At 64.9% G+C, this 57,671-nt stretch carries 45 protein-coding genes and 1 riboswitch (1 of these 46 running past the window's edge); of the genes, 21 read left to right on the top strand and 24 right to left on the bottom strand.

Annotated elements, in window-relative coordinates:
• Nucleotides 1-58: 58 nt before the first annotated feature.
• On the bottom strand, nt 59-1,747 hold the full coding sequence (locus BLU88_RS04470; RefSeq protein WP_092010443.1) for an L-lactate permease: 1,689 nt from the start codon (nt 1,745-1,747) through the stop codon (nt 59-61).
• A 298-nt stretch (nt 1,748-2,045) separates the two neighbouring features.
• Here BLU88_RS04470 and BLU88_RS04465 point away from each other — a divergent pair, with 298 nt between their 5' ends.
• Nucleotides 2,046-2,786 carry a FadR/GntR family transcriptional regulator gene (locus BLU88_RS04465; protein WP_231939582.1) on the top strand — a complete coding sequence of 247 codons (741 nt, stop codon included), beginning with the start codon at nt 2,046-2,048 and terminating at the stop codon, nt 2,784-2,786.
• A gap of 79 nt (nt 2,787-2,865) precedes the next feature.
• Here BLU88_RS04465 and BLU88_RS04460 read toward each other — a convergent pair whose 3' ends face one another.
• Nucleotides 2,866-6,525, bottom strand: coding sequence for an efflux RND transporter permease subunit (locus tag BLU88_RS04460; protein ID WP_092017163.1), 3,660 nt, complete (start codon nt 6,523-6,525; stop codon nt 2,866-2,868).
• 340 nt (nt 6,526-6,865) lie between these two features.
• The gene (locus BLU88_RS04455; protein ID WP_167356863.1) at nt 6,866-8,044 is read right to left on the bottom strand and encodes a CobW family GTP-binding protein; all 1,179 of its coding nucleotides are present in this window, start codon (nt 8,042-8,044) and stop codon (nt 6,866-6,868) included.
• Between the two features lie 195 nt (nt 8,045-8,239).
• Between BLU88_RS04455 and BLU88_RS04450 the strand changes: the two genes are divergently transcribed.
• Nucleotides 8,240-8,641 (top strand): Fur family transcriptional regulator, encoded by a 402-nt coding sequence (locus BLU88_RS04450; RefSeq protein ID WP_092010434.1) that lies wholly within the window; start codon nt 8,240-8,242, stop codon nt 8,639-8,641.
• Between the two features lie 73 nt (nt 8,642-8,714).
• On the opposite strand, the gene BLU88_RS04445 is transcribed toward BLU88_RS04450, so the two are convergent.
• Complete coding sequence (locus BLU88_RS04445) at nt 8,715-9,725, bottom strand: GTP-binding protein (protein ID WP_157688967.1); 1,011 nt, start codon at nt 9,723-9,725, stop codon at nt 8,715-8,717.
• Nucleotides 9,726-9,794: 69 nt separating this feature from the next.
• On the opposite strand from BLU88_RS04445, the gene ykgO reads away from it, so the two are divergent.
• The gene (ykgO, locus tag BLU88_RS04440; RefSeq protein WP_039212194.1) at nt 9,795-9,917 is read left to right on the top strand and encodes a type B 50S ribosomal protein L36; all 123 of its coding nucleotides are present in this window, start codon (nt 9,795-9,797) and stop codon (nt 9,915-9,917) included.
• 43 nt (nt 9,918-9,960) lie between these two features.
• Here the strand turns inward: ykgO and BLU88_RS04435 are convergent, their stop codons facing one another.
• Nucleotides 9,961-10,509, bottom strand: coding sequence for a GntR family transcriptional regulator (locus tag BLU88_RS04435; protein ID WP_167356862.1), 549 nt, complete (start codon nt 10,507-10,509; stop codon nt 9,961-9,963).
• Here BLU88_RS04435 and BLU88_RS04430 point away from each other — a divergent pair.
• Together BLU88_RS04430 and BLU88_RS04425 are read left to right on the top strand one after the other, a co-directional pair.
• Nucleotides 10,503-10,961 carry a hypothetical protein gene (locus BLU88_RS04430; protein WP_157688965.1) on the top strand — a complete coding sequence of 153 codons (459 nt, stop codon included), beginning with the start codon at nt 10,503-10,505 and terminating at the stop codon, nt 10,959-10,961. The genes BLU88_RS04435 and BLU88_RS04430 overlap by 7 nt on opposite strands.
• A 155-nt stretch (nt 10,962-11,116) precedes the next feature.
• The gene (locus tag BLU88_RS04425; protein ID WP_092010422.1) at nt 11,117-11,431 is read left to right on the top strand and encodes a hypothetical protein; all 315 of its coding nucleotides are present in this window, start codon (nt 11,117-11,119) and stop codon (nt 11,429-11,431) included.
• On the opposite strand, the gene mobA is transcribed toward BLU88_RS04425, so the two are convergent.
• Entirely contained in the window at nt 11,412-12,326 is a 915-nt protein-coding gene (gene mobA, locus BLU88_RS04420; RefSeq protein ID WP_092010419.1) for a molybdenum cofactor guanylyltransferase, read from the bottom strand. The genes BLU88_RS04425 and mobA overlap by 20 nt on opposite strands.
• 208 nt (nt 12,327-12,534) lie before the next feature.
• Between mobA and BLU88_RS04415 the strand changes: the two genes are divergently transcribed.
• From BLU88_RS04415 to narI, 5 genes are all read left to right on the top strand, one after another.
• Nucleotides 12,535-13,878: an MFS transporter gene (locus tag BLU88_RS04415; protein ID WP_231939580.1), complete on the top strand. Its 1,344-nt coding sequence runs from the start codon at nt 12,535-12,537 to the stop codon at nt 13,876-13,878.
• Nucleotides 13,875-17,657 (top strand): nitrate reductase subunit alpha, encoded by a 3,783-nt coding sequence (locus tag BLU88_RS04410; RefSeq protein WP_092010416.1) that lies wholly within the window; start codon nt 13,875-13,877, stop codon nt 17,655-17,657. Before BLU88_RS04415 ends, BLU88_RS04410 begins: the two co-directional genes overlap by 4 nt.
• Before the next feature lie 62 nt (nt 17,658-17,719).
• Nucleotides 17,720-19,372 carry a nitrate reductase subunit beta gene (gene narH / locus BLU88_RS04405; protein WP_092010413.1) on the top strand — a complete coding sequence of 551 codons (1,653 nt, stop codon included), beginning with the start codon at nt 17,720-17,722 and terminating at the stop codon, nt 19,370-19,372.
• Between the two features lies 1 nt (nt 19,373).
• A complete protein-coding gene (gene narJ, locus BLU88_RS04400) occupies nt 19,374-20,225 on the top strand; it encodes a nitrate reductase molybdenum cofactor assembly chaperone (RefSeq protein ID WP_092010409.1) in 852 nt (283 codons plus the stop codon).
• A complete protein-coding gene (gene narI, locus BLU88_RS04395) occupies nt 20,222-20,953 on the top strand; it encodes a respiratory nitrate reductase subunit gamma (RefSeq protein ID WP_092010406.1) in 732 nt (243 codons plus the stop codon). Before narJ ends, narI begins: the two co-directional genes overlap by 4 nt.
• On the opposite strand, the gene BLU88_RS04390 is transcribed toward narI, so the two are convergent.
• On the bottom strand, nt 20,947-21,684 hold the full coding sequence (locus BLU88_RS04390) for a helix-turn-helix domain-containing protein (protein ID WP_092010403.1): 738 nt from the start codon (nt 21,682-21,684) through the stop codon (nt 20,947-20,949). The two genes, narI and BLU88_RS04390, sit on opposite strands and share 7 nt — an antisense overlap.
• A 196-nt stretch (nt 21,685-21,880) precedes the next feature.
• Between BLU88_RS04390 and BLU88_RS04385 the strand changes: the two genes are divergently transcribed.
• Complete coding sequence (locus tag BLU88_RS04385; RefSeq protein ID WP_092010400.1) at nt 21,881-23,605, top strand: amidase; 1,725 nt, start codon at nt 21,881-21,883, stop codon at nt 23,603-23,605.
• Between the two features lie 4 nt (nt 23,606-23,609).
• Here BLU88_RS04385 and BLU88_RS04380 read toward each other — a convergent pair whose 3' ends face one another.
• Nucleotides 23,610-24,344: a DUF998 domain-containing protein gene (locus tag BLU88_RS04380; RefSeq protein WP_092010397.1), complete on the bottom strand. Its 735-nt coding sequence runs from the start codon at nt 24,342-24,344 to the stop codon at nt 23,610-23,612.
• 99 nt (nt 24,345-24,443) lie between these two features.
• Here BLU88_RS04380 and BLU88_RS04375 point away from each other — a divergent pair, with 99 nt between their 5' ends.
• The gene (locus tag BLU88_RS04375) at nt 24,444-25,217 is read left to right on the top strand and encodes an isocitrate lyase/PEP mutase family protein (RefSeq protein ID WP_092010394.1); all 774 of its coding nucleotides are present in this window, start codon (nt 24,444-24,446) and stop codon (nt 25,215-25,217) included.
• A gap of 67 nt (nt 25,218-25,284) precedes the next feature.
• Entirely contained in the window at nt 25,285-26,046 is a 762-nt protein-coding gene (locus BLU88_RS04370; protein ID WP_092010391.1) for a VOC family protein, read from the top strand.
• A 141-nt stretch (nt 26,047-26,187) separates the two neighbouring features.
• On the opposite strand, the gene BLU88_RS04365 is transcribed toward BLU88_RS04370, so the two are convergent.
• Together BLU88_RS04365 and BLU88_RS04360 are read right to left on the bottom strand one after the other, a co-directional pair.
• A complete protein-coding gene (locus tag BLU88_RS04365; RefSeq protein WP_092010388.1) occupies nt 26,188-28,326 on the bottom strand; it encodes a RecQ family ATP-dependent DNA helicase in 2,139 nt (712 codons plus the stop codon).
• 105 nt (nt 28,327-28,431) lie between these two features.
• Complete coding sequence (locus tag BLU88_RS04360; RefSeq protein ID WP_092010385.1) at nt 28,432-28,905, bottom strand: hypothetical protein; 474 nt, start codon at nt 28,903-28,905, stop codon at nt 28,432-28,434.
• A gap of 148 nt (nt 28,906-29,053) precedes the next feature.
• Here BLU88_RS04360 and BLU88_RS04355 point away from each other — a divergent pair, with 148 nt between their 5' ends.
• Nucleotides 29,054-29,638 (top strand): TetR/AcrR family transcriptional regulator, encoded by a 585-nt coding sequence (locus tag BLU88_RS04355; protein ID WP_092010382.1) that lies wholly within the window; start codon nt 29,054-29,056, stop codon nt 29,636-29,638.
• A gap of 37 nt (nt 29,639-29,675) precedes the next feature.
• On the opposite strand, the gene BLU88_RS04350 is transcribed toward BLU88_RS04355, so the two are convergent.
• Nucleotides 29,676-30,575, bottom strand: coding sequence for an ArgP/LysG family DNA-binding transcriptional regulator (locus BLU88_RS04350; protein WP_092010380.1), 900 nt, complete (start codon nt 30,573-30,575; stop codon nt 29,676-29,678).
• 70 nt (nt 30,576-30,645) lie between these two features.
• Between BLU88_RS04350 and BLU88_RS04345 the strand changes: the two genes are divergently transcribed.
• Nucleotides 30,646-31,245 carry a LysE/ArgO family amino acid transporter gene (locus BLU88_RS04345; protein ID WP_231939579.1) on the top strand — a complete coding sequence of 200 codons (600 nt, stop codon included), beginning with the start codon at nt 30,646-30,648 and terminating at the stop codon, nt 31,243-31,245.
• Between the two features lie 268 nt (nt 31,246-31,513).
• Here the strand turns inward: BLU88_RS04345 and BLU88_RS04340 are convergent, their stop codons facing one another.
• Both BLU88_RS04340 and BLU88_RS04335 read right to left on the bottom strand, forming a co-directional pair.
• Nucleotides 31,514-33,691, bottom strand: coding sequence for a YhgE/Pip domain-containing protein (locus BLU88_RS04340; protein ID WP_092010374.1), 2,178 nt, complete (start codon nt 33,689-33,691; stop codon nt 31,514-31,516).
• A gap of 40 nt (nt 33,692-33,731) precedes the next feature.
• Complete coding sequence (locus tag BLU88_RS04335; RefSeq protein WP_231939578.1) at nt 33,732-34,595, bottom strand: ATP-binding cassette domain-containing protein; 864 nt, start codon at nt 34,593-34,595, stop codon at nt 33,732-33,734.
• A gap of 383 nt (nt 34,596-34,978) precedes the next feature.
• On the opposite strand from BLU88_RS04335, the gene BLU88_RS04330 reads away from it, so the two are divergent.
• Nucleotides 34,979-36,058 (top strand): tellurite resistance/C4-dicarboxylate transporter family protein, encoded by a 1,080-nt coding sequence (locus BLU88_RS04330; protein ID WP_092010367.1) that lies wholly within the window; start codon nt 34,979-34,981, stop codon nt 36,056-36,058.
• Nucleotides 36,059-36,211: 153 nt separating this feature from the next.
• Here BLU88_RS04330 and BLU88_RS04325 read toward each other — a convergent pair whose 3' ends face one another.
• The 3 genes from BLU88_RS04325 to BLU88_RS04315 form a co-directional block, all read right to left on the bottom strand.
• On the bottom strand, nt 36,212-36,778 hold the full coding sequence (locus tag BLU88_RS04325; protein WP_157688963.1) for a DUF805 domain-containing protein: 567 nt from the start codon (nt 36,776-36,778) through the stop codon (nt 36,212-36,214).
• A gap of 280 nt (nt 36,779-37,058) precedes the next feature.
• Complete coding sequence (locus BLU88_RS04320; protein ID WP_092010360.1) at nt 37,059-38,372, bottom strand: MFS transporter; 1,314 nt, start codon at nt 38,370-38,372, stop codon at nt 37,059-37,061.
• A gap of 86 nt (nt 38,373-38,458) precedes the next feature.
• Entirely contained in the window at nt 38,459-38,947 is a 489-nt protein-coding gene (locus tag BLU88_RS04315; protein ID WP_092010357.1) for a MarR family winged helix-turn-helix transcriptional regulator, read from the bottom strand.
• Between the two features lie 198 nt (nt 38,948-39,145).
• Nucleotides 39,146-39,274, top strand: a riboswitch (FMN riboswitch).
• 113 nt (nt 39,275-39,387) lie between these two features.
• Here BLU88_RS04315 and ribD point away from each other — a divergent pair.
• From ribD to ribH, 4 genes are all read left to right on the top strand, one after another.
• A complete protein-coding gene (ribD, locus tag BLU88_RS04310) occupies nt 39,388-40,482 on the top strand; it encodes a bifunctional diaminohydroxyphosphoribosylaminopyrimidine deaminase/5-amino-6-(5-phosphoribosylamino)uracil reductase RibD (RefSeq protein WP_231939577.1) in 1,095 nt (364 codons plus the stop codon).
• 52 nt (nt 40,483-40,534) lie between these two features.
• Complete coding sequence (locus tag BLU88_RS04305) at nt 40,535-41,182, top strand: riboflavin synthase (RefSeq protein ID WP_092010355.1); 648 nt, start codon at nt 40,535-40,537, stop codon at nt 41,180-41,182.
• Nucleotides 41,175-42,572: a GTP cyclohydrolase II gene (gene ribA, locus BLU88_RS04300; protein ID WP_092010352.1), complete on the top strand. Its 1,398-nt coding sequence runs from the start codon at nt 41,175-41,177 to the stop codon at nt 42,570-42,572. The genes BLU88_RS04305 and ribA overlap by 8 nt, the downstream gene beginning before the upstream one ends.
• A gap of 139 nt (nt 42,573-42,711) precedes the next feature.
• On the top strand, nt 42,712-43,182 hold the full coding sequence (gene ribH / locus BLU88_RS04295; protein WP_092010349.1) for a 6,7-dimethyl-8-ribityllumazine synthase: 471 nt from the start codon (nt 42,712-42,714) through the stop codon (nt 43,180-43,182).
• 98 nt (nt 43,183-43,280) lie between these two features.
• Here ribH and poxB read toward each other — a convergent pair whose 3' ends face one another.
• On the bottom strand, nt 43,281-44,996 hold the full coding sequence (gene poxB, locus BLU88_RS04290) for a ubiquinone-dependent pyruvate dehydrogenase (RefSeq protein WP_092010346.1): 1,716 nt from the start codon (nt 44,994-44,996) through the stop codon (nt 43,281-43,283).
• Between the two features lie 331 nt (nt 44,997-45,327).
• Here poxB and BLU88_RS04285 point away from each other — a divergent pair, with 331 nt between their 5' ends.
• Nucleotides 45,328-46,407, top strand: coding sequence for a Fic family protein (locus BLU88_RS04285; RefSeq protein ID WP_092010343.1), 1,080 nt, complete (start codon nt 45,328-45,330; stop codon nt 46,405-46,407).
• A 23-nt stretch (nt 46,408-46,430) separates the two neighbouring features.
• On the opposite strand, the gene BLU88_RS04280 is transcribed toward BLU88_RS04285, so the two are convergent.
• The 7 genes in view from BLU88_RS04280 to BLU88_RS04250 are tightly spaced (at most 45 nt apart) and all read right to left on the bottom strand, a layout consistent with a single transcriptional unit that may run on beyond the window.
• Entirely contained in the window at nt 46,431-47,597 is a 1,167-nt protein-coding gene (locus BLU88_RS04280; protein ID WP_092010340.1) for an MFS transporter, read from the bottom strand.
• Complete coding sequence (locus BLU88_RS04275) at nt 47,584-48,930, bottom strand: Wadjet anti-phage system protein JetD domain-containing protein (RefSeq protein ID WP_092010337.1); 1,347 nt, start codon at nt 48,928-48,930, stop codon at nt 47,584-47,586. The genes BLU88_RS04280 and BLU88_RS04275 overlap by 14 nt, the downstream gene beginning before the upstream one ends.
• Nucleotides 48,927-52,364, bottom strand: a complete 3,438-nt coding sequence (locus BLU88_RS04270; RefSeq protein ID WP_092010334.1) for an ATP-binding protein — start codon at nt 52,362-52,364, stop codon at nt 48,927-48,929. Before BLU88_RS04270 ends, BLU88_RS04275 begins: the two co-directional genes overlap by 4 nt.
• On the bottom strand, nt 52,361-53,170 hold the full coding sequence (locus BLU88_RS04265) for a DUF4194 domain-containing protein (protein WP_092010330.1): 810 nt from the start codon (nt 53,168-53,170) through the stop codon (nt 52,361-52,363). Before BLU88_RS04265 ends, BLU88_RS04270 begins: the two co-directional genes overlap by 4 nt.
• Nucleotides 53,167-54,630, bottom strand: coding sequence for a DUF3375 domain-containing protein (locus tag BLU88_RS04260; RefSeq protein ID WP_092010327.1), 1,464 nt, complete (start codon nt 54,628-54,630; stop codon nt 53,167-53,169). Before BLU88_RS04260 ends, BLU88_RS04265 begins: the two co-directional genes overlap by 4 nt.
• A 45-nt stretch (nt 54,631-54,675) precedes the next feature.
• On the bottom strand, nt 54,676-57,624 hold the full coding sequence (locus BLU88_RS04255) for a DEAD/DEAH box helicase family protein (RefSeq protein ID WP_092010323.1): 2,949 nt from the start codon (nt 57,622-57,624) through the stop codon (nt 54,676-54,678).
• 45 nt (nt 57,625-57,669) lie between these two features.
• A protein-coding gene (locus tag BLU88_RS04250) for an MmcQ/YjbR family DNA-binding protein (RefSeq protein WP_092010319.1) crosses the window boundary here: on the bottom strand, nt 57,670-57,671 show a 2-nt sliver of it. Its footprint extends 430 nt past the window's final position; just 2 of its 432 coding nucleotides fall inside the window; its start codon lies beyond the right edge, outside the window; only part of the stop codon is in view: it crosses the right edge, with 2 bases visible at nt 57,670-57,671.

The raw sequence follows: 57,671 nt of genomic DNA, 5'->3' as shown, positions 1-57,671 counted from the left end.
GTTGGTGAGAGATGGCCGGTACGGACGGTCCAGTCGCCGCAATGGCGCCCTGGAGCACTCAGTGGGATGGCACCATCCAGGACAGCACCGTCGACTGGAGTCCGACCAGCAGACACATGACGACCAGCAGCCCCAGTGACCAGCCGATGACACGGCGGAAGATCGACGCCTCCCTGCCGAGGAGTCCAACGGCCGTGGCTGCGATCGTGAGGTTCTGCGGGCTGACCATCTTGCCGAGGACGCCACCGGAGCTGTTGGCTCCGACGAGCAGCAGCGGGTTGAGTCCGGCCTCGTGCGCAGCGGTCTGCTGCAACGTGGCGAACAGCGCGTTCGCCGAGGTGTCCGATCCCGTGACAGCAGTACCCAGCCATCCGAGGATCGGTGAGAGGAACGCGAAGAAGGCTCCGGTGCCCGCAATCCAGGTGCCGATCGTGATCGTCTGACCCGACAGATTCATGACATAGGCCAGGGCGAGCACCGAACCGACCGTGAGGATCGAGAACTTCATCTTCACGACGTTGACGATGAAGACATCGACCGCGTCTCTCGCCGACATCTTGTAGACGATGGCGACGATGATGCCGGAGATGAGCAGCAGCGTTCCCGGCGAGGACAGCCATTGGAAGTTATAGACCGTGCTCGTCGATACCTCGCCCGCCGAGTTGAGGATGTTCCCATCCAGGCCCGGCCACGGAATCTTCACATCGGTGGATGCCAGCCAAGTGTTGAGCGCCGGTACCAGCTTCGCCACGGAGAAGATGACGATGACGAGCAGATAGGGAAAGAGCGCGAGGAACACTCGGGATCTGGTCAGCGGCGCGGTCTCTTTCTTCACATCGATGGCCACGGCCGCGGAGGCGCCTCCGGCATCAGGGGCGTCGGCGCCTTCGTGCTCGCGCTCATCAGCCATGCGGTCGAGCGCATCCTGTCCTCCCTTCGGCTTCCAGAATCGGAGCATGATGACGACGGCGGCGAGTCCGACGAGGGAGGCGATGATATCGGTGAGTTCGACGGAGAGGAAGTTCGAGGACACATACTGAGCGGCGCCGAAGACGATGCCGACGACCAGCGCCAGGGGCCAGATCTGACGGAGTCCGCGACGACCGTCGACGAGCATGACGAGGAAGAGCGGAACGATCGCGGCCAGGAACGGGGTCTGGTGGCCGACCATGGCGCCGATGTCCTGGTAGTCGATTCCCGTCAGGGTGCCGGCCGTGATGATCGGAATGGCGATGGCCCCGAAGGCGACGGGTGCCGTGTTGGCCACGAGGACGACGACCGCGGCGCGCATGGCTGTGAAGCCGACCGCGACCAACATGACGCCGGTGATCGCCACGGGGGCACCGAATCCGGCGAGCGCCTCGAGGAGGCCGCCGAAGCAGAAGGCGATGATGATGGCCTGGATGCGCGGGTCATCGGAGATGACGTTGATGACCAGCCGCAGGTCTTCGAAGTGCCCCGAACGCACAGTGAGTTCGTAGAGCCAGATCGCGGTGATGACGATCCACATGATCGGGAACAGCCCGAAGGCGAACCCCTGCGTCGCCGACAGCGCGGCGAGCCCGACAGGCATTCCATAGGCGGCGATCGCGACGATGAGGGCGACGCCGACAGCGGTCAGTCCGGCCCAGTGGGCCTTCCACTTCAATGCGCCGAGGGTGACGAAGATCGTCAGCAGCGGCAGGATCGCCAGCAGAGACGACCAGAGCAGGCTGTCGGCCACCGGCGCGATTTCGGGTGTGTACATGGCTTCTCCAACACGGCCGGGCGTGCCCACATCGGGTCCATTCCCCTGTGAACGCGCTCCGAACTCGAATGATCGAATTGTTCAGTATGGCCTTTATGAGGTCAGACCATTATTCTGACCATAGGATCGCAATGTGATCTGCGTCAAGCACTCGTTGGGGAGATCCTCGCCGAGGCGGCCGTGCCCTGGCTCGTCATGCCAGGACTCCCGCCGGCCGGTGTGGAAATTCGATGGTGGGTTCAACGGCGCAGCGGTGTTGCGAGAAGAGACATGACATGATGATTCGATGGAGGAGACCATGAGCGAGGACAAGGGCACAATGTGGAAGCCCGTGACCCGGCCGAGCACTTATGAGCTCGTCATCGACGCCATCGAAGATCAGATCATGGCCGGCTCGCTCACTGTCGGAGATCCGCTGCCCGCCGAACGCGATCTCGCGACGAAGCTCGGCGTCAGCCGGGCCAGCGTCCGCGAGGCCCTGCGGGTGCTCGAGAGTCTCGGCGTCGTCCGCTCATCGGGCGGGTCGGGCCGCGGTGCGGGCACCTTCATCGCCGCGATGCCCTCGGCCGCGCTCACCCGCTTCCTCCGCCTCCACGTCGCCCTGGCGAACTTCAGCATCGACGAGGTGACGGAGACGCGAATCCAACTCGAACGCTCGAGCTCGATCCTCGCAGCCACCCGCGCCGACAAGGATTCGCTGGCCGCCATCAATGCTCAGCTCGCGATGATGGACACTCCCGGGATCAGCATCGACGTCTTCAACGACGCGGACACGGCGTTCCACGTCGCCATCGCGCAGGCGGCCGGAAATCAGCTGTTCTCCGATCTCACCGGGGCCATCCGCACCTCCCTGCGGAAATCGATCTTCTCCTCGTTCAGCCGCGTCGACGACCAGCAGGCGCTGATGGCGAAGCTGCAGGAGCAGCACCATCTGATCTCGGAGGCCATCGTCGACGGCCGGGCGGAGGACGCGGCTCGCATCACCGAGGAGCACATCCGCTTCGCCGCCTCGGCGCTGCCTGGTCTCACCGAAGCCTGACCCACCCTCAATTACTACCTGACGGCGGCTCAGCAACCTCGCGCGAGGTTGCTGAGCCGCCGTCAGGTAGCAGGGGTGGTCAGTTCTCGTCGGACCGCAGTGCCACCTCGGTGACCTCCTCTTCGATCCTCGCTTGGTTCTCCGCGCGTTTCCTGGCGCGTTTCTCTTCCTTGAGCGCCGCCCGGGTCTCCTTGCGCCGTTCGACGAGGAGGTAGAGGGCGGGGACGAGGACGAGCGTGAGCACCGTCGATGAGGTGAGTCCGCCGATGACGACGATCGCCAGGGGCTGCGAGATGAAGACTCCCCCGCCGGTGAGCCCGAGCGACATCGGCACGAGAGCGAAGATCGTCGCAGCCGCGGTCATGAGGATCGGGCGCAGGCGCAGCCTGGTGCCGTGGACGATCGCGTCCATGAGCTCCAGTCCGTCCTCACGCAGTTTGTTGATGAGGTCGATGAGCACGATGGCGTTCGTCACGACGATGCCGATGAGCATGAGCAGACCGATGAGCGAGGGGATGCCCAGAGGTGTGCCAGTCGCCAGCAGGAGCAGCACGGCTCCGGTCGCGGCGAACGGGATCGCCACCAGCAGGATGAGCGGCTGGACGAAGCTGCGGAAGGTCGCGATCATCACGAGGAACACGAGCACGATCGCTACGGCCATCGCCATGCCGAGTTGGCCGAAGGATTCGGCCTGCTCCTGGCTGGCGCCGCCGACGTCGAAGCTGACTCCGTCGGGCAGATCCATGGTCTCCGTCAGGTCGGTCGCCGCGGCGGTGACCGCCTCCAACTGGCCGCTGGACGGGGTTGCGAACACGGTGACCTTCCGGTCTCCGTCGGCACGGTCGATCGTGGCCGGCGTCTCGGTCTTCTTCACCTCCGCGATCTCGTCGACGGTGATCGGCTCGCCCTTGATGTCGGGGATGGCAGCCTGCTCATCGGCGAGAGCCTGTTCCTCCGCCTGGCTCTGCTCCTGTTCACGCTGACTGTCGATAAGGTCATCGATGGCGTCGTTGGCTTCCTTCAGTCCCTTTTCTGCCTGCTCGACGCCTTCGCGGGCCTGCTCCACCTGATCGGCTGCCATGTCACCGGGGCTCGGTGCCGGCGGCGGATTCTCGGCGTCGCGCAGAGCCTTCCTCGCCTGTTCGAGCTGGTCGGCCGCGTTGTCTCGGGCTTCGCGGGCGGATTCGAGCTGCTCGGCTGATTCTTCTGCGGCCTTGCGCTCGGCCTCCTCGGCGCGGGCATCTGTCTTCTCCTCGACCCGGTCCGTCGCGTCTTCCTGGGCGTTCTGCGTCTGCACCTCGGTGACGGGAAGTTCGAGGGCACGGATCTCGTCTGGGGTCGCATCCGGGTGCGTCGGAGCGAGAGTGATGTCGCGCTCCTGGCCATTGAGGGTGATGGTTCCGGCCTCGACGCCATGGAGGGCTGCGGCGATGGCCTGCCCGACCTCGGCCTGGCTGAAACCGTAGTCCGCTGCTTTCTCCCGGTCGACGTCGACTTCGATGACCGGCTGGTCGGCGGCGAGGTCGTTGCGGGCGGACTGGACTCCGTCGGTGTCCGTCATCGTCGAGGTGACCTCGTCGGCGGCCTTCCTCAGGGCACCCAGGTCGGTACCCGAGAGGGTGATCTCGACATCCTCGCTGACGGAGCCGCCGGCATCTTGGACGTCGATTTCACCCGCGTCCTTCCCCAAGTCGTCGAGTTGGGTGCGGAGGCGGTTCGTTGCGATATCGGCCTCGGAGTCCTCGGCCAGGGTGACGTTGAACTGGTTCTCCGCTCCCGATTCCGGTCCGTTGACCGTCGTCGAATAGGTCTCGACGTCCGGGTCATCACCGAGCACGGCCTCCACGCGATTCGCAGCCTTGTCACTGGCTTCGAGCGAGGCACCCGCAGGCAGGGTCTGGGTGATGTACACCGAGTTCTGCCCTGCCGAACCGAGCAGGTCCGTCTTGAGGAAGGTCGCGCACATCATCGTGACGATGAAGATGACAACGGAGTAGGCAATAGTCCGCCAGGGATGGTGCAGGGCGGAGACGATCGCCGGCAGGCTGCGCTGCTGGAGACGATCGACCCTGCCGGAAGCCTCACCACCTCCGGGCGCGGGAGCGACGACGGGTTCGACAGTCGCGTCCGGCAGTGGGTCCTTGCCCTTGGCCACGCGCTTGGCGTTCTTCTTCTCGATCGTCTTCTGACGACGTTCGGCACGGGCCACCGAGCGGCGGTGCTGCTTGGCGGCCCACTGCTCATAGCTCCGGTCGGTGGCGGCTTGTCGTTTGGGCGAGAGCGGTTTGGGGCTGCGGCGCAGGACCCAGTAGCTGAACACGGGGACGATCGTCAGCGCCACGATGAGTGAAGCCAACAGCGCCAGGCTGACGGTGACGGAGAAGGGCCGGAAGAGCTGTCCGGCGATGCCGTCGACGAAGGCGATGGGCAGGAACACGGCGACAGTGGTCAGGGTCGAGGAAGTGATGGCACCGGCAACCTGCTTGACGCTGGCCACGATGTCCTCGACTGTCAGATCGCTCGTGCCCTGGCGCCGGCGAATGTTCTCGATGACGACGATGGAGTCGTCGACGACGCGGCCGACGGCGATCGTCAGGGCGCCCAAGGTGAGGATGTTGAGCGTGTAGTCGCCGACCATGAGGCCGATCATCGCAATGAGCAGCGACATCGGGATCGAGATCGCGGCGACGATGGTCGAGCGGAAGGAGCCGAGGAAGGCGAGGATGACGAAGATCGCGAAGATCAGGCCGAGACCGCCTTCGACGGAGAGGTCGTGGATCGACTTCTCGATCTCCGGAGCCTGATCGAAGATCGTCGAGAATTGCGTGTCGTCGCCGAGCTTCGGGCCGACCTTGTCAAGGGTGTCGGCGACCTTGTGAGAGACGTCGACGACATTGGCGTCCTGGTCCTTGGTCACCGACACGGTCACGGAGTCCTGGCCGTCGGCGCGGGACAGGGAGGTCTTCTCGACCGAGTCGAGGTCGACGTCGGCGACCTCGCTCAGCAGCACGGTTCCGTCCGAGGTGCGCAGCGGAGTCTTCTCGATCTGCTCGACGGCGTCGACCTCCGTGCCGACCTCGACGGCCATCGATGTGTCTCCCTGTGAGCTCTGGCCAGCGGGAACGACAGTGCCGGCGGCTTCGAGCTCATCGGGAACAGAGGATTCGACGACGTTCTTCTCCGCTACATCCTCGGGGCGGAACGTGATGGAGACTCTCTGCTCGTCTTGGCCGGTGACCTCGACGTTCGAGACTCCGTCGAGAGCGCGGAGTTCGGGAACGAGGTCGGTCTCGAGACGGTCGCCGAGGGTGGCAGAGTCTCCGCCGGAGACGGCGAACATCGTCACCGGAACCTCATCCATCTGATACGACAGCACCTCGGCTTCCGCATCGGCGGGCAGGTCGGACTTCACTCCGTCGACGGCCGAGCGGACAGCGTCGGTCATCTCTTCGGAGTCCTTGCCGAACGGCCAAGTCACCTCGGCGGTCATCATCCCCGACGAGGTGGAGGTGGTCACCGATTCGAGCTCTCCGACCCCGTCGAGCGTGGTCTCGAGAGGCTTCGTCACAGTCTCCTCGATCACCTCCGGTGAGGCGCCGGGGACTGTGGCCTGCACCGAAGTGCCAGGCAGGTCGACCGAGGGCATCGTCTCCTGGTTGAGTGAGGTGGTCGCGACGATGCCGAAGACGGCGATCACGAGGGTGAGCAATCCGACGATGAGGCGGTTCTTCAGACTCATCCGGGTGATCAGGTGCACGGGGTTCCTCCGCTTTCGGGGGTGTGAGCAGGGCGCTCCATTCAGTCTTCCAAGCGCAGCGCCGCAGCGGATCGCCCGAAAGTAGTCAACGGTGTCCCCCAAAGGGATGATTTCTCACTGCTGTTGCTGCAGGTCGATCATGACCGTTCGGTGGATCACGTCTCGACCCTAAAAGCGGTCAGGGGCTCCCGGCACGGGTGTTGACCTCCAGACCACCATCAGGAAACACGGAGGAAAACCGGAGGATTACCACTCCCCTATTGCTACTTGACGGCGGCTCAGATACTTCGCGCGAGGTATCTGAGCCGCCGTCAGGTAGCAATTAGGTATGGAGGCGGACGTGGTGCAGGAGGCGTTCTGAGCGGTCGCCTCGGCGACTGCTCTCCGGTACCGTGGCTGCGGCATCGCCGTTGAGGGCGGCGGTCAGAGCAGCCTCGGCCGCCTCGGCGTCGAAGTCCTCGCCGATGACGACGAGGACACTGTCTGCTTCCGACCCATCACCGGCCCCCGCGTGTGAGGACGGAGCCTTCGAGGCGGGTCGGGCGGCCTCGGCGACGTAGACGTTCGGGCCGACCGCCTGCACGACGAAGCTGCGCTGCCCGGTTCCCATGGGCACGAGCACTGTGCCCTTGACTCGATAGACCCCGGACGGGAGGTCCTCGACGAAGTCCATCACCGCATCCGCATCGGCGGGGCCGGTGCCGGTGACGGTCACCGACTGGGCGTGACGGTGGGGCATGGTTTCCGCATCGGTCTCGTCGTCACCGATCTCATCGGCCGCCGCCTCGGCGTAGGCCTGACGCAGAAGTTCCCGGATCGGCAATTCGGGTTGGTTCGGCTCTTCGCCGACTCCGGAGTCGCCTCGGCGAGGGCCCCTCTCACCTGCACCCGGATCGAAGATCAGCGTGGGGTCGAGGCGGGCGTGGCGGGTGCCGATGACGATGACACGCGGGTTGCGTTCGTGGACGCGGGCGCGGACGGCTTCGACCGTGGCGTCACGGTCGACGGCAGGCACCTGGTCGAGCTTGTTGACCAACACCAATGTCGTCGCGGCGAAGCGCAGAGGCGGCAGGTGTGATGTGTCGACGGTGTCGAAGTACATAGTCGCGTCAACGACGTCGATGACCCCGCCGAGGTGGAATCGGTGGTGGCCCATGCGGGTGATCATGCGGGCCAGGGTCAGGGGTTCGGCGAATCCGCTGGCTTCGACGATGATCGCGTCGAGGCGCAGCTTGGGGTTCGTCATCGCCACGAGAGCGTCCTCGAGCTCCGAATCATCGGTCAAGCAGCACACACATCCGCCCGAGATCGACAGCGGTTCGTCGACCTGGCCGACGACGAGCCCGGCGTCGATGTTGAGGTCACCGAAGTCATTGACGATGACACCGATGCGGGCGTCGGGGTGGCGCAGAAGGTGATTGAGCAGGCTCGTCTTTCCGGCACCGAGGTAGCCCGTGAGCAGGATGACCGGGATCGCTGGTCTGCGGTTGGGTCCACTCATGGTGCCTCCTCGGTGTTCGTGCTCGGCGATTCGACGGCGGGGCCCCATTTTCTGCACGGGGTCGATCGCAGTTATGGGGAGAACCGCCCGTTAATGGTAACGTGTTTCATTATTTCTCTCGCATATGCGCGTTCATGCATATGCACCTGCGACAGGGACGACAAGTTCGACTGGGACGACAAGGGAGGGCTCCTCATGGCAGCTCCGCAGAAGAAGACGCGAAGCACCGCGCAGAAGGCCCTCATCCGCGCTGCCTTGGATACCGAGACTCGCTTCGTCTCCGCCAAACAGCTCCACCGCCGCCTCGAAGACGAAGGTGCAAGCGTCGGCCTGGCCACCGTCTACCGACAACTCAATTCTCTCGCACGCAGCGGCGACGCCGATACGATCACCATCGCCGAGACACAGCTCTTCCGCGCCTGTGCGCAGACCGAACACCACCATCACCTCGTCTGCGAGCACTGCGGCACCGCCGTTGAGATCGACCCGCCGAGTGAGGATTGGATGCGTCAGATCGCGGCCTCGAACGGATTCGAGATCACGCACCACGTCTTCGAGATCTTCGGCCTGTGCGCCGACTGCCGGGCGTCCGCCTGAGTGCCAGAGCAGCCGGCCGGCTGAGAGCCTGAGAGTCTCGGACTCGGTGCCGCACCACCGATTCGCCTGAGCGTCAGCCTCGATGGGCGGAGTCCCATGCGGGGAACTCGTCGTGATACTCCAGCCAGGCCATCGGACCCGCTAATAGTTCAGCATCAGTGAGGACGGCCCAGTCGAGAGCCTCGCACAGCCCCGCTTCGTCGAGGTCGAAGCCGATGAATGCGAGATCCTGACCGAGCGCCAGGAGTTCCGGTCCACCACCGGGAAGCGGCTCGACGCTCAACGGTGAGAGCGTGAGCAGAGTGCCCGCCTGATCCCAGTGCGCGGTCGCATAGGGGCGGGAGGCCAGCTTCGCGAAACCGGCAGAACGAACAATCCGACCCCAGCAGCCTTCGCCGATTGCCGCACTCAGCACTGCCTGGAGTCGTTGCGGGTGAAAGGGGCGGGCCTGCTCGAAACGGCAGGCACGGACACCTCCGGCTCGAGCCGGGGGCCGGAACTCCGAGTTGAGGATCGCCATCCACCCCGCATCAGGAGGTCGGTGTCCGAACTGCCAGCACACAGGCTCATGCACCGCGCCTTCGCACCGAAGGAACAGACTCGCCTCGGGCGCCAGGTGCGCGATCAACCCGATGGCCTCCTCCCTCCCAACCGAATTGGCAGGGTCGGGTGTCACCAAGGCTAAGGTCGACGCGAATTCGATCTGTGAGACGAGAACTCCGGCGCGCTCTTCCGAGTCGAGATCGCTGTGCAGGCACGCAAGATCGAGCACGCACACGAGGTCGGTGAGCACAGCCCGTGTGTCGGGTGCGCTCAGGGCTCCGATGATCTCTGCGCAGTCTGCGCCCTCCCCGTGCTCGAGAACGAATCCGTGCACACCGGAAGTCATACCGACCAGATCGACGAGGCGGTCGATCGCTTCGATTCCCTGCGCGGTCTGCTCCGCGGGCACGAACACATAACTGCGGTCCCTGGCCAGACGCATCGCATAATGTCTGCGCTCGGCTGCGCACAGTCCGACGACGGCGATCGCTTCGATTCCGTCGAAGACGGATTCCCGGCCGCGCTCCGTTGATCCTCGCATTCGCTTCCCTTCGATCGAGAACATAGTATTAATACTAATGATACTCATTCGCATTAAGGAGTCATGCTCATGAAAGTTCGTCGTTCTCTGCGGTCGCTGAAGTCCCAGCCGGGTTCGCAGGTGGTTCGCCGCCGCGGTCGCGTCTATGTCATCAACAAGAAGAATCCTCGCTTCAAGGCCCGCCAGGGCTGAGGCACAACCGCGCTCGGCGCGGCTGAACCGCGCCCGAACTCTTTCAATCTCGCTCGAACAGCTGCGGTGCGGACTCGACGAGCATGCGGGGGTGGCGGATATGGGCGGCCAGTCGGCGTCGATAGTAGTGGCTGAGGTTCCACAGGTGGTCGACGGTCTGACTCAATCGCCCCTCACCAGCCCCAGCCATGATGGCCCGGTGGAAGTCCCGATCGCATTCGAGGAACTCAGCGGGCACACTTGCGGCCTCGACCGCCTCGGCGAGGTGGACGAACTCTGTGAGCGATTCTGGGGTGTGCGCGGGCATCGCCAAAGCCAGCAGGAGAGGTTCGAGACGTTCGCGCATGAGGTAGACCTCGCGGCATTCCTCGAGGTTGAGTTCGGTCACCCAAGCGCCCGTCGACGGAACAAGGGTGACGAATCCGGCATCAGCCAGAGCGCGCAGGGCCTCGCGGATCGGGATCCGACTGACTCCGAACTCGGCGGCGATCTCCTCCTGCCGGATGCGGGCACCCGGCTGCAACTGACCGGCGATGATGCGCGAACGCAGCTCAGTCGCAATGGCACCACTGCGGGCTGGATCATGTGTCATCGTCTGGCTCCCCATCCCGCCGAGGCGGCTCACCTCCCCGGTCGTGCATCGCGCGGTTCCGCCTGCCCGGCGGTGACGTGCTGCCGATCATCGGCTTCGTCTGCGCGAATCTCATCGTCTACTGGACGGGCTGGGAGACGAATTGGAAGCTCTACCTCGCCGTCGCCATCGGCTACATCGTCATGATCGCCCACCACATCTTCGCCAAAGACAAGTCGCGCCTGCCGGATCTGAAGATGCGTTCGGGTTGGTGGATGCTCCTCGGGACGGCGGGCCTCGTCATCCTCAGTCTCATCGGCCACTACGGCGGCGGACTCGATCTCATGGGCTTCATCGTCGGCGAGGTCGTCACCGTGGTCTTCTCGATCATCGTCTTCTACGTCGGAATCGCCTTCCGCCTGACCCATGAGGAGGCCGTCGAAGCCGTCGAGCAGACTCAGATCGATGACTGAGGAATCTCCTCGCCGAGGCGGCCGCCGCCTATCCCGATGACCGCCGACTCCGACCCGCTTCGGCACCATCACCGAGGTGGGTCGGATTCATTCACGGCCGAAACAGCGCACCTGCCATCACCCCTGCGCTAGGGTCGGTGACCAAGGAGGACGAGATGCCCAGAGATTACTCACCGGAGCGGATCGCGGCGATGGCAGACGAACTCTCGGCCGCCGCGCACACACTGGGAGTCCCGCTCGCGGATACGCGGTCCGCCGTCGAACTCGTCTCTGAGCTGCTCGCTGCCAGTGCCCGCTGGTCCGACGAGACGGGGTCCCGAGCTTCCGGACCTTTCGGCACTTTCCTCGCTGGCCGCGTCGACGGGACAGACCGCGACGACCAGGTGGTCGGCGCAGGCCGTGACTGCCAGGGCCTGGAGTTCGTCGACAGCTTGGTAAACGGGCTCGGGCTCAGCCCCGAGAGCGAGTGAGGGCCCCCTCCACCTGAGCCAGCGCTTCCGCGAGTGAGGCGCCGCCCTCCCTCGTCGCAGCGTGGAGTCTTCCGGCGAGGAACGCGGCGACGACCGGACTGAGCGATGAGTCCGAATGCTTGACGCGCGAAGCGAACTCGAGCACGGCCGCGATCTCGGCATCTGTCATCCGCTCTCCCCCCGGAAGTTCGCCGGCTGCGAGGTCCCGCATCCGCAGCACCTGCTCCGGTACGGCTCTGGCGCCACTTGGAGCGTCGGCACTCGCCGCAGTCCAGTCCCGAGGATCGCCCGCCGTATCCGCGTCAGTGGCCTCGATTCTGCGAGCGACGCGCTCATACTCCTCACGGGTGTCGAAGTCGATGATCTCCGCGGGGTCGACGTCGACACGAGCGACCTCGAGTCCGCTGAAGAGGAGTTTGACCGCCCTGTCCTGCGTCTGGCCGATATCGGCCAGGCGTCGACGCAGCAGCACCGTCGGCCACGCGGCGCAGAGGAACTGGAGCTTGCCGCGGTCATCGACGCCGGAAGCAGGCAGCCCGGACTCCCGGCTCGCGACGATGAGCGCCCGCAGATGGTCCGGCTGCACCAGCGGCATGTCCCCGGCCAGGATCACTGTGACCTCGGAGTCACCCATCGCCAGGGAAGCGGCTTCGATCCCAGCCAGGGGGCCCGAGAACTCGGGTTCCTCCCGTACGCTGCCGACCGATTCCGCCTCGGCGTCCGTGAGCCCGACAGTGGCACCGGCCACCCACACCTCCGCTTCAGGTACGGCCTGCCGGACGGTGCCGAGGATGCGCGAGATCACCGTCTGCCCGCCGAGGCGGACACCTGGCTTGTGAACGCCCCCGAACCGCCGGGAGCGACCGCCACTGAGAATCATCACTGTGACCGACATGGCTCGATCTTACGCATTTCTACTTTTCATAGAATAAACAAGCTAAATATGCGCTAAATCACATCACGCCCTCGTGAGACGAGGTGAGTCCCCGTGAAGACGCCTCCTGAGCGCCTTCAAGATTAAATACGGTGGAAACTGTTCCACTTTCCGCTCAACTCTGCTGAGATCGAAAGCAGTCGGCACATTCGTCGAGGAGGGGCAGAATATGTCACAGCCTGAGATGCATCAACCATCGACCGCCGGATCACCTGCTTTGGCCACGAAAGCGCAGCGGACCAGAGCACTGATCTTCGCTACCCTCGGCTTCACTGTGACGTTCTGGGCTTGGTCGCTCATCAGCCCGCTGGGACCACACTTCGTCGAAGAGAATCTCACCGACGACTCGGCGCTGCTCGTGGCCGTGCCCGTCCTCGTCGGCTCAGTGGGACGAATTGTCGTCGGAGCACTGACCGACCGTCTCGGCGGCCGCCTCATGATGTCGTTCATCGCCTTCATCACGGTCATTCCGGTGCTCTTCGTCGGTTTCATCGGCCAGTACAACTACGCCACGCTCATCGTCGGCGGCTTCTTCCTCGGCGTCGCCGGCACGAGCTTCGCCGTCGGCGTCCCCTACGTCAATCGCTGGTTCCCCAAGGAGTCCCGCGGTTCAGCCATCGGCGTCTACGGCATGGGCATGGGCGGTACCGCGATCGCGGCCTTCACCACCGTGCCCCTGTACAACATCTGGCCGCAGCTGCCCTTCGTGGTCGCAGCCGTCGTCCTCGTCGTCTACGCGCTCCTGGCTTTCACCATGATGCGCAATCCGCCGGACTGGCAGCCTGTGCGACAGAGCCTCTTCACCACCCTGGGACAGACGCTGTCGGTCAAGCTGACCTGGCAAGCTGCTTATCTCTACGCACTCGCATTCGGCGGCTATGTCGCTTTCTCCGTCTACCTGCCGACTTACCTCAACAACGACTACGACCTCGAACCCGCCGATGCATCCCTGCGCATGGCCGGCTTCGTCATCGTCGCAGTCATCACCCGCCCGCTGGGCGGAATCCTCGCCGATCGCCTCGGAGCGGTGAAGACCCTCGGCGTGGCCTACTCACTCGTCGCCATCTGCGCCATCGCCCTGTCCTTCCACCCCCTGGAGTTCATCGTCTACACCTCAGAGTTCATTGCGATGTCGGCAGGCTTCGGACTGGCCTCCGGTGCGACCTTCGCGCTCATTGCGCAGCGCTCGGATCCTGCAAGGGTCGGCTCGATCACGGGATTCGTCGGTGCCGCGGGCGGACTGGGCGGGTTCGTCCCGCCGCTGCTGCTGGGAGCGATGTGGTCGGCGACCAATGACTACTCGCTGGGCCTGCTGCTGCTCGCCGGCTTCACGGTCATCGCGCTCCTGATCACACTCTGGATCGGCGCCAACCCGCCGACGACCGTAGCCGTGGACCATCATGATTCCGCCGCGGCAGCCCCCGGTGCCGGCTCGAGCGCAGAGCGCGCCGGAACCGACAGCGACCCGACGGGTTCGGGTATCAGCGACGACGACAAGGAGACACGGTCATGACCACCGAGAATACGGCGCGGGGCAGAAACCAGTACACGCCGACCGATTCCTCGCCGCCGGAGGCCGGCCGTCCGGGCACCGACAACTCGCTCATGGACACGCTCATCGGCAGTCGGAAGTTCTTCACCCCTCGGGCGACGATGAGCGAGGACAAGCGGGAGATCCACTACTCCGGCGGGCGTCAGGGCGACTCCTTCTACCGCAACCGGTGGTCACACGACAAAGTCGTCCGCTCCACCCACGGGGTCAACTGCACGGGTTCGTGCTCCTGGCACGTCTACGTCAAGGACGGACTCATCACCTGGGAGTCCCAAGCCACGGACTATCCCAGCCCGGGCCCGGACATGCCCGAATACGAACCGCGCGGTTGCCCTCGTGGAGCCTCGTTCTCCTGGTACACCTATTCCCCCACCCGCGTCCGGTACCCCTATGTCCGCGGCGCACTGCTGCGGCTCTTCCGCGAAGCCAAGGCCGCCAACGGCCATGACCCGGTGCTGGCGTGGAAGTCCATCGTCGAGGACCCGGTCAAGGCACGCCGCTACAAATCAGTCCGCGGCAAGGGCGGACTCGTGCGCGCGACGTGGGCCGAAGCCGTCGAGATCGTCGCCGCCGCCTACGTCTACACCGTGAAATACCTCGGACCCGACCGCACCACCGGCTTCTCCCCCATTCCGGCCATGAGCCCGGTCTCCTTCTCCTCCGGTGCCCGCTTCCACCAGCTCATCGGCGGCTCGATGCTGTCGTTCTACGACTGGTACGCCGACCTGCCGCCGGCGTCCCCACAGGTCTTCGGCGACCAGACCGATGTCCCTGAATCCGGTGACTGGTGGAACTCCTCCTACTTGATGATGTGGGGGTCGAATGTTCCGTTGACCCGCACCCCGGACGCCCACTGGATGGCCGAAGCCCGCTACCACGGGCAGAAGGTCATTTCCATCGCCCCGGACTATGCGGAGAACGTGAAGTTCGCCGATGAGTGGCTGGCACCGGCCACCGGAACCGATGGGGCCCTGGCCATGGCGATGGGCCACGTCATCCTCAAGGAGTTCTTCGTCGACACGACGACGGACTACTTCGATTCCTATGTGCGCAGGTACACGGATCTGCCGTTCCTCGTCGAACTCGAACGAGACGGCGACAGCTATCGGCCCGGTCGCTTCGTCACCGCCACCGATCTCGGCCCTTCGGTCACGTCCGAGGCCGACACCGAGGACGCGGACTTCAAACCTGCACTGTGGGACAAGGCCACGAACTCACCGGCCGTGCCCAACGGCACCCTGGGCCACCGCTTCGCCGCCGACGGCGAAGGCAAGTGGAACCTCGACCTCGAGGACATAGACCCGGCCCTGTCCATCGCCGAGGCGACCGACGGCATCCGCGATGCCGTCGAGGTCACGCTGCCGCGCTTCGATACCGCCGCCCAAGGCGAGATCGACGAGATCACGCGCGGGGTTCCGGTCGTCCGCCTCGGCGAGAGGATCATGACCACGGTCTTCGACCTCATGCTCGCCGAATACGGGGTGGGTCGGCCCGGTCTGCCCGGGACGTGGGCGGAGAACTATGAGGATGCGACGAGCCCGAACACCCCGGCCTGGCAGGAGGCGATCACGGGAGTGCCGTGGCAGGCAGCAGCCCGCATCGGCCGCGAATTCGCCGCCAATGCGCGGGATTCGAAGGGCCGTTCGATGATCATCATGGGTGCGGGCACGAACCACTGGTTCCACTCGGATCAGACCTACCGCACCTTCCTCACCCTGACCACGCTGTGCGGAACACAGGGGGTCAACGGCGGCGGCTGGGCCCATTACGTCGGCCAGGAGAAGATCCGTCCCTTCACCGGATGGCTGCACCTGGCCAATGCCCTGGACTGGGTGCGCCCGCCGCGGCAGATGACGCAGACGACGTACTGGTACATGCACACCGATCAGTGGCGCTATGACCAGTTCGGGGCCGATATGCTCTCGGCACGGGCCGGACACGGAAAATTCACAGGGATGTCGACTGCCGATGCTGTCGCTCAATCCGCGCGTCTGGGCTGGCAGCCGTACTATCCGACCTTCGACGACAATCCCCTCGACATCGCCGAGGCGGCCAACCAGGCGGGCAAGAACAGTGCCGAGCACATCGTCGACGAGCTCAAGGCCGGAAGGCTTCGCTTCGCCGTCGAGGACCCGGATGCGCAGAACAACTATCCGCGCATCTGGTCGATGTGGCGGGCGAACACATTGGGTTCATCCGCCAAGGGCGACCAGTACTTCCTCAAACACCTCCTCGGTGTCGACAATTCGGTCTCCGCCGAGGAGACGCCCGAAAATCTGCGACCGCGCGACGTCGACTGGCGCGAGGATGCTCCCCAGGGCAAAATCGACCTCCTCCTGACCCTCGATTTCAGGATGACCACGACGACGCTGCATTCGGACGTCGTATTGCCGGCGGCCACCTGGTACGAGAAGCACGACCTGTCGACGACGGACATGCATCCCTTCGTCAACACGTTCAACCCGGCGATCTCCACGCCGTGGCAGTCACGCAACGATTGGGAGACCTGGGCGACGATCGCCGAGAAGTTCTCCGAGCTCGCCCGCACTCACCTGGGCACGCGAACGGATGTCGTGGCCCAACCGCTCCAGCACGACAGCCCGGACGCCCTGAACACCCCCCACGGGCGGGTCAAAGACTGGAAGTTCGGCGAATGCGAACCGGTGCCGGGCAAGACGATGCCCAAACTCGTCGAGGTCGAACGCGACTACACCGCCATCCACGACAAGTACACCTCGATCGGTCCGCTGCTCGAGTCCCAGGGGATGAACGCCCGCGGCATCCGCTATGACGTCGATCATCACGTCGAACGGCTGCGTCGGCTCAATGGAGTCGCGAGCAAGGGTGCGGGCAAGGGCCAGCCGCGACTGGACACCGACCGGCGCGCCGCCGACTACATCCTCGGTCTGTCCGGCACGACGAACGGGCTGATGGCCACCGAGGGCTTCACCACCCTCGAGCGGCGCACCGGGCAGAAGCTGGCAGATCTCTCCGCCGAGCACGAGGGCAAACAGGTCTCCTTCGAGGATGCGAAGGCCGCACCCGTGCCAGTGATCACCTCCCCGGAGTGGTCGGGCTCCGAGTCCGGCGGCCGCCGCTACTCGCCCTTCACAATCAATGTGGAGCGGCTCAAACCCTGGCACACACTGACCGGACGCTATCAGTTCTACGTCGACCATGACTGGTTCATGGAGATGGGGGACGCACTGCCGACGTTCCGCCCGCCCTTGGACATGAACGCTCTGTTCGGCGAACCGCAGATCGGCGACTCGGACGGCACCGCGATCGCGGTGCGCTACCTGACCCCGCACAACAAATGGGCGATCCACTCGATGTATCAGGAGAACTTCTTCATGATGAGCCTCGGCCGCGGCGGACAGACGATCTGGATGAGCGTCGAGGACGCCGAGGCGGTCGGCATCGCCGACAACGACTGGATCGAGGCGATCAATCGCAACGGCGTCGTCGCCGCCCGCGCTGTCGTGTCCCACCGGATGCCGAAGGGGACGGCGTTCATGCACCACGCGCAGGAGCGAACGGTCAATGTTCCGCTCACTGAGACGACCGGACAGCGCGGAGGCATCCACAACTCCCTGACGCGGATCATGATCAAGCCGACTCACCTCGTGGGTGGGTACGGCCAACTGTCATTCGCCTTCAACTACTACGGGCCCACAGGCAATCAGCGCGACGAGGTGACCGTGATCCGGCGTCGCAGCAACCAGAACGTGGAGTACTGAGCAGCCGGGGCCTACACAGACGATCAGCACCGGACACCGACTCGGGGACAGGAGGCACACTGATGAGAATCATGGCGCAGATGGCGATGGTGATGAACCTCGACAAATGCATCGGATGCCACACATGCTCGGTCACGTGCAAACAGGCGTGGACGAACCGCAAGGGCACCGAATACGTGTGGTTCAACAATGTTGAGACTCGGCCCGGGCAGGGCTACCCGCGCGGCTACGAGGACCAGGATAAGTGGCAGGGCGGCTGGGCGCTGAGCAGGAACGGCCGGCTCAAGCTCAAGGCCGGCGGCAAGCTGAAGAAGCTCGCATCCATCTTCTCGAACCCGAAGCTGCCGGGCATCGAGGACTATTACGAACCGTGGAGCTACGAGTACGACAACCTGCTCTCGGCTCCGGAACAGAAGCACATTCCCACGGCACCGCCGAAGTCCCTGCTCACCGGCGAGCGCATGGACATCAAATGGTCGGGCAACTGGGACGACGACCTCGGCGGAACCTACGCGAAGGCCGACCTCGACCCGATGCTCAAATCGATCGGAGACAAGGTCAAGCTCGAGTTCGAAGAGACCTTCATGTTCTACCTGCCCCGCATCTGCGAGCACTGCCTCAACCCCTCTTGCGTCGCTTCGTGCCCGTCTGGCGCGATCTACAAGCGTGAGGAGGACGGCATCGTCCTCGTCGACCAGGATTCCTGTCGCGGCTGGCGGATGTGCATCTCCGGCTGCCCGTACAAGAAGATCTACTTCAATCACCGCACCGGCAAGGCCGAGAAGTGCACGTTCTGCTATCCGCGGATCGAGAACGGCGAACCCACCGTGTGCGCGGAGACCTGTGTCGGCCGTCTGCGCTACATCGGGTTGGTCTTCTACGATGCCGATCGTGTCACCGAGGCGGCATCGGTGCCCGATGAGAAGGACCTCTTCGCGGCGCAGAAGGACCTCATCCTCGACCCACACGATCCCGATGTCATGAACGCAGCCGAACAGGCCGGCATCCCCCACGATTGGATCATGGCGGCCCAGCGCTCCCCGGTGTACAAGCTCATCAAGGACTACGACCTAGCTCTGCCGCTGCATCCGGAGTACCGGACGATGCCGATGGTTTGGTATATTCCGCCGCTGTCGCCGGTCGTCGACGTGATCAAGGACACCGGCTACGACGCGGAGAACGCGGTGAACCTCTTCGCCGCGATCGACGAGCTGCGCATCCCCATCGAATACCTCGCGAACCTCTTCACCGCCGGGGACACCGATGTCGTCGCCGATGTGCTCCGGCGCATGGCCGCCATGCGGGCGTTCATGCGCGACATCAATATGGGCATCGAACCCGATGAGCGCATCCCCCACTCGGTGGGGATGGATCCTGAGGAGATGGAGGACATGTACCGGCTTCTGGCGATCGCGAAGTACGACGAACGCTATGTCATTCCCGCCGGCCACTCGGAGCAGGCGCACAGCCTAGAGGGCATCGGCTCGGACTGCCCACTCAATGCCGAAGGCGGACCAGGGATGAACGAGATGCCCGACATCGCCTCCAGGGGATTCGCGGGCACCTCTGGGATGTCGGACCCGCTGGCCGAACGCAGCGCCGAGGACGAGAGAGAACGCTCGCATCTGCGTGGTCGGCTCAACCTGCTCAACTGGGACGGGAAGGGGCGTCCGACCGGACTGTTCCCCAGCGCAGACGGACCGGCAGGGGCCTGAGATGTACAGACCGCTGAAATTCCTGTCCAAGTGGACGAAACGCGCCGCAGCGCATGCCGAGTCCGGCGGTCAGACGGCCCCGGGGATCGACGATGACGCGCTGCGAGCCATCTTCGCAGCCACATCATGGCTCATCGACTACCCCGATGAGGATCTGCTTGATCGGCTTCCGCAGATCTCAGCACTGCTGGACCATGCGGACGTCCCGGATCACATGAGGGAGGATCTCGGCGCGACTATCAGCCACCTCCGTGGAGGTGATCCCATCGGTCTGCGCGCCGACTATGTCGAGACTTTCGATACCAGGCGGCGCGGCTGCCTGTTCCTTACCTATTTCTCCAACGGAGACACGCGCAAGCGCGGACAGGCACTGTTGGAGATCAAGGAGATCTATCGGACGGCTGGCCTGGACATGGATGAGACACAGCTTCCCGACCATCTGTCCTACGTTCTCGAGTTCGCTGCCGGGCACGATCTCGATGCAGGAGTGCGGATCCTGCTGGCCAATCGGGCCGGGATCGAGCTGCTGCGCCTGCACCTGACCGAGATCGGCTCTCCCTGGGCAGGCACGATCCGCGCAGTCTGCGCCACCCTGCCTGCCCTCGACAGCGACGACATCCATGCCGTCGAACGATTGGCCGCTGAGGGCCCGACCACGGAGACCGTCGGTCTCGACGGGCTCGGCGGGTACGGTGACGCTCCGCCGAGTGCGGCCGAGACTGCGGCAGCGATGGCGACCGCACCTGATGCCTCGATGCCGCCCCGCTCGGCCCAGGCGGCCCCGGGCGGCTGCTCGGCAGGCGGAGGACGGACATTCATTCCTCTGGCGGAAGTGACAGGAGAGCGATCATGAACTCACCGACAGTGCTCGAGACGTTCCTGTGGGTGATCATCCCGTACATGGCGCTGGCCGTGTTCGTCCTCGGCCACGTCTGGCGCTTCCGCCGCGACCGGTTCGGCTGGACGACGCGGTCTTCGCAGATATACGAATCGAAGCTGCTGCGGATCGGCTCACCGCTGTTCCACTACGGCATCATCTTCGTCTTCCTGGGCCATGTCATCGGCCTCGGCATCCCGAAGATCTGGACCTCTGCCGTGGGCATCACCGACCACATGTACCACTTCATGGCGATCACGGTGGGCCTGGGCGCCGCGGCCGCGACGGTCGGTGGGCTCGTCCTGCTCATCTATCGCCGGAGGACGAACAACCGGGTCTTCGGTGCGACCACCCGTCTCGACAAGCTGATGTACCTCATGCTCGCGGTCGTCATCTTCGCCGGGGTGTATTCGACGATCTTCGACTCAGCACTCGGCGGATACGACTATCGTGAGGGCGTGTCCGTGTGGTTCCGTCAGTTCTGGATGTTCCAGCCCGATGTCAGCCTCATGGCGCAGGCGCCGCTGGGCTTCCAGGTCCATGTCATGTCCGCAATCCTCATCTTCGCGCTGTGGCCGTTCACCCGACTCGTGCACGTATTCGCCGCCCCACTGGGCTACCTGACCAGGCCGTACATCATCTACCGCTCGAAGGACAGGCAACGTCAGCCGCAGCGCCGCGGATGGGAGACCATCGACTACTGAGGATCGTCCTGCGAATCCGAGCCGGCCTCAAGGCCCTGCTCGGGCTGGGAGTCCTGCGCGACACCGACCCCCGGTCCGGCTTCCAGCTCCATCGAGGCGCCCGGGCAGTGGGCGTCGCGCAGCAGGATCTGGCAGGCTTCCGCCGAATTGAACGGCTGCAGCCGGTCGAGTTCGAGCGGACCCGGCACCTGACTGAGGAGGTCCTTGACGATCTTCGCGTGGATGCCGCAGGCGATCGCACGATCGTCACTCACCATCCGATAGTGCGGACATGGAACCAACGAAATCCGCAGCTCCTCGGCATCGGGCTCGGGCTCCATTCCCGAATCGTCGAGATGTTCGCAGAGCATATCGAATTGAGTGCCGGCTTCGTCGCCGAGTGCGTCGAGGCCGGTCGGCCGCAGCTCCGCTGTGGCTATGAAGGGGGTCAGCACGACATGATGTTCGCGTCTGCGGGCGATGCGTTCAGCCGCGGCGGAGTTCGACTCCGGATCGTCGACCGGATAGTAGGCCATCGGCGGTCTGCCCCTCACCCCTGGCGATTCGGGCTGCAGATAGACGAGTCCTTCTTCGACGAGCACCCGCAGATGGTCACGGGCCGTGTTGGTGTGCAATCCGACTTCGTCGGCGAGCCCCTTGCAACGGCTGCCCGGGTGATTCTGCACGGCCCCCAGCAGCAGAACCCGACTGACCTCGGCCGGTCCTCGATAGTCGTTCACTCTTCGCGGCATGTCATCACATCCTTGCGACTGCCTCAGCGGAGGAACAGTCCGGAGACCGTCTCCACTGCTATTCCACAATGCGTAGAATACGCTCTCACCTGCCAACGGCAACGGATTCCGCAACGCGGGCCAGCCGAATCGGCGATATTCTGGGCAGGAACACACCCACGTCGTGCACGCACCGTCGAGTGCCCGGAGGAAGATCATGTCGAAGTTCGATGTCGTCGAAGCGTCCATCGCCGATCTGCGAGCAGCTCTCAATGACGGTCGCACCACCTCGGTGGAGCTCGTCGAGGCCTACCAGGATCGGATCGCCGCGTTCGACGGCCCCGACACCGTCACCAAGCTCAACTCTGTGATCGTGAAGAACCCGCAGGCTCTCGCCGAGGCGGCCGCCTCCGACGAACGCCGCGCCGCGGGCCGGACGCTCGGCCCCCTCGACGGAATCCCGTACACCGCGAAGGACAGCTACATGGTCGCGGGCCTCACGGTCGCCTCCGGATCTCCGGCTTTCGCCGATCTCGTCGCGCAGAAGGATGCGTTCACGATCGAACGGCTGCGCGCAGGCGGTGCCATCTGTCTGGGCCTGACGAATATGCCGCCGATGGCCAACGGCGGCATGCAGCGCGGACTCTACGGCCGCGCCGAGAGTCCTTATAACGCGGACTGGCTGACCAGCGCCTTCGCCTCCGGATCCTCGAATGGTTCGGGCACGGCCACGACAGCGAGCTTCGCCGCTTTCGGCCTCGGTGAGGAGACCTGGTCATCGGGTCGGGCACCGGCGTCACACAATGCGCTCATCGCCTACACCCCCTCACGCGGGGTGATCAGCGTGCGCGGAAACTGGCCTCTCGTGCCGACGATGGACGTCGTCGTCCCCCACACTCGCACGATGGCCGACCTGGCCTCGGTCCTCGACGTCATCGTCGCCGACGACGAGCAGACCCGCGGGGACTTCTGGCGCGTCCAGCCCTGGGTGGAGGTGCCGAAGGCGAGCGCCGTCCGCCCGGAATCCTATGCCGCGCTGCTGCCTGAATCGGTCGACGCCGCACAGTCGGTGTTGGCCTGCAAGCGCCTCGGGGTGCCGCGGATGTACATCAATGCCGATGGCGAGGCCGGGACGAACCCGAACGGCGGCATCGGCGGGCCCACGGGACAACGAGTCGAGACGCGCGCCTCGGTGATGGAGGCCTGGACGGCGGCGCGCGCCGACCTCGAATCGGCCGGCGCCGAGGTGGTCGAGACCGATTTCCCGGTCGTGACCAATTACGAGGGCGACCGTCCCGGCGCACCGACGATCGCGACGCGCGGTTTCGTCACCGCCGACTACCTCGACCGCGAGATCAACGACCTCTCGTCGTGGGGGTGGGATGACTTCCTCGCCGCGAACGGCGACCCGAAGCTCAACACCCTCGCCGAGGTGGACGGAGCCCTGATCTTCCCCTACCCACCTGGTGCCCTGCCGGATCGGTACGTCGGTTTCGACGATGACATCGCGACCTACCCGGAGCAGGTGCGCACGAATCGATACGCCTCGGTGACGGAGATCCCCGAACTCGAAACCGGGGTCCGCGGACTCGAGGAGACCCGCCGGGTCGACCTCGAACAATGGATGGACGAGCACGGCCTCGATGCGGTGATCTTTCCGGCAATGGCCGACGTGGGTCCGGCAGATATGGATGTCGATGAGGTTTCTGCAGATCTCGGTTGGCGCAACGGCACCTGGGTGGCCAACGGCAACCTCGTACCCCGACATCTGGGCATTCCGTCAGTGACGGTGCCGATGGGGACCATGTCCGATACCGGAATCCCCGTGGGTCTGACGATCGCCGGACGCGGCTGGGACGATTCGGCGCTCATCGAGATCGCCGCGGCGTTCGAAGCGACCGGATCCCGACGTGAGGCGCCGCCGCGGACTCCGCGCTTGTAGGACTTCAGAGCCCGGAGTCGAGTTCGCGCTTTCGCCTGGAGAGGTCGCGCAGCTGCATCCATCCGGCGAGGACGAACCAGATGAGGAACGGATACGACGCGGCTCGTTCGACGATGCCGTCGGGCAGATTCCAACTCTCGGGAGTGGCCAGGAACAGGGCTCCGGCGAGCCCGAATATGCCCAAGCCGAGCGTGAGTCCGCCGAATTCGGCAGGACCGATCCACCGTTTCTCCGGCCACCTGATCACGGCGATGCCCGCAGCGAGCAGACCGAGATTCTGGACCACGGCGCCGCCGAACCCGAAGACAGCATGCAGGGTCGGGTCGATATCTGCCGGGACCATTCCGGTGACCGCCAGCAGCATCCCACCAGCAGCCAAAAGGAAGGACCCGCATCTGCCCCAGCGGCCCGGGGCGATCCAGTCATGCCAGATGAAGGCGATGATCGCGAGCATCGACCCGGCGATGATGGATACGCCGTTGACGAAGGGATGTGCCGGTGAGCAGACCTCGATCGGGGTGTCCGTGTCTCCCCAGTCCCCGCATCCGGTCATTCCCAGATGGCTGATGGGCTGCTGCGCGAAAGAGTAGCCGCCTTCGGACAGAAGTGCCGCGGGGATTTCGATGAGGACCGTGGCAGTGCCTGCAAGCACGGCGAGCAGTGCCCACACCCGCTCAGGTTTGGGCGAAACACGGATGGTGCCCGAGCCGGCCACCTCTGCTCCTCCGTACGGCGACATCGGATGTTGTTCACGCTATCACTGCGCCTGCCTGAAACCTTCTGGTGAGCTGGTTCGACCCCTGGCGTGTCGAGGCACAACAGTGGAACAGTATTGACCATGGTCGATTACACGGTTTTAGCCGAACGCGCTTTCACCCTCTTGCAGGGACATCACCAGGACGAACCTCTCGTGCTGCCGACCGTCTGGGATGCCTGGTCGGCTCGTGCGATGGTCGATGTCGGCTTCAATGCTCTGAGCATCGGGTCCCATCCGCTCGCCGATTCGCTCGGCCATGCCGATGGGGAGAACATGACGCTCGAGCAAGCGCTCGAGGGGATCTCCCGGATCACCTCGGCGGTGAATGTTCCCGTCACCGCGGATCTCGAATCCGGCTACGACACCCCCGCGCCCGAACTCATCGCCGGCCTCCTCGAGGCCGGGGCCGTGGGCGTGAATATCGAAGACACCGTCCACAGCCGGGGCAGTATGCGCAGCCCCGAGGAGCACGCCGAATACATCTGGAGCCTCCGCCAAGCCGCCGAAGCGCAGCGGGTCCACGTCGTCATCAACGCCCGTACCGACGTGTTCAAATATCCCGGTGAGTTCGAAGACCCCACCGTCGAGGTGGTTCGCCGTCTCCGCCTGTGCACCGAAGCTGGTGCGGATTCCGTCTACCCCGTTCGGCTCCCCGATGTGGGCACGCTCAAGTCCATCCTCGAGCAGATCACTCTGCCGCTCAATGTCACCGCGCACCCGATCAAGGGCGCGGTGCCCGAAGAACTCGACCTCGCTCAGCTCTCTGAGCTCGGGGTCGGGCGCGTGACCTTCGGTCCGCTTCTGCAGGCGGCGCTGACCGACTGCTTCGCGGATTTCACGCGCGCCTGGCAGTAGGGTCTTCTCCCTGCTGTCGGCACCGCCAACTGCAACTCACCTCAACACCATCACAAGAGGAGACGCAATGCCTGCCAACCCCCGTGAAGGCCAGCCCATCTGGATCGACTATGTCTGTCAGGACTTCGAAGCCGGTCAGAATTTCTACACTCAGCTCTTCGGCTGGGAATTCGCCGACCAGGGCCCTGATTTCGGCCACTACAACATGATTACGAAGGACGGCCATGCCGTCGGCGGTGCCATGAGAGCTATGAATATGGACGGTACGCCGAGTCCGGAGATGCCCACGGCCTGGTCGACGTACCTGCACACCGGTGACATCGCCGGAGTCCACCAGGCAGCGCTGGACGCGGGTGCTGCTGATGTCGTCGGCCCCATGCCTGTCGGTCCGCTCGGTCAGATGGCTGTCGTCGTCGACCCGACAGGATCGCCCATCGGCATGTGGCAGCCCGGTGAGTTCGTCGGCTTCGATACTCCGCTCACCCCGGGAACCCCTGTGTGGTTCGAACTCATGACGACGAACTACCAGGCAGCTAATGATTTCTATGCCAAGGTTTTCTCCTTCGACATCACCCCGATGGAGGGCTTCCCGTACTCGACCCACGGCGACGGTGACGAAGCCGTGGCCGGTATCTGCGATGCCAGCGAATGGGCACAGAACTCCTATTGGCGCACCTACTTCAACGTCGAAGACGCCGATGCCGCGGCCGCGAAGGTCACCGAACTCGGCGGCAAGGTGCTCGCCGGTCCCGAAGACTCCCCGTACGGGCGCATCGTCACGGTCACCGATCCGGAGGGTGCGACGTTCCAGCTGCAGCAGAACCCGTGACCGCCACCAATCGTTGAGAACCGCTGCGGCGGCGATTCCTCAGCCTGGGGCTCGGGAGATTGTTGCCGCAGCGGTCTTCGCCGTTGTGGTCAGCAACCTCACGTCCGCAGCAGTGTGGTCGGTTCTGCCGGATGAGAGCGTTCAGGCCCGCAGGGCCAGCGCGAACGGCAGCACCGAGGCAGCCCCCGCCTTGCGCAGTAACCTGGCGCAGATCGTCATCGTCCACCGCGAGACGACCTCGTCGTCGATGAGCAGCACCGATCTCCCGGCCACGGTCTCTTCGACCTCGGGCGGAACGACGAAGGACTCATAGACGTCCTTGACGCGAAAGGCGCTGTTGACGTCTGGCGTGCCGTGGTCGCCGACCTGCAGCAGTTCGCCGCCGTCGATGAGGCGGCCGGCCGCTGCGAGGTTCGCGGCCAATGATCTCACCGTCACGGGACGGCGATTGCTCGGGACCGACACGACCACCTCGGGCCGTGTTTTCCAATCCCACTGCGCCAGGACCTCAAGGCACCACTTGCCGATCTGACCGGGCACTTCGGCATCGGGAGCGTCAGGGGCGAGGAATGCCCGGAGGGTCTGCCCCTGCCCGAGGTCGGACAGGCGGGCGATGGCTCGTCCTTCCACGGCGAGCTCTTCTGCCGGGATCCGACCTTTGAGCGGGACCCCGATGTTGGCCAGCCCGCTGGGCCAGGTGCTGCGCGGCTCGATCGGCAGGCCGATCTTGTGCAGTTTTCCGGCCGCGGCTTGGCGCTGTTCGTCGGAGATCTCGGCGGAGAACCACACTCCCGCGCAGTTGTCGCAGCGTCCGCAGGGTTTCGGGTCGGGATCGTCGAGCTGGCGGATGAGGAACTCCATCCGGCACTGCCCGGTCGCCTCATAATCAAGCATGGCCTGGGCCTCGTCGGCTCGGACGGCCGCGACCTTCTCATAGCGTTCCCGGTCGTAGGTCCACCCCAGCCCGGTCGAGACGTATCCGCCCCTGACCTTCGATACTGCATCTTCGACTTCGAGGGTCTTGAGCAGCAGATTGAGTCGGGAGCGTTTGGTTCCGACCAAGGTCTCCAAGCGAGCCACGGACAGGGGGCCGTCTGCCTCGGCGATGGCTGCGAGCACGGCATTCGCGTCCTCCTGGTTCGGCATCGACGCAGTCGCGAAGTACTCCCAGATCTGTTCGTCTTCTGCGCCGGGCAGCAGGAGGACATCGGCGGAGTCCGTGGCACGTCCGGCGCGGCCGACCTGCTGGTAGTAGGCCACCGCTGAGGAGGGCGCACCGATATGGATGACGAAACCGAGGTCGGGTTTGTCGAATCCCATGCCAAGCGCCGAGGTGGCCACAAGTGCTTTGAGGCGGTTGTCCTTGAGCTGCTGCTCGAGGTCCGCGCGTTCTTCGGCATCGGTCCGACCCGTATAGGCGCGGACCTCGTGACCTTGGTCGCGCAGCATCCGGGTGATGTCCTCGGCGGCGGAGACAGTGAGTGTGTAGACGATCCCTGACCCGGTGAAGTCGTTGAGATGGGAGGCCAGCCAGGCGATACGGGCACTGGCGTCGAGCCCCCGCAGGACGCCGAGGCGCAGGGAATCACGGGCGAGTTCACCGCGGACGACGGTGGTGTCGTCGCCGAGCTGCTCGGCGACATCAGTGACGACGCGGGAGTTCGCGGTCGCTGTCGTCGCGAGCACCGGGGTATCGCAAGGCAGTTCGGACAGGATCCTGCCGATGCGGCGGTAGTCGGGACGGAAGTCGTGCCCCCAGTCGGAGATGCAGTGGGCTTCGTCGACGACGATGAGGCCGAGGAATGCCAGCAGCTGCGGCAGAACTTCGTCGCGGAACTGCGGATTGTTCAGCCTCTCCGGGGAGACGAGGAGGACGTCGAGGCTGCCTGCCTTGAGGTCCTCAAGCACGGAGTCCCATTCGGTGACGTTCGAGGAGTTGAGGCTGGCCGCACGGACTCCGGCACGTTCGGCCGCGGCGATCTGGTCGCGCATGAGCGCCAGCAGCGGGGAGATGATGAGGCTCGGCCCGGTGCCTGAGACCCGGAGCATCCGAGTGGCCACGAAGTACACCGCGGACTTGCCCCAACCGGTGCGCTGGACGACAAGGACACGTTTCTTCGCCTGCACGAGGTCGCGGATGGACTCGAGCTGGCCGTCGCGAAACTGCGCGTTCGGGTTCGCGGTGAGCTCGGCGAGGATGCGCTGCGCCTCGATCGCGAAGTCATCAGGGGCGCCGGGCGAGCCTGCAACTGGTGGGGATGTCGGGGTGGATTCCGTCATTGGGCCAGTCTAGGTGGAGGCACTGACGCGGTCGGCTCCCTTCACCTCCTCACCATGCGGTCAGGACCTGCCACGGGGCTCGGTTCGAGCCGCCTCGGCGCTGGATCAGCGCAGCGCGAGCTCGATACCCAGGGTGGCGAGCACTCCGAAGAGGGCGCCCCAGAGGATGATCGAGATGACCTGCCAGAAGGCCACGACATTGCGATTCGCACCGAAGCCGACCATCGCGGACGAGGTGATCTGCGAGGGCAGGAGCGTCTGGCCGAGCAGCGAGACTCCCGGCACACCGAACTTGTCGAACATGCGCTTGAGCCGCTGCCGCTTCGGCTTCTCCTCGACCTGTTTGTTCTTCGTCGCCTTGTCGCGGATGGCACCGGCCCCATAGACGAAGGCGAGCATCGAGATGACGTTGCCGATGACAGCCACGACGATGGCGACAACGGGATGCAGGCCGATGGCAACTCCGATGACGGAGCCGAAATACGACTCGACGAAGGGGATGGCCGAGACGAGCAGAACGCCCGCCCACTGCAGCCAGTCGGGAAAGTTCCCGGCGAATTCCTGCAGACTGTCGATCATGAGGGCTCTCTCTTCTTCCGTTCGGGTCCTCTGGTCGGGTCAGCACACTGTTCCTGCCACGCCGTTTCGACGCGTTGGCACACCGTACTAGTACAACGTACTATACACTGAGCAGAACTATCGTTGTCAATGAAGCGAGGAGTCACGGTTGTCGAAGCGAGAACAGATCATCGCCGCGGCGATTCGCCTGGCCGAGGGGTCGCAGCCGGGGCATGCGAACCTCAGCGTGCGCGCCGTGGCCAAGGAAGCAGGAGTCGGACCCTCGACGCTGCGCCACTACTTCCCCACCCAGGCAGACCTCCACGAAGCAGTCGCTCGACGCTCCATCGACACCGTCGTCAAGGACTTCTCCATCGCTGATGCGAACCGCGACCCGGCCGACCGGCTCTATGAATGCTGCGCCCAGTTCCTGCCGACCCATGAGCATCGAGATGTGCAGCTCGAAACCTGGTTCTCCATGCACCTGCATGCCCTTGGAGCGGAGAAGCGGGCAGTGTCCCGGCGCCTCCTCGAACACGGTCACCGTGTCACCTATGACAGCCTGTATCGCTGGCTGAATCTGCTCGCCGAGGAGGGGCATCTCGACCCGACTGAGGTGGCGCCGACCGCCACAGCACTCTTCACCACCGTCGACGGCATCGCCCTGCACTCGATCATCTCTCCCGAGACCATGACCGTCGACGCCGCACATGAGCAGGTCAAGTGGACGATCAGCAAGCTCCTCAGCTCCTGAGCGGATAAACAGAGGGCAGTTCAGCTCCGCCCCCGAATCACCGCATGGCGGCGGCCGCACGCCTCAGCGCCTCGGTGAGTCTGGCCAGCTTGTCCGAGGCCAACGTCCAGTGGTGCCAGTACAGCGGGACGTCGATATGCGGATCGGCACCGATCTCAACGAGGTCTGCGTCCAGACCGTCGAGCTGCATGACCGGCACCATCCCCCAGCCGAGGCCCACCTCCACCGCCGCCGCGAACTCCGCCGACCCCGGCACCACCGACATCGGCGGCCTCCCGTCGATTCCGCAGCGGCGGAGGAACTCGAACTGCAGGTCATCGTCCTGTCCGAAGTTCACCACCGGCAGCCTGGTCAGGTCTGCCTCAGTGCCGGTGGAATGCCGATCGAGCAGGGATCGTTCGGCCACGGCGACGTAGCGCATCGTCCCGAGCTCGGCGACCGTCGTCCCGTAGCCGCCCGTCGCCGTCGAGGTGATCGTGCCGAGCACCTCCCCCGATGCCAGGAGCGGCAGGGCTTTGTCCTGGTCGACCATCTCGATGCGGAGGACGACATCGTCCCAGTCGGCTGCCTCGGCGAAGATCGGACGGAACCACGTCGCCATCGAATCGGCGTTCACCCCCACCCGCAGCACGGTGGGCTCACTCCGCCCAGCTCCGGACCGCCCCCTTCCGAGGGTGTCGGCGTCGATGCCGTGCAGCCGGTCGAGCGCCTCGGACTCGAGCAGCTCGACCTGCCGGGCGTAGCGGAGAATCGCCTGCCCCGCCTCGGTGACGGTGATCGGATTCGTCCGTCGGATGAGCACCTGCCCGAGGCGGGACTCGAGCGTGCGGATGCGCTGACTCGCCGCCGAGGCGGTGATGCCGAGGACGTAGGCCGCGCCCTCGACGGTGCCTTCGTCGACAGCGGCGGCGAAGGCTTTGACGTGGTCGATGTTCATGAAGCAATTGTGCATCAGATGCATATTCTGTTGTTTTTCTTCTGATCAGTCGGTCTCTACTGTTGAGTCCGTGCTCACTCATCTCGTCACCGGACTTCTCACCGGCTGGTCCCTCATCATCGCCGTCGGCCCGCAGAACGCACTCCTGCTGCGGCAGGGGATCCGGCGCGAGCACCTCGGCGTCGTCGTCACCATCTGCATCGTCGCCGACGTGCTGCTCATCGCAGCGGGCACGGTGGGGATCGGGGCGATCGTTCTGCTCGCGCCGTGGGCGCTCGAAGTCCTGCGCTGGCTGGGCGTGGCCTACCTGCTGTGGTTCGCGTGGACGAGCCTGAAATCGGCGCGAGAAGCCACCGGGCTGAAGGCGGACACTCATCAACGGTCTCTCAAGTCCACCATCGTCACCACTCTGGCGCTGACGTTCCTCAACCCCGGCGTCTACATCGACACCGTCGTCATGCTCGGCAATCTCGCGAATCAGCAGGGTTCGGACGCGGTGTGGCCGTTCACATTCGGGGCAATGCTCGGCTCGATCAGCTGGTTCCTCGTCATCGGCTACGGCGCCCGTGGGCTCTCCCGTTACTTGGGGCGGCCGCGAGTCTGGCAGGTCCTCGACATCATCATCGCCGTCGTGCTCGTGCTGCTGGCCGCGCGGCTGGCGCTGGGATGAGTAGACGCGCCCGCCGAGGCAGTCGAGCGGTTGTCGTCTTCAGAGCCCGTGTCAGGGCCTTGTCCTATTCGGTATGGTCGATCACTGGCGTCGCTTCCTGACCGACCCGAGGAGGTGCACTCGCCACTTCGACGACTGAACTTCCTCGGCGACGGACAAGAATAGATCACTACCGGATGTGAAATGGGGGCCTCGAGTGTCCGTTCGTGACCTATTTTCGGGTGATGGCCACCGGAGACCTGAAACCTCGTGCGTGTGCTTCCCCGCCTCACAAACTCAGGCTCGGGTGGAGCTGAGTGAGCGTGACCATGCGTTTGCGGCTGCAGACCACGGTTGTGGCGACCAGACAGATCGCGGTCATCAGCAGCAACACCACGGCCGCCTGTGCCGCGATGAACATGTCACCGCCAGCCACCAGGGTCCGCAGACCCTTGACCGCGTGCGTCATCGGCAGGAACGGCGAGATGATCTGGAAGACCTTCGGCGCCGTCTCCACCGGATAGGTTCCGCCTGCCGATGCGATCTGCAGCATCAGCAGAACCAGGGCAATCAGCCTGCCGACACCGCCCAAGGCCGCGACACACAACTGGTGCACGGAGTGGAAACAAGCCGCCACGAGCATCGAGAACAGCAGCGTCCACAACCACGACCCGGCCGAGAAGTCCAAGGTGAAGGCGAGGATAGCATAGAGGACCGCAACTTGGGCGATGCCGAACAGCAGCCCGGGAACGTAGCCGGCCCATGCGATGCGCGACGAGGTGGCCGATGAGAACAGTGCTCGGTATGGGATGGCGTTGAGCACCATATAGGTGATCATTCCGCCGATCCACAGAGCCAGGGAGACGAAGAACGCAGACAGACCTTCGCCATAGGCATCGACGGCATTGTCCTTGACCTTGTCTGCATCAACGGGAACCGCCACGACATCCGAACGGTTCTCCCGGTCCTTCTTGTCGTAGGTCGGGATCTGCTCGAGTCCTTTCTCCAGCCCGTCGGCGAGTTCTCCGGAACCGTCATCAAGCTTGCCCGCACCCTTATCGAGTTCGGTTGACCCGTCGACGAGCTGCTCCGATCCGTCCTTGAGATCACCGGCTCCGTCCTTGGCCTTCGCCGTGCCGTCCTTGAGCTGGACGGCCCCGTCATGCAGGTCACCGGCACCCTTGGCGAGCTTGCCCGCTCCGGCGTCGAGCTTGATCAGTCCGGAGTGGAGGTCATCGGCACCGGTCGCGACCTTCTGCGCTCCGTCGTCGAGCTGACCGATCTTCTTATCGGCCGTGCGGATCTTGTCCATCACGCCGTCGACCGCGTCGGTCAGCTTGTCCTCGAGGCTCTTGGCCTCATCCTTGGCATCGGAGGCGCGCTTGTGCGCGGAATCGAGGTCCTCGCCGAGGCCGTTGGCATCCTCGGCGAGTTTCTTGACGTTCGGGTCGTCCGGATAGTCCTCCTGCAGCTGCTTGATCCGGTCGTCCATGTCCCCGCGCACGGTGGTGCGGGCATCGTCGAAGTCCCCTTCTGCGCGCTCGAGCTTCGGTCGCGCTCCGTCGACGACGTCATCGGCCTTGCGTTTGACGTCCTCGGCTTTCTTCGTCGCCCCATCGGCGGTATAGCGCAGCTCTGAGGTGCCGTCGGCGACCTGCCCGGCACCGTCGGCGAGTTTCTTCGAGCCGTTCTTCGCCTCGGTGGTGGATTTCGCCAGGGTATCGGCTCCGTCGGCGAGGTCGCCGCTGCCCTTCTTCAGCTCGCCCGCACCCTTATCGAGGTCGATGAGCCCGGTCTGCAGCGTTCCGATTCCTTTGTCGAGCTTCGTCGTCCCGTCCACGAGCTCTCCGGTGCCGTCGTGGAGCCGGCCTGCTCCGTCGTGCAGGTCGGAGGCACCGTTTGCAGCTTTCTCCGTCTCCGAATGGATGTCGTTGAATCCGAGATACACCTGGTTGACGTACTCGGCGGTCGTCGTCTTGCTCAGTCCGCCCTTGATCTCGGAGAGGATGGTCCCGGCCACCTGTCCGACGATGAAGTTGTGGGCGTCGTCGGTGCGCAGCCGCAGCCCTGCCTGCTCCGGATCGTCACCTCCGGTCGACACGAGCATCTCGGAGAAGTCCGAGGGGATCTCGAGGACCGCGAAGTACTTCCCTTCGGCCAGTCCCTCGTCGGCTTGATTCTGGCTGGTCTCGTGCCAGTCGAATCCGCCTTCGCCCTTCGGCGTGATCTCGTCGACGAGTTCCTGACCGGCGTTGAGCTTCTCTCCGTCCGAGTCGGGCTTCTCCGCGCCGGTATCTTCGTTGACGATTGCCGCCTGCAGCTTGTCGAGGTGCTCGGTCGGGTTCCAGTTCGAGGCCAGGTACAGCCCGCCGTAGATCGACGGGATGACGATGATGACGATCATCGCCAAGCGCGTGATCGTGTGGCGTTTGAATCGTGAGAGTTCTAACCAGGGCAGGGAGAACATTCGGGAATCTCCTCGGATTCGTATACGTGGGGCAGGCAGTTCAGTGTTTGGACCCGCGATGAGCGGGAGGGTGGGGCGGCAGTTCGAGTTCGACCAGCGACGGCTCCGCGCGAAAGCCGAGCGATCTGGTGGCGATGTCGAGTTCGCTCGAGTCCTCGCAGGAGACGATGACCGTGAGCGGGTTCTCGGGATTCCGTGATCTGCGCAGCTGCTGGTAGATGAGGATCCCGGCCCAAGCACGGGCTCGGTCGGCGGATTCGCGCAGGTAATCGATGTTGTCGATGACGACGACGGGTGGGCGGCTGAGGCTCGCCAGCCCGAATTCGAGGAAGAATTTCTGCAACTCACTCAGCTCGGAGACGAATACCTCTCCGTCATCGTCGATGAGGAAGTCCGCGCGCTGGGCGTCCTGCTTCGAGAATGTCCCCGGCGGGAGTTCGTCAATGATCTCCGTAGCCGTGGTGAAGGTGTCCCGGATGAGACCGATGACCTCACGCAGGGTCGATTTCGACGCCCACGGCTTGTACCAGGGCTGGAGCATGATCTGTCGTTCGGCGACGTGCTGCGCAACCGTGAAATCGTCCTCAAGGTCCGTCAGCCCGCCGATATGTCCGACCGCAACCTGCCCGCGCACGGTGCGGGCCTGCTTGCGGATATCGATATCGCCGAGGCGGCCCTCCCCCGCGGAGACCCGCATCCTTCCAGCCAAGGACAGGAGGAGAGAGGTCTTCCCGCTGCCGGCGGGCCCACGGACGACAGAGATGGCACCGGCCGGCACCTCGAGGTCGATATCGGTGAACACATCGCCCTGTTTGCCGGATAGCGACCAACCGCGCAGCGCGACCGCTGGCGCGTCGATGTCGGTGTCCGCGGCGAGAGTGTCCCTAGTGCTCTCCATAGCCATCGCTCCCAATCGTCTGTGCCCTCGTCGATCCGGTCAGTGCCGGAGAATTCTGCACCGCGCAGGTGACTGCAGACTACGCCACCACCGGCACGTGGGGGTGTGGAGCGGGCGACTCCACGTGAAGTTACTCGTTGGTAACACCAGTGAATTCTCTCATGAAAATGATGGGAGAGTGACTCGAGAAGACCCAAATGTCACGAATTGCACATCGATTCTCTGGACAGAGGCCGTCGGGCGGCTCCTCGGGCGGTCTCTCAGTGGCCTCTCGGTGGGGACCGCGGCACAGGCCAGGAGGGCGGATCTGCAACGCGGTTTCAGGGGTGGGGTCGTACTATCGAAGACGTCGATGTCCCCCGACACACGGCAACAAGAAAGAGGAGCGAATGAGCACGGCCGACCGCAACCTCACCGGACTGCACAGACGGTGGGGGCTGAGCCCGTCGACACTGGCCCCCGGGTGCTTCGCCTCGGTGATGGCGACCGGGATCGTGTCGATCGGTGCCGAGCTCAAAGGGCTGCCTACGCTGTCGATCGCCCTGTTCTGGCTTGCCGTCGTCCTCTATGTGTTCTTCACCGTGCTCACCGTGGTCCGGATTCTCCGATATCGGAACGCGGTCCGCGCCGACCTGCATGATCCCTCCCGGGCGTTCGGCTTCTTCACCATCGTGGCCGGCACGAATGTCCTCGCGACGGGTCTCGTCGGTTTCGGCATGATCCCGCTTGCCCTCACCCTCTTCGCTCTCGGCGCACTGCTGTGGCTGGTGCTCGGGTACGGAATTCCCTTCACCGCGATCCTCGGTTCGAGCACACGGCCGGTGTCTGCAGGCGTGAACGGCACATGGCTCGTGTGGGCCGTGGCCGCTCAATCCGTGGCCGTGGTGGCATCGAGTCTGGGGATCGCGCTTCCGCACACTCCATTTGCCGATCCCGGTCTGGTCACATGCTTCGCGCTCGCGGCGGTGGTCATGTGGGCCGTAGGTCTGGCGCTCTACGTCGTCTGCGTGATTGCGATCGGCGTGCGCGTGCTTCAACATCGGCTGGGCGCCGAGGACCTCGATGCTCCGTATTGGGTGACGATGGGGGCGCTGGCGATCACGATCGTTGCGGGGTCGCGGATTCTCGATCTCGGAGAGACTCCCCTGCTCGAGGCGACACGTGTGCTGGTCGGTGCTTCCTCCGCGCTGCTGTGGGCGATCGCCACGTGGCTCATCCCCGCGCTCGTCGCCGCGGGAATCTGGAGGCATGTCGTCCACAGGCTGCCGATGACCTATTCGGCCGGACTGTGGAGCATGGTGTTCCCTGTCGGCATGTACGCAGTGGCGAGCATCTACCTGGGCCGTTCGGATCATGTGCCGGCGATCGAGTGGATCGGCCAGCACTGGTTCTGGATCGGACTCGCTGTCTGGGCGATCGTCTTCGTCGCCATGGTCTCGTCGTTCGTCCGCACCCTCCGCCGTCCCTGACCGGTCGGAGCTCGCAATACGTCTCATTCACAGCACAACGCCCCGCCGGCGGCATCTCGCACCCCGGCAAAGGTGCGAGATGACACTGACGGGGCGTTATGGCCGCGTATCTGTCTTACGTGTCAGCAGCGAGGCATGATGCCTGCCTCGAAATCAGACGTCGAAGCGCTGACCCTCGGGCTTGGGCGGCATGATCTCCATGACGAGCACAACGATTGCGCCGATAGAGGTCAGGTTGAGCAGGTAGAAGAGGCCGGAGAAGCCTGCGTCATGGAGGCGGCGCCAGGAGACCGCGATCGATGGCACCAGCGTGGCAAGGAAGATCACGCCGAGGAGGACTCCGCCAATGCCCATCAGCGCAACGCCGCCGCCGGAAGGCGCCCCGCCCCCATAGGGGTCGGCAGAAGCAGACGCCGCCATCATCACGGCTCCGATGATGAACAGAATGTAAGGCAGAAGCGCAATGAGCACCAGAAACAGGTAGGCGAACCAGAACTCACTTCGCGAGGCCCGCCCGCTGAACTTCGCGTAGTTCTTGAAGAAGCGCTTGACCGCCTGGCCGAAGGACGCACCGTAGAGCGGGAGTGAGAGGTCATCCGGACTGGCGGCACCGCGAGGCGCTCCACCGAAGCCCTGCCCTCCGTAGCCCTGGCCGGCGGCGCCGGGAGCTCCTTGACCGGGTGCGCCGGAGTTGTATGCTGCATTCGCGTCGTAGGACATGATGACCTTCATTTGTAGGTGACGTTTCCGATCGCGCTCCCGCCGTCTCAGAGCAGAGGCTGCTCAGTCGATCTTCAGGAAGCGCGAAATCTATTCTGCACCAAGGTGTCCGTCGATCATGTGTCGAATCGGTTTCAGATCTGCAACACAGCTCATGATTCACTCACTTGTCATGGTCGGAACACGGAAACGGCGCCCACACAGATCAACTGTCTGCGCGGGCGCCGCACTCCATACCGGGTTCAATCTCGGATACCCAGTCTCGAAACGGACGTGAGACTCAGGCATCGCCTCCGGTCAGAGCGTAGGCCTCATCGACCGGCGACTCATCGATGTGCCCGTCGACGCGGCGCAGAGCCTTCCACCCGAGCGAGATCACGACGACCGACAGCAGCACCGCTCCGGCACCGAAGAGATACGGAGATCCCGCGCTGATGGATTCCGACACCGCACCGGCGACGATCGGCGCCACCGCGCCGCCGATGAAGCGCACACCCGAATAGGTGCCCGAGGCGACCGGACGCGGCAGATCGCTGACCTCCATCGCCGATTCGGTGAAGACGGTGTTGAGCACGCCCAGAAGCATGCCCGCGATGATGATGCAGACGACGATCCCAACCAGCGATTCGACGAGGAAGGACATGACGCCCAGCAGCACGGCGAGTGCGCCGAGTGTGACGATGAGGCTGCGACGACGCCCGATCCGCTTGGTCAGCACCGGAGCGCCGAACACCGAGGTGATCGCCACGCAGATGCCCCACCCGAAGAAGACATAGCCGAGCCCCATGGCCCCGAAGTCCTCCATGCCCAGCTTCGCGGCAGCAGCCTCGACGGGGAACGGACTGTAGGCCAGCAGGATGAAGAAGCCGAAGTTGTACAGCAGAGCAGAGACACCGAGGATGGCCACACCCGGGCGAGCCAGCGCACGGAAGGTGGCGCTGAGCCTGATCGGCTCCGCCGAGGCTCCGTTCGAGCTCGTGCCGCCGGGCAGCAGCACGATGATCGCGATGAAGCCGATGGCCATGAGGACGGCGGTGCCGAAGAACGGCCCGCGCCAGGAGATCCCGCCGAGGAGTCCGCCGAGCAGCGGTCCGGTGGCGATTCCGACGCCGAGAGCCGCCTCGTAGAGGATGATCGCCTTCTCGGCACCACCGGACGCAGCACCGACGATCGTCGACAGAGCGGTGGAGATGAACAGCGCATTGCCCAGACCCCAACCGGCACGGAAGCCGATGATCTGGTCGACGGAACCGGAGAATCCGGCCAGAGCCGCGAACGCGACGATGAGTACGAGACCGATGAGCAGCGTGGTCTTCGCACCGATACGGGACGACAGGAAGCTCGTGAAGAACATCATTCCGCCGGTGATGAACAGATAGCTGGTGAACAGCAGCATCGATTGGGCGGGAGTGGCGTCGAGCTCGGCCGAGATGGCCGGCAGGATCGGATCGACCAGGCCGATGCCCATGAAGGCGATGACCGCGGCGAACGCGACCGCCCAGACGGCACGCGGCTGGCGAAGGATCGACGCTCCCGCCCCGGAATCGCCGGGCGTTTCGTCTCCTGTGGTTTCGTTGTCTTCTGACGCTCTCATCTGCTGGTCGCGTCCCCTTTCCTATGATGCGTTCCGCTTCGAAATCTGCTCCGGAAGCGAATTGAGAAGTGAGATGTGTTCGGCAGCTAGTCCGTCGCCGAGGCCGGGCCCGACGCTTCGGCGTGCTCGTCGACGCCGTCGACGGGGTGGCGGTCCTTGAGGAAGTCCGACACCAACCCGAGCGCACGATCGACGCTCTGGCGCTCCTCGACGCTCAGTGACTCGAAATACGGCTGCATCTGCTCGATCATGATCGAGCGGTTCTCCGCCAGCCGCTCCCGGCCGGCTTCAGTGAGCGAGAACTGCGACGCCCGTCCGTCCGTCGGGCTGGGCTCACGCACGACGAGTCCGGCTTCCTCGAGCTTGGCGAGAAGCTTCGTCGCCGCAGGCTGAGAACTCAGATATCCTTGCGCGAAATGACCGACCCGAACGGGCTGATACTGCTCGACGACGGCGAGAGCTCGCAGCGCAGCCAAAGAGTTCTCATTGCCGATCACTCGCCGAAACGCCCTGGTCAGGCGCGACGAGACGACAACAAGCCGCGAGACCAGTTCAGCCGAATCCACATCATCCATAACTTATTTATATACCCAGGTTATGCATTTCGGCAAGTCGCGGTCTCCGACATGCACCGCGCCACCTCGCCCGCATCACCCGCCAAGCCGTCCCCGCATCACCACCCGCACGCAACCCGACCCCCATCCCCAACCCAGACATGTCGACATGTGACGGATCTCACGGCGTGCTCTGCCGTGGTCGTGCTAACCTGGCATCACATGTTCCGGGGACGGTGAAATTCCGTACCGGCGGTCACAGTCCGCGACCCGCTCGCATTCGTGCAGGCGGTTGATTCGGTGAAATTCCGAAACCGACAGTCAGAGTCTGGATGGGAGGAGCATGGTGGCCTCGGCCGCTGTGTTTCGGTGCATTCGACCGCACCGTCGCACGCGCTCGACCATCCTGATGGTTGCACCCGCAATATCCTCCCTCCCGGCGAAGGCTCGGGAGGTTTTTCATGGGCGCGCAGATCGGCGACGCAGCGGAGTTCACCGAACTCGAATCCGCGGCGATGGCTGCCGCCCTCAATGCGGCCCGCGACGGTGTCCGCGGAGCGAATCCGCTGGTAGGAGCCGCAATCCTGACCGCCGACGGGCAGATCGTCACCGGTCATCACGGAGGTGCGGGAACACCCCACGCCGAGGTGGACGCGATCACCACCGCTCACGACCTCGACATCGATCTGACCACCGCGACGCTGTTCGTCACGCTCGAGCCCTGCGACCACCACGGCCGGACCGGGCCCTGCACCGAGGCGATCCTCGCCGCCGAGATCCCCTCCGTCGTCTTCGCCTCCCCCGACCCGAATCCCTTGGCTGCCGGCGGTGGGAACACACTCGCCGAGGCGGGGCTGACGGTCCGCTCGGGACTGTGCGAAGAGCACTCCCGCGCACTCAATGCACGGTGGGTGCGCTCCATGACCGAGGCCCGCCCGTTCGTCACTGCGAAGATCGCGCAGAGCCTCGACGGTGCCGTCGCCGCCGCGGACGGAACCAGTCAGTGGATCACCTCGGCGGAGTCTCGCGCACACGCTCACGAGGTCCGCTCACGCGTCGACGCCATCCTCGTCGGCACTGGCACCGCCGTGGCCGACGATCCGCGTCTCAATGCCCGGAATCGAGACGGAATCGCACTCGACGACCAGCCGCGGCCTGTCGTGCTCGGCACCTCCGAACTGCCGGTCACATCGTTTCTCGCCCTCAATCCGAACACTCTGCATCTGCGCACCCACGATGTCCGCAACGCCTTGGACCAGCTGCGCGCCGCCGGAGTGCGCCACCTCCTCGTCGAAGGCGGGCCGACAGTGCTGGGAGCCTTCTTCGCCGCCGGGGTCGTCGACGAGGTCTTCTGCTATCAGGCTCCGATGCTCATCGGACCCGGCCGCAGCAGCGTCGACGGCTTGGACATCGGCACCCTGTCCGATGCGCTGCAGCTGATCCCCGACGACACGGAGACACCGGCGGTGTCGCTGCTCGGCCCGGATTTCCTGCTGCATTTCGCCACTGCGGATCCGGGGCCTGACTCAACCGGCTTACCCGAATCAGTTACCTAGCCGCCGCACTCCCACAGCCACCACCGACCACCGCTTAAGAATCTGGAGTCACATGTTCACCGGAATCATCGAAGGACTCGGCACCGTCGAGACCATCGAGCACACGAACGATTCGGCCGCGATCACCATCGACGTCGGCTCCCTCGTCGCCGACCTCGAGCTCGGCGGTTCGCTGGCCGTCAACGGCGTCTGCCTGACCTCGACGAGGCGGCCCACCGAACAGCGCCCCGGCCTCTTCACCGCCGAGGTCATGGGCGAGACCCTCCGCCTGACCGGGCTCGGCACTCTGGGCACGGGCGACCGAGTCAATCTGGAGCGCTGCACACCCGCCTCGGGGCGCTTCGACGGCCATGTCGTCCAAGGACACGTCGACGGCCGGGGCGAACTCCTCGACCGCACCGACCGTCCCGACTGGTCGACTCTGCGCATCGGGATCCCGAGCGAGCTCGCTCCACTGACCGCAATCAAAGGCTCAATCGCTCTCAACGGGGTGTCACTGACCCTGACGGCCGTGTCCGAGCCGAGCGCATCCTCCGCGTGGGTGGAGGTCGGCCTCATCCCGGCCACACTCACGCACACGACGTTCGGCGAGCTGCCGGTCGGCGCGGCCGTGAACGTCGAGGTCGACGTGCTCGCGAAGTACACCGCGCGTCTCCTGTCCTTCCGCACCACCACCCAGCAAGGAGTCGATCATGACTGATCCCATCGCTCACGCCAGCCGCCTCGATCCCATCGATGCGGCCATCGCAGCCGTCGCCGCCGGCCGGCCCATCCTCGTCGTCGATGATGAGGACCGGGAGAACGAGGGTGACCTCATCATGGCCGCCGAGTTCGCTGATCCCACGACGATGGGCTTCTTCGTCCGACACACTTCGGGCGTCATCTGCGCACCCATGACCGCCGACCGAGCCGCTACCCTGCGTCTGCCCCCGATGGTCACCGACAACGAGGACCCGAAGGGCACCGCCTACACGGTCAGCTGCGACGCGGTCGGGGTGACCACGGGCATCAGCGCCGCCGAACGCGCCGAGACCGGTCGAGTCCTCGCCGCTGTCCACCCTGATCCGGCGGAGATCTCGCGGCCCGGCCATGTCTTCCCGCTCATCGCGAAGGACGGCGGTGTCCGGGAGCGCCCCGGCCACACCGAGGCCGGGGTCGAGTTCGCGCGTTTGGCCGGCGCGCAGCCGGTGGCGATGATCGGCGAAGTGGTCCACGACGACGGGTCGATGATGCGCTTCGACGCAGTACGCGACTTCGCCGATGCCAATGACCTCGTCATGGTCTCGATCGAACAGCTCATCTCCTACCTCGACAAACGGGACGGGAACGCATCGAGCGGCTCCGCTGCCGCCGTCTCAGCGGCCGCGTCGTCGGCCGCGGATGATTCCCGCGCCGAGACGGCCGCCTCGGCGACGGCGGCCGGTGCTCCCGGTGAGGACGAATCGTTCGAGGCGACGGCGGAGGTCGCGCTGCCATCGGAACACGGCAGCCTGCGGGCCCGCGCATTCACAATCGACGGGCATGACCACCTCGGCGTATTCGCGGGATCCCCGGAATCCGGTGCCGACGGTCAGGCACCGCTCGTGCGCCTGCATTCGGAGTGTCTGACCGGGGACGTCTTCGGGTCGCACCGGTGCGACTGCGGTGAGCAGCTCGACCTGGCGCTCGACCTCATCGCCGAACACGGCGGGGCGGTGCTCTACCTGACCGGTCACGAGGGTCGCGGAATCGGGCTGAGCAACAAGCTGCGCGCCTACGCCCTGCAGGATCTGGGGCGGGACACCGTGGATGCGAACCGGGACCTCGGGTTCACCGACGACGCCCGCGACTACCGTGCCGCGGCAGCGATCCTGCGCTCCCTCGGGCTGACTCGCATCCGCCTGCTCACGAACAATCCGGCGAAGACATCGGCCCTCGAGGAACTCGGCATCACGGTCGAAGCGGTGGTTCCGCTCGAAGTCGCGGCGCGGCCGGAGAACACCCGCTACCTGTCCACCAAGCGCGAACGCATGCACCATGTGCTCTCGCTGCCGGAGGTCACGGGCACGTCCGGCACAGGTGCAGGCACCGCTGGAGCCGTCGCCAGCTGAAACTCGGTCGCCTCGGCGAGGCTGGGACCGAACGACCCCTCGGGTGCGGCAGCCGCCTCGGCGAGGGCGCCGCGTCACCGGCGAAATCACACCAGACACGAACCAGGCTCTGCGGAGCCTTCGAACAAAGGACACATCCATGGCTCATTCCGGAGCACCAGAACTCACCGTCGATGCCGCTGACCTGCGCGTTGCCATCGTCGCCGCCTCCTGGCACACCCAGATCATGGACGGACTCGTCGACGGAGCCCAGTGCGCCGCCGCCGAGGCCGGGGCTGGGGCCACGCTCATCCGTGTGCCCGGCAGCTTCGAACTGCCCGTCGCCGCTGCCCGGCTGGCCGATCATTTCGACGCAGTCGTCGCCCTCGGCGTGGTCATCCGCGGCGGCACTCCGCACTTCGACTACGTCTGCCAAGCGGCCACCGACGGACTCAATCGGGTCGCCATCGACTCCGGCAAGCCCGTGGGCTTCGGCGTGCTGACCTGCGATACCGAACAGCAGGGGCTCGACCGTGCCGGGCTCGAGGGGTCCGTCGAGGACAAGGGGCATGAGGCGATGACCGCCGCCCTCGTCACCGCTCAGGCCCTGGCACCCTATTCACTGGGCTGAAGAGCCGGCACTGGTTTCATCGAGAAACGGGTGGAGCGTCGAGGCTCGGGTGTGCTACCCGTGTTTCGGCGCTCAGCCCGTTTCTCGGCGCGTACTCGTCAGAAGAGCTGGCGGATGTTCGTCCGGGCGAGGTCGATGAGTTCGTCGCCCTTGCCCGAGAGCACCGTGCGGATGGCGTAGAGCGCGAATCCCTTGGCCTGCTCCACGGTGATCGACGGCGGCATCGACAGCTCCTGACGTTCGGTGACGACGTCGAGGACCGCAGGCCCCGGGTAAGCGAGGAATTCCTTGACGACCTTCGGCAGGTCCTTGGACTTCTCGACGCGGAAGCCCTTGATCCCGACCGCCTCGGCGATGGTGGAGAAGTCGGGGTTGTCGAGGTCCGTGCCGAACGTGACGAAACCGGCGGCCTTCATCTCGAGCTCGACGAAGTTGAGCGAGGAGTTGTTGTACACGACAGTCTTCACCGGCAGCTTATTCTGGGTGAGCGTGATGAGCTCACCGAGCAGCATGGCCAGTCCGCCGTCGCCGGCGAGCGCGATGGTCTGCCGGCCTTCGAACGCCGACTGCACGCCGACGCTTTGGGACAGGGCATTGGCCATCGATCCGTGGCTGAAGGAGCCGATGAGGCGGCGCTTGCCATTCATCGTCAGGTAGCGGGCCGCCCACACCACAGGTGATCCGACGTCGGGGACGAAGACCGCGTCGTCATCGGCCATCTCGTCGATCAGCCGGGTCAGGTACTGCGGGTGGATCGTCCGCTTCGACGGTGTGGCCAGTTCGTCGAGGTCCTTGCGGGTCTTCTGATAGTGCTTGGTCAGGGACTTCAGATGCGTGCTGCTGCGGTTGGCCTTGATCTTCGGCAGCAGCGCCTCGACAGTGTCGGCGACCGTTCCGACGAGCGGAATGTCGACCTTCGTGCGCCTGCCGATCTGGGATCCGCGCACATCGACTTGGATGACGGTGGCATCGTCGGGGTAGAACTGCTGGTAGGGCAGGTCGGTGCCGAGCATGAGCAGAGTGTCGCAGTCCTTGAGCGCGGCGTAGCCGGAGGAGAAGCCCAGCAGGCCGGTCATGCCCACGTCATAGGGGTTGTCGTACTCGACGAATTCCTTGCCGCGCAGCGAATGGACGATTGGGGCCTGCAGCTTCTCGGCGATGGCGAGCAGTTCGTCGTGCGCACCTTCGGTGCCGGCACCGGCGAGGATCGTCGTCTTCTTGCTCTTGTTGAGCGCCTTGGCTGCGGCTTCGATCTGGGAATCCGCGGGGATCATGCGCGATGGGTAGGCCTTGACCACCTCGGCGGCGGCATCGATGTCGGCCAGCCCGACATCACCGGGGATGACGAGGACGGCCACGCCGCGCTGCTCGATGGCCTCACGCATGGCGATGCGCAGCAGTCGGGGCATCTGCTCTGCCGAGGAGACGTTCTCGACATAGACACTGCAATCGCGGAACAGCTCGGTCGGGTGGGTCTCCTGGAAGTAGTTCGAGCCGATCTCGTCGCTGGGGATCTGTGCGGCGATGGCGAGCACGGGAACCCGCGAACGTTGGGCATCGAAGAGACCGTTGATGAGGTGCAGGTTGCCGGGCCCGCAGCTGCCGGCGCAGACCGCGAGCTCACCGGTCAGTGCGGCCTCGCCGCTGGCGGCGAAGGAAGCGGCCTCCTCGTGACGGACGTGAACCCATTCGAGCTGCGGGTTCACGCGGAGGGCATCGGTGAAACCGTTGAGCGAATCTCCCGGGATGCCGTAGACGCGCTTGACTCCGCTGGCGACGAGGGTATCGACGATGTTTCTGGCGACGGTGGGCATTGACTTCCTTCCGTTGAACCATGGCACCGGGGCGCATTCACAGCCCCGGCAGGGGCGGCCCCACGCTCGAGGCCTTGACCGCGCTTTCAGTCTAGCCCCGAAGTCCAGCAGAGCGGCTGTCCGATTCCTCACCCAAGGATGCGGGAATAACCTCGCCGAGGCGGCGCTGACGGATGGGTTTGCATGCATGGAATCCTCCGACGAGGTGGTTGCCAGGAGGTTCGCAGAAGTGCCCCGATGATGTGTCAAGCAATTTGCCATATCTCCGAAACGTGTAAAAAATTCTTCGATTTTTTTACATGTTCGATGAACGTGGCAATAGACTTGTCATATGTGGACACCGACTGAGCCATACAATGAACTGCAAGAACCACCGGTTGAGAAGCTCGAATCCCGTGAGGTCCTCAAAGCGACAACAGAGGCACGGGCCGGGTTGGCCGCGCTCGATCAAGCGGTGCACCGCCTACCCAATCCGTCGATACTGCTCAACGCGGTCACACTGCTCGAAGCACAGGCGAGCTCGGCAATCGAGAACATCGTGACGACTACAGATGAACTGTTCCAACTTGCTTCGGTAGAGAGCACTCATGCCAACCCTGCAACACGCGAGACCCTTCGCTACAGAACCGCGCTCTACACAGGGATCGCCGCACTGGACTCTCGCCCTTTGTCCACCATTACTGCAACACAGGTCTGTTCGAGCGTCAACGGCCGAGACATGCACATCCGCGATCTTCCCGGCACATTCATCGGAGACCCAATCGCACACACTGTTCGATACACTCCACCGGACGGCCCCAGCGTCATCGCCGATAAACTCAATGACTGGGAACGCTTTGTACACGGGGAGCACAAGCTCGACCCCCTGGTAGTCATGGCGGCAGCTCACTACCACTTCGAAGCCATTCACCCATTCCCGGATGGGAACGGTCGGACCGGACGAATTCTCAACATACTCATGCTGATCGAATCCGAACTTCTACGGGAACCGGTGCTGTATCTTTCCCGGTACATCATCGAAAACAAGAATGAATATTACCGACTCCTGCTGGAGGTCACGAGAGATTCGGCGTGGGAAGAGTGGATTCTCTTCATGCTCGAAGGAGTCCGACAGACAGCGAACCTCACGCTTGATCTCATCGACAAGGTCCAAGCACTTCAGGAAGACTTCCGCTTGGAAATGAAAGCGAAGACAGCGATCGGTGCCAACTCCGACATACTCGACCTTCTGTTCGAGCGCCCCTATTGCCGAATCGTCGATGTCATCGAGCGCAGTGAGGTCTCTCGACCAACGGCTTCCAAATGGCTGAATGAGCTCGTGTCTCAGTCGATGTTGGACACCGTCAAAGTCGGCAGAGACCGCCTCTTCATCAACTCACGCTTGCTGAGGGTGCTCTCGCGACCGTCCTGACGCTTGAACCAGAGCAGCTCCCCTCACGTCCGCGCAGACAGCAGGGTCGCCAGCGTGAGCAGTCCGGCCATGGTCACCGCCATCATCGGGTACCCGCCGAGTACCCCGGCCAGCGCCGGACCGGCGACCGGTGCGAGCGCCGTGCCCGCGGTGATCGGGGCGACGAAGACGCCGTTGACGGCTCCGAAGTTCTTCGTTCCCCACCGATCGGAGACCGCCGTGGCCTGCAGCAATGTCATGCAGCCGCGGACTCCGCCGGCGAGCATGGCAATGCCGATGAGCAGCCAGATCGGGCTGGGAACCAGGGCGAGCAGCCACAGTCCGACCGCGCCCGAGGCGAAGAGGATGACTGTCCGCGACCGCGTCGACGAGTGCCGTTCCAGACTCGGGTAGCCGAATCGTCCCGCCACCTGACCGAAGCCGACGAGGCCAAGGGCGATGGCCGCCAGACTGTAATCGGCACCGCGTTCGATGATGAGCGGGATGATGTTGATCGTCACCGCGAAGAGGGTGAACGTCGCGATCGCGACGGCGATCTGCAGGGTGATGAAACGCGGGTGACGAGTGACTTGGCGCAGTTCGGCCCGGCTCGGCTTCACTGTGGACGCGGCCGCCTCGTCGGTCCAGGTGCGGTTGAGGAAGAACAGGTGCATCGGCAGCGCGAGGACGGCGAGCAATCCGGCGAGCACACCGTAGGTTCCCCGCCAGCCGAGGCTGTCGATGAGCCAGGCGATGATCGGGGCGAAGACCGTCGATGCGAGCCCGCCGACGAGCGTGATCGTCGTCAGGGGCTTCGTCCGTTCCGCCCCGTACCAGCGGGTGATGACGGCGAAAGCTGGTGGGTAGAGCGTCGCTGCCTGGGCGAATCCGGCGAGGATCCAGGCGGCGAAGAACACGGCGAGATTCGACGCGATCGCGACGAGCCCGAGGGCGACAACTCCGATGGCCGTACCCGCACCCATGATCAGCTGCGGGCCGTGCCGGTCGAGCATCCGCCCGACGCTGGGTCCCATGAGCGCTGAGACGATGAGCCCGACTGTCAGCGCCGCCGTCACCGTCGTGTGGCTCCAGCCCATATCGTCAGAGATCGGGGTGACCGCCACCGGCAGAGAGTAGTAGAGCAGGCCCCAGCACACCAGTTCGGCGACGCAGAGGGCGGTCAGTCCCCCGCGCGGCTTATCGGTCGTCATCGAGGCCCTCGCCGAGGTGGTGCTCCGTTCCCACGCCACGTCCCGTTCCTTCGCCGAGGTGGCCCGAGGACTCCACCTCGGCCGCGGTCCGCAGCCGGTTCAGAGCCGTATCCCACGGGATGCGTTCCTGTTCGAGCCGGACGTCTCCTTCAGCATGTAGTCGTTCGAGGGCACGTTCCTCCGTGCCGGTGAGATGCGCGAAAGTGCCGGTGCTCGGCTTCGGTTCCGGTACCCAGAGATCCTCGTGCGCGAGCAGTGTTGCTTCGTCCATGAGCACGGATTCGACCTCCGGCAGGTGGCTGCGCAGGCGGTTGAGGATCGCGAACCCATGGGAGTCGAGGTCGCCCCAATAGAGCACGCGCGCACCGGCGATCCAGCCCAATCGAGCGACCCCGTCGACGGCATATCCGGAGCCGTGTACGGCCACGGCACCCGGCCAATTCGGCATGGCGAGCACGGATTCGAGGTTTTCGAAGACGAAGACCAGCCTCGGCGATATGGGCAGTCGACCGAGTTGGGAGATCGGAGCGGTCACATCGTCGAGGGGCGCGGCGGCTGCTCTGACCGAGGTGCGATCGACGGTGACCTCATGGTCCACGGCGCCGATCAGGGTCCCGTCGAGGATACGCAGCCGCAGTCGCGGTTCGGCGTCGAGGACGGTCACCGCATGGGCGTGGCCGATCCCTCCGAGCAGGGCGGTGACGAGGCTGCGGTGGGTCTCGAACCATTTCGAGTCCACCCCGCGGATGGGCAGCTGTCTGGGTCGCAGCGATCCGAGCGGATGGGTGCACAGCCAGTCGACGACGTCGATCACAGTAGCGAACGCAGCGTCGGACAAGGAGAGGATCCGCTTCGACTGGGAACGTATCGCCGCGGCAAGGGAGTCCCCGTCCGAGCTGGCCTCCGCGTCCGAGTCGCGAGTCGCCGCGATGCCGTTCGATACGGACCCGAGTCGCTGCCGGATGCTGACGGCACGGTCTCGAAGCCTCCGCCATTCTCGAGCGGTGTCGCCGCCTACGAAAGCGGCCACTGCATCCGGGGTCAACAGTCGCAGTCGGACCGGAACGCGTTGCCTGCCGACGCGGACCCAACTGCGTTCTTCCCAATCGACCTCGAGCTCTGCAGGTGCGCCCGCATGCTCCCGGACCGCCCGCCAACTGCCGGCCCAGTTCGCGGCGGCAGCCTGATCGGAGAGCACCTGCTTCTCCGTCGGTGGTTTGAGGGCGATCTCAACACGCACCTCACCTGTCGCCTCCGCCGCCCACGAGGCCATGGACGAACTCAGGCGTGCACGTGCCTTCGTCCGAGCCTCGGCGACAGAGAGCATCGTCATCGGGCAGCCGACTCCTCGTCCGCGCCATCAGCCGACTCTGGCTCCGAGACCGACTCAGCTCCAGCCCCGTCCAGCTCCGACTCGTCCCACACCATCGTCGAGGTCAGGGTCTTCTGCCGGCTCGGATTCTCGATCGATGTGGCCGCTCCCACATAGGGTTCGATCGTCTGCAGCAGCTTCTGCGGAGTCGCCAGCACCATGTGGAATCCGAACTCGATGAAGATATCGAGAGCCATTCTGGTATAGCGGGTGTCAGCTTTGTCGAAGGCCTCGTCGAGGATGATCGTGCCGTACTTCGAGATCGCCTCATCCGGGTCGGCGAGCTGATATCGCAGCGCTGCCGCCAGGCAGAAGATCACGAGCTTCTGCTGCTGACCTCCGGACATCGCCGCACCCGAATCGTAGGTCGCGTGCGCACGCCCGTGGTCGTCGATCTCCTCGGCGAGGAAGCTCACGTGCAGGCGTGTGTCCAGACATTGAGACTTCCAGACCTTGTCGACATGCTCGCTGGACGCGAATCGGCGCATCACCTCGGCGAGGGTGTCGTACTTCCTCTCCGCGGTCTCCATATCGTCCTCGCCCCAGCTTCCGCTCGCCACGAGTCGGAGATCGGCGATGAAGGCGTTGACGGTCTCGGACCGACGGGTCTTGACCTTCAGCCGCAGGTACCGGTCCTCGTCGAACTGCGAGCGCAGCAAGGAGGAGTTGATCGGCGCGACCCGGTCCTCGATCTCCCGGGGAGCGGCATGGATCTCGTTGAGGAGTTCGCCGATGAGGTCTCGGGACCGCTGCTGCAGCAGCTCCCGGAACCGGTTCTCATGATCGGGCAAACCGTGCGCGAGGATCTCATCGAGCATCGACAGGTAGGCGCGACGATCATCGACTTCGGCTGTGAGCTGGGACGATACCGACGGCCATGCGGCCTTGAACTCGGCGGCCAGCCGGGTCACGGACTGCCCCGACCGACTTGCTTCGGCCTGCGCCCGGTCCTTCTCCTCCTGCAGCACCTGCGAGACCTGCTGGCCCACCTCGGCGAGGTTCTCCCGCTTGATGCTGCGTTGGATCTTCCGGAATCGTTCGTCCAAAAGCTCGCCGAGGTGGCTGTCGACTTCCGCAACGCGACCGGAGTTCACGTCGTCCTCGATCCGGGTGATGTTCGAGCGCAGTCCCGTCGATTCTTCGTTCGCCCGGCGCAGGGCATAGTCGGCTTCGGACTTCGCGGTCTCGGCCGCGTCTTTGACCGCCTTCGCCTCACGTTCGGCACCGATTGCCTGCTGCAGGTCGCCGTCGGCGTCTTCGAGTTCGACCAGCTGTCGTTCGAGAGTTGCGACCTTCTCGGCCGCTCCGTCTCGGTCGACGTCTCGCCACGACTGTTCGCGAATACCGGCGAGGATGCCACGGCGGCGGTGAGCCTGTGCGGATTCGGCGTCGGCAGCCGCGACGACCTGTTCAGCGGCGGCCAGTTCAGCCTGGGCCTCTTTGAGCGATTCGACGAGGGCTTCGAGTTTCGCTTCGCGGTCCCCGAGGACCCATTGGCTGCGATCGTCGATAGCCCTCCGGTCGTCCTTCTCGTACCGGGTGCGTGAGGTTTTGATCTGGCCCTTGACAGTGACGGCGCGGGGGTGGTCGTCGAGCTCGTCGGGACGGTCGACGCAGGCAAAGTCGAAACGTTCGGACAAGGTGGCCCGAACCCAGTCGCCGAAGCCGGTGTCCGAGACGTGCACCTTGGTGAACAGCGACTTCTCACTGCCGACGGGGCGCGGGCTCGGCACCGAGTGTGGGACTTCTTCGAAGACGAGGCGTCCGCGGATGCGGTGGAAGTCCACCCAGGTGCGCACAGCAGAGAGGTTCTCAGAACGGACGAGGACGGTCAGTGCCATGGGCCGCAGCACCCTCTCGATGGCACCTGTCCACCGGGCTTCGTCGGGGTCGACTTCGATGAGTTCGGCTGCGAACGGCAGCGCTTTCTCGCTCAAGCCGGTGCCGGCGGCAAGCTCGGATCGGATCGCCATGAGGTTGTTCGGCACGGTCGAACCGGACCGCCGCAGGGATTCGATCTCCCCTTCGAGTTCGCGGACCTTCGCCCGCGCCTGGGAGAACCTGTCATGATCGGCATGGCTGGGGCCGGCGACCTGTGTGTCGTCGTCGAGGCTGGACGCGATCTGAGCCTGGAGTTCGGCGAATTCGGCGGCTGTGGTCGGGGCGTGCTCGATGCCGGCCTGCTCGAGCTGACGGGCCAGTCCTGCCCAACGTTCGGCGATGGCACGGCGTTCGGTTTCGGCGGTATCGATACGCTGCTGAAGGTGTTCGGCTTCGGAACCACCGAGCTCCAAAGTAGCCCGTCTGGCCAAGTCGTATTCGTCGACGGCAGCGTCGAAATCACGTTTGGCGCGGTCAGCGGTGACTTCGAGTTCAACGGTCTGCCGCGTCAGCGCCGAGAGGTCGGCGCGGAGGATATCGAGCTCGCGCCGCTTCTGGTACGGCAGCAGAGCTTCGCTGAGCGCGATCGACTTCGCGGCGATGTCGTTGGCGGTCTCGAAACGGGAGGCGGCTTCGCGCAGCTGCAGCAGATGGTCGCGTTGTTTGCGCAGTTCGACGACATGGTCATGAGCGTCCTTGAGGTCACCGAACTGAGCGACGGCTGTCTCGGCCAGGTCGAAGGTCACCGGACTTTCGAGCATATGGTCCCGGAAGAGCCGGTCGAGACTGTCCAGACTCTTCGCCGACTGTGTCTTGTGCAGCAGCTGGAGTGCGGACTCGTCGGCCATGCCGAAGGTCTTGCGCATCCGTGCATAGAACTTCCCGTGATGGCCGTTCGAGGTGACCACCGCATCAGGATGGTCGGCTTTGAGTTTGCGGGTCTCGAGTCCGGACCGGGCGTAGTGCTGCAGGTCGGAGAGGTCGAGGTCCGCGCGCTCGAGGACACAGGCGTCGGAGAGGTCCGTCGCTTTCGTGCCCGATCCCTTGATGAAGAAGAGTCGCGCCAGCGACAGGGGCTTGTCGCTGCCGTTGTCGTAGCGGAGGACGATTCCGCTCCAGGTGGCGCGTGGACGCAGGTATTTGCTGACGACCCGGTCCTCTTCGGAATCCGCGGTGCGAGTCCAGGCTCCGCGGACGTAGCTGACGAGGCTGCGCTGGTCGAGGCGGGCGCCCGCGGTCTGAGCGGCGACGTTGAAGCGCAGCCACTTGTCCGGGGTGAGCACTGCGGCGATTCCGTCGAGGAGGGAGGACTTGCCCGAACCCGAGGGCCCGGTGATGAGGTGGCCCTTGTGGGAGACGGGGATGCGGTGGATGTCGGCGTCGAAAGTGCCCCAGTTCGCGATCTGGATCTCGCTCAGGCGCCACTGGCTGCCGACGTCGGGTCGGTTCGCCCCGCGAGCACGCGCCTGGTCCGCGACGAACGCCGCGTCGAGCGGGAAGAGTGCCTCTGTCACGCTTCGTCCTCCTCGGTGTCGGCGTCGATGTCGGTATCGGCATCGAATGCGTCGGTGTCGGCGTTGTCCACGACCGCCTCGGCGATGGAGTCCTCACCGTCATCCATCTCGTCAGCGTCGATCTCACCGGCATCGGTTTCACCGGCGGCGATGCGTTCGTAGACGGCGATGAGCTCGCGCACGCGGTCCTCGTCGATGAGGAACTTCACCATCGGGGAGATCTCGAAGCGGTCTTCACCGGCTTTGTGGAGTACGCGCAGCCGGTTGCTCATCCGCGACCACGCGCCGTTGAGGTTGCGTTGGAAGGTCGATTCGTCGCCGGTGCGGTAGATCGCAAGGCGTTCATAGACCTCTTCGCGGTCGACGATGACGCGCTTCTCCCCCGGCGCGGCCAACAGCAGCTGCCGGAGCACGAGCAGCATTGCCGTGTCGAGGAAGGTGAGTCGTTCGCTGCGTACCGCGGCTGGTGCGTCGATTTCGTCGGTGACGATCTTGCGGGTGAATGCGAATTCGTCGACCCGGTCGATGACGAGGTCGAGGAACAGATCGTGCAGGCGCGAACGGACGAGGCTCTCGTCCGCGACGAGGGCTGCCCACAGCTGCGGGGCCTGCGTCCCGGACACATACGGCCCTTTGAGCAGTTCGAGCAGCACTCGGCGGGTGCGCTCTCCCAGCGTCCCGGTGTCACCGGACCACAGACCGCTGGGGTTGTGGCTGAGGTCGTCCGCGGAATCGGTGGATTCCCTCGCCGAGGCGGCCCTCACCTCGGCGGGGGCTGTGTCGTTGTCGTGGTGGGTGGGGCTCATAGGGTGATGCCTTCGGTGAAGTAGTGGCGGCGGATCGCGGCGGTGCGGACGATGCCGTCGACGCCGGCCCAGGTGAGGATTTCGCGGTTGCCGACATCGACGTGGCCATAGGTGCTGGCCAGGGACAACAGGCCGACGATGCTGGCCAGACCCTGTGTGGCGGGGAAGGTTTCGAGCACCTCCGCGACGGAGGCCTCGTGGGCGGAGGTGACGACGGAGTTGATGTTCTCGGTGAGTTCGGCGAAGTCGATCTCGGATTCGCGGGCGACTGCGATGAGCTCGGCGAAGTCGATCTCGGAGTCCGTGGCCTCGCCGAGTTCCGCTCCGGCGTTGAACTCCTCGGGGTCGTGGAGGATGACCTCGCCGACGCTGCCGAGTGAGACGCTGGAGAGTTCGAGGTCGAGGCCGATCTCGTCGTAGGGTTTGAGCTCCTGCGACACAGGTGCGGCCGCGGCGAGACCCTCCTGGAGGAGAGTGCGCATGACGCGGTCGCGTTGGAATTCGTGGGAGTGGACGTAGCGGCGCAGGCCACGGGCGAACTCGGTGAGGATGTCCGAGACCTCGTGGGACCCGTCCTTCATCTGGCGCATCAGGGTGCGCAGGGAACGACGGGTGGTCAGAGAGAGGGTGGCGGAGAAGTCCCGGTCGAGGATGGCGGCGATGTCGTCGTCGAAGGCCGCTGACTGTTCGGGGTCGCGGACGAGCGCGGAGAACGCCGAGAACGTCCGACCTTCGTCGGAGGATTCGATGAGGTCGACGCCGCGGAACACTTCGTCGAGTACCTGGGACTGGGAGTCCTCGGCGGCGAGGATCGAGACCCGCAGCTCCTGGTTGAGTTCTTCGAAGCGGGCGCGCACGCGGGCGAAGTCGGCGGGCAGTCCCTGCGCCTGCTGGAGGATGTCGGAGACGCGTTCGTTCGCGCGGCGCCTGTCGAGGACGACCGAGCGCGGATCGCCGCGGCGCACACGGGCGATCTCGGCGTCGATGCGGTCGCGTTCGGCGCGCAAGGAGGCGAGGCGGCGAGAGCTGTCCGGGTCGGTGTCGATGGCCAGCTGTCGCACGGATTGTGCGAGGCTGACCAGCCGGGATTCGGTGGCGGTCTGTGGTGGGGTGCGCAGCTGCTCGAGCATGCGGATGGCATCGAAGCCGGCGGCGGAGAGTTCGTAGGTTTCGCCTCTGGCGGCGGTGGCGGGACGGCGGACGAGGATCTCGGCGCGTCGCCAGTCATCGCAGTAGGCCTTCGCTGTCCGCAGCGAGAGGTCGAAGTGGTCGCGGAGCTCTTCGAGGTCGGCGTCGATGCTTTCGTGCAGATCCTCGGTGTTCATCCTGGTGCCGGGCTTGCCGAGATGAGCGTCAAGAGTTCCGGCCATGACAGCGAGGTTGTCGGCCCGGAGCATGCGCAGGGTGGCATTCGATTCGAGCAGTCGCCGGTAGGCGAGCGCGGATGACAGGGCGGACATAGAAACTATTCTCTGCGCCTAGGCGGGTGCGCGCCAATTCGGCGGTCAACGCCAGCGCATGCGCAGCACCGAGGTCTTCCCCCACGGATCGCTTCCGCGCACGGCCACGAGAATGCCGGCCCCGTCGGGATTGCGGGTGTAGGTCGGGTCGCCTCCTCCGATCCAGGTGTCCCAGGCATCAGCGAAGGTCACCGCACGTTCCTTCTTCGTCCCCAGCACCGTGGGCACACCGACCCAGATCGGGTCGGCTTTCTGAGTGGCGCCGAATCCCCATCGCATCTGGGTCAACCATCCGTACCGCCCATCGGCACGACTCGGCAGTCGCCAGCTCGGCAGCAGGTACCTGGGATCGCCGATCGGTGACACGGCTTCGTCGAGGGCGAGCGCGAAGACCTCCGCCGAGGCGGGGTCCGCGTCGAGGTGGCACCGCAGGTCACCGCGTACGTCGATCGTCATCTGCACCGCGTCGGCACCCGCGCTGCTCAGACCGAGAGTCTGCAGTGCCTCGGCGAGGGCACCGGCGATCTGCGCAACGGTTGGGGCAGCCCCATAGACGCGCCGCCGGCGACCGCCGGCAACGGTGAGGACAGCAGGCAGGCTCACCAACAGCCCGGCCGCGATGAGGCCGAAGACCCACGCCGCGACTCCGTTGCTGAGCACTGCTGCTGCGGCAATGAGGAGACCCACCGCCGCCCAGACGATGACAAGCGGGGTGCGGAGAGTGAAGGGAAGGATCTTACCTGGATCACCGTCACGGTGCCGCGGCATCGGGATGATGCCCTCGAAGTCGGCTTCGGCACCGGCAATGTCAGGGACGGCATCCGTACGGGCGCCCGCTTCCCGGTCAGACGAGTCGTCGATCTCAACTCGGCCCGGATCGGACACTGCGCCGTCGACATCGGCTGCGACGATGCGCACCGATCGCAGCTCCTCGTCGCGGTAGTCCGTGCCGACCTGCCACCGTTCGGCTATCTCGGCACGAGATTGGGACCGTCGGGTCATCCGCGCATTGATGGCGTCGATGTCGTCCTCGGGCGGGTGGAACGGCGAGAACACTGGGTCGATATGGGCGACTCCGTCGACGATCTCTCCACTTGAGTCAGTGCCGAAGAAGCCGTCGTGTTTGCGCACGAGACGGTTCCAGTCCTGGCCTCCGCGCGGGTGATCTGGGCTGATGCACACGACGGTCCAGTTCAATGCGACTTTGTCTGCCCACGTCGGGTCTTCGCGCAGTGCCCGTCCACGGGTCTGCGTCACGGCGGTCGGGGTGGTCGCGCTGGTGAGGTCGATGAGTCCGGTCACGGCCGGTGCGTCCCACCCTTCGCCAAGAAGCGCTCGGGTGCCGATGAGCACCTGCGTCAACCCGGAGGCATAGAACGAGGTCACATACGGCACCCAGTCTCGGCTCGTCCAACGCCCGTCGATGCGACTGACTCCGGCGACGGGATCAGTAACACTCAGCCGGCCGGCGAGTCCAGCATTGTCGGCGGAGATGAATTCGATCAGCTTATGCAGGACGTCCGGTGGCCCCGCGACGGTGCGGCCGGAGACGAGCATCGGTTTCAGATGTGCTGTCTGCGCGTCGTGGGCCAAGGTCTCCAGGGTCAGAAGTGCGGATCCGGATCGTTCGTCGAGGACATCTCGGATATCGGCGGCCAGAGTTGCGGTGGCGGATTCGAAGTCGCAGAGGACGAGCATCCGCAGGTGATCCCCGAGGTTGGCGGCTTCGGCGGCCACGATGTCGACGCAGGCGCGCGGCTTCGCCGCCGAGTGGGAGAGGACCCGGTCGATCGGTGACCGGCCAGCAACGATTCCGTGGCGGGTCCAGCGGTAGCCGATCGCAGGCAGTCGTCGGCGGATCTCCTCGGCGAGGTCCTGGTCGGACGCATCATCTGAGACGAGCAGGCGGTGGCGCATCCAGTCTTCGATGAGTCGTGCCCAGTCGTCCGGATCGGGGTCGCGACGGTGCTGTTCGCCGAGCCTCGCTCCGGGCGGAAGGCGCAGCAGATCCGCGTGGTGGAGGCGCAGTGCCGCATCGCAGAGTTCGGGACGCTGCCGACTCATGGACTGCCAGCTCACGGATTCGGCACGATCGCCGAGGAATCGTCGGTCCACCCATTCGAGCAGTCCGATCGTGCCCTGTCCCGGGTCGAGGATGCCGGTGATGAATTCGGTGTGGCGTTCGGCCTGTGCCGACAGCCAGTCCCGTTCTTCTCGGGTCGGCTCGGTTACCCAGACGAGGTCGGCGAAGGGCACGAGGTCGCCTTCTTTGACGAGCGCGGGGATGGAGGCGGAGTAGCGGATGGCCGAGAAGAGGTCGGTAACGAGTTCCCGTTGTCGGCTCGACATCGTCGCCGGTGGGGTGGCCGTGAGTCCGAGTACCCACACACCGGGCAGCAGTGCGAGGAGGTCCGACAGCAGGCGCCCCCAGACCTCGAGCAGGTGATGGCATTCGTCGAGGATGAGCAGCGTCGGACCGGCTGCGACGAGGCTGTCGACGAGGGCCCGACCACCGGGGGCCAGGGAGTCGAGCAGATTGCCGGCTGGTCCTGGATTACCGTTATCGGTCGCACGGTCGTCGGGTTCTTCGACCTGATCAGTGCTGCGCGTGCCCTCTTCGTGATCGACGCCGTCCCGGTCGGTGTCGAAGACGGCCAGAGACTGGTAGGTGAGGGCAGTGAAAGCCTGGGTGAGATCGCGCGTGCTTCCGGCAGGAGGACGACCATCGCCGAGGCGGTTCCATTCCTTAGCCCATTGACCTTGGATCGCTGTGTTCGGACCGAAGGCCACGACTCGCTCGATGAGATTGCGATCGAGCAAGTGGATCGCATGCTCAACTCCGACGCGTGTCTTGCCGGCACCTGGCGGCAGAACGATCCAGGACCGGCGCTCATCGGCAGCGGCCCCCTCGCGCAGAGTCGTGAGCGCTTCACTCTGGTGACGGCGCAGGGGCAGCCGGTCCCCGGCTGCCGCTGTCGTGGGCTCAGCCGTCATGATTGCCTTCGGCCAAGTCAGCGGGTGCTCTCGTCGGATCAATCATC

Origin of the sequence: Brevibacterium siliguriense (genome assembly GCF_900105315.1) — a bacterium.
In the GTDB taxonomy this organism is placed as follows: domain Bacteria; phylum Actinomycetota; class Actinomycetes; order Actinomycetales; family Brevibacteriaceae; genus Brevibacterium; species Brevibacterium siliguriense.
The sequence above is the reverse complement of the archived record's forward strand: the minus strand, read 5'-3'. Positions and strand labels throughout refer to the sequence as shown.

What these genes read in the sequence shown, in the direction of transcription:
- BLU88_RS04470 (WP_092010443.1), bottom strand. Translation starts at nt 1,747, where the DNA reads ATGTACACACCCGAAATCGCGCCGGTGGCCGACAGCCTGCTCTGGTCG.
- BLU88_RS04465 (WP_231939582.1), top strand. Translation starts at nt 2,046, where the DNA reads ATGAGCGAGGACAAGGGCACAATGTGGAAGCCCGTGACCCGGCCGAGC.
- BLU88_RS04460 (WP_092017163.1), bottom strand. Translation starts at nt 6,525, where the DNA reads ATGAGTCTGAAGAACCGCCTCATCGTCGGATTGCTCACCCTCGTGATC.
- BLU88_RS04455 (WP_167356863.1), bottom strand. Translation starts at nt 8,044, where the DNA reads ATGAGTGGACCCAACCGCAGACCAGCGATCCCGGTCATCCTGCTCACG.
- BLU88_RS04450 (WP_092010434.1), top strand. Translation starts at nt 8,240, where the DNA reads ATGGCAGCTCCGCAGAAGAAGACGCGAAGCACCGCGCAGAAGGCCCTC.
- BLU88_RS04445 (WP_157688967.1), bottom strand. Translation starts at nt 9,725, where the DNA reads ATGCGAGGATCAACGGAGCGCGGCCGGGAATCCGTCTTCGACGGAATC.
- ykgO (WP_039212194.1), top strand. Translation starts at nt 9,795, where the DNA reads ATGAAAGTTCGTCGTTCTCTGCGGTCGCTGAAGTCCCAGCCGGGTTCG.
- BLU88_RS04435 (WP_167356862.1), bottom strand. Translation starts at nt 10,509, where the DNA reads ATGACACATGATCCAGCCCGCAGTGGTGCCATTGCGACTGAGCTGCGT.
- BLU88_RS04425 (WP_092010422.1), top strand. Translation starts at nt 11,117, where the DNA reads ATGCCCAGAGATTACTCACCGGAGCGGATCGCGGCGATGGCAGACGAA.
- mobA (WP_092010419.1), bottom strand. Translation starts at nt 12,326, where the DNA reads ATGTCGGTCACAGTGATGATTCTCAGTGGCGGTCGCTCCCGGCGGTTC.
- BLU88_RS04415 (WP_231939580.1), top strand. Translation starts at nt 12,535, where the DNA reads ATGTCACAGCCTGAGATGCATCAACCATCGACCGCCGGATCACCTGCT.
- BLU88_RS04410 (WP_092010416.1), top strand. Translation starts at nt 13,875, where the DNA reads ATGACCACCGAGAATACGGCGCGGGGCAGAAACCAGTACACGCCGACC.
- narH (WP_092010413.1), top strand. Translation starts at nt 17,720, where the DNA reads ATGAGAATCATGGCGCAGATGGCGATGGTGATGAACCTCGACAAATGC.
- narJ (WP_092010409.1), top strand. Translation starts at nt 19,374, where the DNA reads ATGTACAGACCGCTGAAATTCCTGTCCAAGTGGACGAAACGCGCCGCA.
- narI (WP_092010406.1), top strand. Translation starts at nt 20,222, where the DNA reads ATGAACTCACCGACAGTGCTCGAGACGTTCCTGTGGGTGATCATCCCG.
- BLU88_RS04390 (WP_092010403.1), bottom strand. Translation starts at nt 21,684, where the DNA reads ATGCCGCGAAGAGTGAACGACTATCGAGGACCGGCCGAGGTCAGTCGG.
- BLU88_RS04385 (WP_092010400.1), top strand. Translation starts at nt 21,881, where the DNA reads ATGTCGAAGTTCGATGTCGTCGAAGCGTCCATCGCCGATCTGCGAGCA.
- BLU88_RS04380 (WP_092010397.1), bottom strand. Translation starts at nt 24,344, where the DNA reads ATGTCGCCGTACGGAGGAGCAGAGGTGGCCGGCTCGGGCACCATCCGT.
- BLU88_RS04375 (WP_092010394.1), top strand. Translation starts at nt 24,444, where the DNA reads ATGGTCGATTACACGGTTTTAGCCGAACGCGCTTTCACCCTCTTGCAG.
- BLU88_RS04370 (WP_092010391.1), top strand. Translation starts at nt 25,285, where the DNA reads ATGCCTGCCAACCCCCGTGAAGGCCAGCCCATCTGGATCGACTATGTC.
- BLU88_RS04365 (WP_092010388.1), bottom strand. Translation starts at nt 28,326, where the DNA reads ATGACGGAATCCACCCCGACATCCCCACCAGTTGCAGGCTCGCCCGGC.
- BLU88_RS04360 (WP_092010385.1), bottom strand. Translation starts at nt 28,905, where the DNA reads ATGATCGACAGTCTGCAGGAATTCGCCGGGAACTTTCCCGACTGGCTG.
- BLU88_RS04350 (WP_092010380.1), bottom strand. Translation starts at nt 30,575, where the DNA reads ATGAACATCGACCACGTCAAAGCCTTCGCCGCCGCTGTCGACGAAGGC.
- BLU88_RS04340 (WP_092010374.1), bottom strand. Translation starts at nt 33,691, where the DNA reads ATGTTCTCCCTGCCCTGGTTAGAACTCTCACGATTCAAACGCCACACG.
- BLU88_RS04335 (WP_231939578.1), bottom strand. Translation starts at nt 34,595, where the DNA reads ATGGCTATGGAGAGCACTAGGGACACTCTCGCCGCGGACACCGACATC.
- BLU88_RS04330 (WP_092010367.1), top strand. Translation starts at nt 34,979, where the DNA reads ATGAGCACGGCCGACCGCAACCTCACCGGACTGCACAGACGGTGGGGG.
- BLU88_RS04325 (WP_157688963.1), bottom strand. Translation starts at nt 36,778, where the DNA reads ATGTCCTACGACGCGAATGCAGCATACAACTCCGGCGCACCCGGTCAA.
- BLU88_RS04320 (WP_092010360.1), bottom strand. Translation starts at nt 38,372, where the DNA reads ATGAGAGCGTCAGAAGACAACGAAACCACAGGAGACGAAACGCCCGGC.
- BLU88_RS04315 (WP_092010357.1), bottom strand. Translation starts at nt 38,947, where the DNA reads ATGGATGATGTGGATTCGGCTGAACTGGTCTCGCGGCTTGTTGTCGTC.
- ribD (WP_231939577.1), top strand. Translation starts at nt 39,388, where the DNA reads ATGGGCGCGCAGATCGGCGACGCAGCGGAGTTCACCGAACTCGAATCC.
- BLU88_RS04305 (WP_092010355.1), top strand. Translation starts at nt 40,535, where the DNA reads ATGTTCACCGGAATCATCGAAGGACTCGGCACCGTCGAGACCATCGAG.
- ribA (WP_092010352.1), top strand. Translation starts at nt 41,175, where the DNA reads ATGACTGATCCCATCGCTCACGCCAGCCGCCTCGATCCCATCGATGCG.
- ribH (WP_092010349.1), top strand. Translation starts at nt 42,712, where the DNA reads ATGGCTCATTCCGGAGCACCAGAACTCACCGTCGATGCCGCTGACCTG.
- poxB (WP_092010346.1), bottom strand. Translation starts at nt 44,996, where the DNA reads ATGCCCACCGTCGCCAGAAACATCGTCGATACCCTCGTCGCCAGCGGA.
- BLU88_RS04285 (WP_092010343.1), top strand. Translation starts at nt 45,328, where the DNA reads ATGTGGACACCGACTGAGCCATACAATGAACTGCAAGAACCACCGGTT.
- BLU88_RS04280 (WP_092010340.1), bottom strand. Translation starts at nt 47,597, where the DNA reads ATGACGACCGATAAGCCGCGCGGGGGACTGACCGCCCTCTGCGTCGCC.
- BLU88_RS04275 (WP_092010337.1), bottom strand. Translation starts at nt 48,930, where the DNA reads ATGACGATGCTCTCTGTCGCCGAGGCTCGGACGAAGGCACGTGCACGC.
- BLU88_RS04265 (WP_092010330.1), bottom strand. Translation starts at nt 53,170, where the DNA reads ATGAGCCCCACCCACCACGACAACGACACAGCCCCCGCCGAGGTGAGG.
- BLU88_RS04260 (WP_092010327.1), bottom strand. Translation starts at nt 54,630, where the DNA reads ATGTCCGCCCTGTCATCCGCGCTCGCCTACCGGCGACTGCTCGAATCG.
- BLU88_RS04255 (WP_092010323.1), bottom strand. Translation starts at nt 57,624, where the DNA reads ATGACGGCTGAGCCCACGACAGCGGCAGCCGGGGACCGGCTGCCCCTG.